The organism is Streptomyces sp. NPDC044033, assembly GCF_056434425.1.
The window spans coordinates 111,222-167,975 of sequence record NZ_JBWKFF010000019.1 but is presented as its reverse complement, the minus strand read 5'-3'; the positions used below and the strand labels follow the sequence as shown (position 1 = coordinate 167,975).

The following is a 56,754-nucleotide window of genomic DNA, read 5'->3' as shown; positions in this document are numbered from 1 at the left end:
CGCATGGCGGTGTAGCGCTTCTTGGCGTCCAGGCCGAGGTTGTTGCAGTTGTCGTACTTGAGGTAGTCGACGCCCCAGCCCGCGAACTGCTGGGCGTCGGACTTCTCGTGGTACAGCGCGCCGGGAAGGCCCATCGGGTTGCAGGTCTTGAGGCCCGCGCTGGTGTAGATGCCGAACTTCAGCCCCTTGGAGTGGACGTAGTCGGCGACGGCCTTGATGCCGTTCGGGAAGCGCTGGGGGTCGGGGACCAGCTTGCCCGCCGCGTCCCGCTGCGGGAGCGCCCAGCAGTCGTCGAGGTTGACGTACTGGTACCCGGCTTCCTTGAGCCCCTTGGCGACGAAGATGTCGGCGATGGACTTGACCATCGACTCGTTGAAATCGGGCCCGCAGTGCGTCGAGTTCCAGTTGTTGAAGCCCATGGGCGGTGTGGAGGCGAGCCCGTCGGGGAGGCGGGGCGAACGGGTCCCGGCGGTGCTTGGGGTTTCGGCGTTCTGGGCGGCAGCCGGCCCGACCGGTCCGGCGGGCCCCGCCGTGCAGAGCAGAGCGGCGGCGAGCGATCCGATGACTCTTCGGCCGGTGATAGCGGTAAGAAGATGGCGCATGGTGCGGTACTCCGTCCTCCAGAGGAATACATGGCGTCATGTACGTGTCACCAACGCGCGTTTACGGTAGACCGTGTTGGAGTCTGTTGGAAGAGATGCGGTAACGGTTGTCCGGTATCGCGTCAAAACCCTTGACGGTGCCCGGAGTTGACGGTGAAATCCCAAGACTTGCGTTCGGTTGTGTTCGATTGAACCCCTGAGGAGGGGGACATGGCACAGTCATCGTTCAGTGGTTCGGCCGAGCGGCACGGGAGCGCGGGACATCGGATGTCCCGCCGGACGCTGCTACGGGCCACCGCGCTCGGCACCGGAGCTGTCGCCCTCCCCGCGCTGCTCACCGCCTGCGGCAACGGCCCCGATGGGGGCGGCATCACCCTGGGCTCCAATGCCTCGGACCCGGTGCCCAAGAAGGCGTTCGCGGAAGCCTTCGCCGCATATGAGAAGACATCGAAGAAGAAGGTCAGAGTCAACACCGTTGACCACAACAGCTTTCAGGGGAACATCAACCGGTATCTCAAAGGCAGCCCGGACGACGTATTCATGTGGTTCGCCGGCTACCGGATGCAGTTCTTCGCGAAGAAGGGGCTGCTCACCGACATCAGTGATCTCTGGCCGGGATTCCAGGGCTTCTCGAAGGCGCTGAAGGACCAGTCCACCGGCGAGGACGGCAAACAGTACTTCGTGCCGTACTACTACTATCCGTGGGCCGTGTTCTACCGGAAGAGCGTCTTCCAGCAGCACGGCTACGAGGTGCCGAAGACCTTCGACCAGTACACGGCGCTCGCCCGCCGGATGCGGAAGGACGGGATCGTACCGATCGCCTTCGGCGACAAGGACGGCTGGCCCGCCATGGGCACCTTCGACTACCTCGACATGCGCGCCAACGGCTATGACTTCCACCTCTCGCTCATGCGCGGCAAGGAATCCTGGACCGACCCCAGGGTCAAGCACGTATTCGACCTCTGGCGCGGCATCCTGCCCTACCACCAGCAGGGCGCCAACGGCCGCACGTGGCAGGAGGCCGCCCAGAGCCTCGCGCGGAAGAAGGCCGGGATGACCGTGCTCGGACTTCCGCACCCCGGCCAGCAGTTCAGCGCGGCCGACCGCGCCGACCTCGACTTCTTCCCCTTCCCGGAGATCGACTCGCGGTACGGCCAGGACGCGGTGGAGGCGCCCGTCGACGGCTTCCTCATGTCGAAGAAGGCCAAAAACAAGAAGGGCGCGAAGGATCTGCTGAAATACCTCGCCACACCGGTCGCCGAGGAGCGCTATCTCAAGAGCGACCCCAACAACGTCGCCGTCAACGACCGGGCGTCCACCGGCTCGTACAACGCGCTGCAGAAGAAAGCCGCCGAACTCATCTCCGGCGCCAAGCAGATCTCCCAGTTCATGGACCGCGACACCCGGCCCGACTTCGCACAGACCGTGATGATCCCCTCCATCCAGCGCTTCATCAACGATCCCGGCGACATCGACGGCCTGCTGAAATCCATCGAGTCGCAGAAGAAGACCATGTTCGCCGGCGACTAGGAGCCATGCGCCGTGCCTTCCGCCACCACACGGCGCGCCCGACGGCGCGGACAGCGGAGATTCACCCGCCGCGACCTCGCCGTCATCGGCGTGCTGCTGGGCATACCCGTACTGCTCGATCTGGCCATCATCTGGGGCCCGACCCTCGCCTCCGTCGGCCTCTCCTTCACCAGCTGGGACGGGATCGGCGACATCAAATGGGTCGGCGGGCAGAATTACCACGACCTGTTCACCGACTACCCGCCGTTCTGGCCGGCCGCCCGCAACAACCTCCTGTGGCTCGCCTTCCTCGGGCTGATCGCCACCCCCTTCGGGCTGCTGCTGGCCGTACTCCTCGACCGCGGCGTCCGCTTCAGCCGCTTCTACCAGTCCACCCTCTACATGCCGGTGGTGCTCTCGCTCGCCATCGTCGGCTTCATCGCCCAGCTGATCCTCTCCCGCGACCAGGGAGCGCTCAACGCCGTCCTCGCCCGCGGCGACCCGGTGGACTGGCTCGGCGACCCGGACCTCAACATCTGGATGATCCTGATCGCGGCGGGCTGGCGGCACACCGGCTATGTGATGATCCTGTACCTCGCCGGGCTGAAGTCCGTCGACCCCTCGCTCAAAGAGGCCGCGGCCATCGACGGCGCCGGCGCGCGCCAGACGTTCTTCCAGGTCGTGCTGCCCACCCTCCGCCCGGTCAACGTCATCGTCGGGGTCATCACCGTCATCGAGGCGCTACGCGCCTTCGACATCGTCTACGCCGTCAACCAGGGCCGCAACGGACTGGAACTGCTCTCCGTGCTCGTCACCGACAACATCATCGGCGAGGCCGGCCGCATCGGATTCGGCTCCGCCATCGCCGTCGTCCTGCTCGTCGTCTCCATGGGGTTCATCGTGGCCTATCTCGTCCAGGAGCTGAGAGGGGAGAAACGCCGGTGACCGCCTCCGCCCTCACCACCCGCCGCCGCGTACGCCCGGGCCGCCTGGGCCTGCACGCCTTCCTCCTCACCGTCTCGGCAGCCTTCCTGGCACCGCTGCTGCTGGCGGTCTACGCCTCGCTCCGCCCGTACGAGGAGACCGCCGAACACGGCTACTTCTCGCTGCCCCGCCACCTGTCCTTCGACTACTACCGCCAGGCGTTCAGCGACTCGGGGATGAGCAAGTACTTCGCCAACTCGCTGATCATCGCGGTCCCCGGCGTACTGATCACGCTCTTCCTGGCGTCCTTCGTCGCCTTCGCCGCCTCCCGGCTGCGACTGCGCGGCGCGACCGTGCTGCTCATCGTCTTCACCGCGGGCAACCTGCTGCCGCAGCAGGTCATCGTCACCCCGCTGTACGTACTCTTCAACCGCATCCCGCTGCCCTACTGGATGTCCGACTCGCTGACGATGTACGACTCCTACTGGGCCGTCATCGCCGTGCAGATCGGCTTCCAACTCGGCTTCTGCGTCTTCGTCCTGGCCAACTTCATGCGCACCCTGCCCATGGAGATCCTGGAGGCGGCGATCGTCGACGGCGCCGGGGTATGGGCCCAGTACTGGCGCATCACCCTGCCGCTGTGCCGCCCCGCACTGGCGGCGCTGGGCACCCTGCAATTCACCTGGATGTACAACGACTTCCTCTGGGCCCTCGTCTTCATCTCCAACGGCGACAAACTCCCCGTCACCTCGGCCCTCAACAACCTCAGAGGCCAATTCTTCACCGACTACAACTTGCTCGCGGCGGGCTCGGTGATCGTCGCGCTGCCGACGATCCTGGTGTTCCTGCTGCTCCAGCGGCACTTCATCGCGGGGCTGACGCTGGGGGCGAGCAAGGGGTAGCGCGGGGGCGGAGAAAGGCACGTCAAGGGGCGGCACCGAGCGGGGCCGTGGGGCCGGCTGCCCGGTCGAAGACGAAACCCAGGTCGAGCCCGTGTGGAGCGCCCAAGCCCTGGCCCTTCGGGGCCACCCGCCAGTCCAGTCGGTACGCCCACACCTCGCCGCCGCCCGCGGCCTGGGCCTCGGCCGGCCGGATCGCGGGCAGCCGCCAATTGCCGGCGGTGATCAGCATCTGCTCCAACTCGGCCGTACCGGCCGACGGATGCAGCCGCCGGTAGCCGTCGCGCAGGCGCTCCAGCTCGGCGGGGCCGATGCCGATCAGGCCGCTGCCCACGATCCGTACCAGCCGGTCGGGCATGGCGTCGAACAGTTCCTGTTCGTCGTGGTTGCTGCCCACCAGCACTCGCACGCCGGCCGCCGAGCCGGCCGCGAGCGCTTCCAGAGGCTGCCGGGGGACGGTGTTCCCGTCGACCACGGCGCGCAGCGGTGCCATGACGCCGGCCGTGGCGACGACCCGGCTCTGCGCCCGGACCAGTTCCTCGACGGGGCCGTCCGGAGCTCGTACGCCTTGGCCCGGTCCAGACCGAGCTCGGCGAGGAGCGCGTCGGTGAACTCCCGTGCCCATTGGTGCCCGTGTGAGACTTGCGCTATGACGGCACACCTGATCGCGGTGATCGGCAGCAGCCCCGGAGTCGGCAAATCGACCCTGTGCGGCGCCCTGGCCCGCTGGCTGCGCGGCACCGGCGCGAGTGTTGACCACTTCCAGGAGGCGGACATCCTCACCCGGCCGGCCTTCGGCGCCGTGGCCGAAGAGTTCGCCGGAGGAACCGGCAGCGTACAGCCCGAAACCCTGGTCAAGGCCGTCCGGACATATGTCTCGCAGGCCCGGGCGGACGGCGTGGACGTGCTGGTGACGGACGCGCTGATCCCCTTCGTCCCCTCGCTGGTCGCCTGGGGCCACGACGAGCCGACGATCTCCGCCGTCGTACGCGACTTGGTGGAGGCCGTCGAGCCGACCCGGGTGACCGTGGTGTACCTGCGCGACGACCCCGACGCGGCACTGCGGCGCGCGATTGACCGTGAAGGGCCGCAGTGGGCGGACTGGTTCGTCGGCCGGCTCGCCGGCTCACCCGGCACGCGCTCCGTGGACAGCCTGGCGGCCGCCGCCGACCACCTGCGCCACGAGGCGCAACTGACGCTGCGGCTCCTGGCGGCGACGCCCTGGTCCGTCGTGACCGTGGACGTTGGGGGCCGTTCCGCGGCCGAGGCCGAAGAGCGCGCCCGGCGCGAACTCGCCGGACCGCTCGGGGTGTAACCGGCGGCGCGCCGTCGCCCGATGTGCGCCCCCGCGCACATATCGGCGCTCGACCGGTAGCCGTGTGCCCCCGCGCCGCCCCTTCGCCCCTTTACCCGCAGAGCCGCTCGCACGCGTTTTCGTGGCAAGGTGTTCCGGGCAATTCACAGGGGGCTACGCAGAAAAGGGGGCACCGTGATCGTCTGGCTGAACGGTCCGCTCAGTGCGGAGAAGACCCGCACGGCGCGAGAACTGGTGAGTCTGATTCCGGGCAGCACCCTCTACGACCCGGGCGTGATCGGCGGACTGCTCCGCGCGCTGCTGCCGCCGCACCGGCTCGGCGACGCCGTCGACCATCAAGACCTGCCCATTTGGCGGCGGCTGGTCATCGATGGCGCCGCCGCGCTGCTCGCCGAGGTCGGCGGGGTATTGGTGGTTCCGTTGGCACTGTTCCGGCAGGAGTATCGCGACGAGATATTCGGCGGGCTCGCGGCTCGCCGCATTCCCGTGCGGCATGTGCTGTTGTCACCCGATGAAACGGCCCTGCGGTCGCGTGTCCTGAACCATGCGGAATTCCGGGCGGCATCGACGGGAAACACGGAGTACGCGGCAAGCGCGGACAACGCCGCGCACGCCGAGAACGCCGCGCACGCCGAGAACGCAGAGAAGGCGCGGATCGGCCCATGCGCGTCCGAGCACATCGCGCGCTATCGCGAAGCGCTGCCGTGGATCGGCGCCGACGCCTATGTCCTGGACACCGGCTCCCTCACCCCCCGCCAGACCGCGGAGCGGATAGCCGAAGCCGTACGGACCGGTGCGGCCGGCTGTTGCGAGATCGTGCAGACCCCGGAGCCGAAGGCCGAGACGACCGCCGCCGGAGTGCTGCTCTTCGACGAGGACGACCGCGTACTCCTCGTCGACCCCACATACAAGCCCGGCTGGGAGTTCCCCGGCGGCATCGTGGAACCGGGAGAGCCGCCCGCCCGCGCCGGCATGCGCGAGGTCGCCGAGGAACTGGGCCTCGAACTGGCCACCGTCCCCCGGCTGCTCGTCCTCGACTGGGAGCCGCCACGGGCCCCCGGCTTCGGCGGGCTGCGCCTCCTCTTCGACGGCGGCCTGCTGCCCCGCGACAGAGCGGAGCGGTTGCTGCTGCCCTGCGCGGAACTGCGCGGCTGGCGCTTCGTCACCGAGCACGAGGCCGCGCGGATGCTGCCGCCCGTACGGCAGACCCGGCTGCGCTGGGCGCTGCGCGCACGCGAACAGGGACGCCCGCTCAATCTCGAAGCGGGCGTCCCTGTCGGCTGAGGCGGCGGGGGCGGGCGGCCGAGAGCGTGAGACGGACGACACCAGCGGCCCGCCCGGCCCGGCACCCCGAGGCGGCCGATACCAACCGCCCTGCCCCGGCACCTCAACGCGTGAGCCGGTCGGGTCAACGCGAGAGCCGGTCGGGCCCGGTGGCCCGCCCCGCCCCTGTCAGCGCTTGCTGTCCGCGTAATTGATGAGGAAGACCGCCTCCGCCAGCGAGAGCCGCTCCAGCTCCTCGGGCGAGACGCTCTCGTTGACGGCGTGGATCTGCGCCTCCGGCTCGCTCAGCCCGATGAGCAGGATCTCCGCCTCGGGGTAGAGCTGCGCCAGGGCGTTGCACAGCGGGATCGAACCGCCCATGCCCGCGGTCTGCATCTCCTCGTCCGGGTACGCGACCCGCATCGCCTCGGCCATCGACACGTACGCCGGGCTGCCGGTGTCGGCCCGGAACGGCTGGCCCTCGCCGATCTGCGCGACCTCGACCCGCGCGCCCCAGGGCGCCGCCGACCGCAGGTGGGCGGTCAGCAGCCCGGTGGCCTCCGCCGCGTCCTGGCCCGGCGGCACCCGCAGGCTCACCAGCGCCCGCGCGCCGGCCTGTACGGACGGGGTGGCGCCGACGACGGGCGGGCAGTCGATGCCGAGGACGGTGACGGCCGGGCGCGCCCAGACGCGGTCGGCGACCGAGCCGGAGCCGATCAGCCCGACGCCGTCGAGCACCCTGGCGTCCTTGCGGAACTCCTCCTCCGGGTACTGGAGCCCCTCCCAGGCGGCGTCCGCGGGCAGCCCCTCGACCGTCGTCGAGCCGTCCTCGGCGCGCAGCGAGTCGAGTATCCGGATCAGCGCCGCGAGCGCGTCCGGTGCCGCGCCGCCGAACTGGCCGGAGTGCAGATTGCCTTCGAGGGTGTCGACCTGGACGCGGACGAGGGTCATCCCGCGCAGCGTCGCGGTGACGGTCGGCAGGCCCACCCGGAAGTTCCCGGTGTCGCCGATGACGATGGTGTCGGCGGTGAGCAGCTCGGGGTGCGCCCGCGCGTACTGCTCCAGGCCGCCCGTGCTCTGCTCCTCAGAGCCCTCCGCGATCACCTTGACGCTCACGGGCACGCCGCCGTGCTCCTTGAGCGCGCGCAGCGCCGTCAGATGCATGATCAGCCCGCCCTTGCAGTCCGCGGCGCCACGCCCGTACCAGCGGCCGTCGCGCTCGGTCAGCTCGAACGGCGGCGAGAGCCAGGCGGCCTCGTCCAGCGGCGGCTGCACGTCGTAGTGGGCGTACAGGAGCACGGTCGGCGCCCCCTCGGGGCCGGGCAGAAAGCCGTAGACCGACTGCGTGCCGTCCGGGGTGTCGAGCAGGGCGACGTCCTGGAACCCCTCGGTGCGCAGCGCCTCGGCCACCCAGCCCGCGGCGGCCTCGCACTCGCTCCGGGGGAACTGGTCCGGATCGGCGACCGACTTGAAGGCCACCAGTTCGGCCAGCTCGGCCTTGGCCCGCGGCTGAAGGGAGGCGACGGTCCGGGCGAGCGCGGGGTGGGCGGTCGGCGGGGTCGAGGCGAGCTCCATGGAACGCTCCTTGTGGGCGCGACGTTATGTCCATACGTGGGTGTCCGTATACGGGGTTCGTGCGTACGGACGATTCGGGGGTTCGATCTTCCCACAGGGGGATCGCCGTACGGCGGGCCGTAGGATGCGGGCGACAGCCGGAGCCAGGCAGCGAGCGGGAGTAGAAGCACAGGTGAGCAGCGACAACGCAGCCCAGGACAGCGGAGCGACCGACGAGTCGGTGTGGGACGTCGTGGTGGTGGGTGCGGGGCCCGCCGGGGCCTCGGCCGCCTATGCCGCGGCCGTCGCCGGCCGCAGGGTGCTGCTGCTGGAGAAATCCGAGCTGCCCCGCTACAAGACCTGCGGCGGCGGCATCATCGGACCGTCCCGCGACTCCCTGCCCCCCGGTTTCGAGCTGCCGCTGCGGGACCGCGTGCACGCCGTCACCTTCTCCCTCAACGGCAAACTCTCGCGCACCCGCCGCTCCAAGCAGATGCTCTTCGGGCTCATCAACCGGCCGGAGTTCGACGCCTCCTTGGTGGAGACCGCCAAGGAGGCGGGCGCCCAGGTGCGTACGGGCGCGACCGTCTCGCGCGTCGAGCAGCACGGCTCGTCGGTGCCCGACCGGCGCACCGTCGCCGTCGTGCTCGCGAACGGCGAGATCGTGCTGGCGCGCGCGGTGATCGGCGCGGACGGCAGCGCGAGCAGGATAGGGGCGCACGTCGGCGTCAAGCTCGACCAGGTCGACCTCGGACTGGAGGCGGAGATCCCGGTACCGGCGACGGTGGCGGAGGACTGGGCGGGCCGGGCGCACATCGACTGGGGCCCGATCCCCGGCAGCTACGGCTGGGTCTTCCCCAAGGGGGACACCCTGACCGTCGGGGTGATCTCGGCGCGCGGCGAGGGCGCGGGCACCAAGCGCTACCTGGAGGACTTCATCGCCCGGCTCGGCCTCGCGGGTTTCGAGCCGAGCGTCTCCTCCGGACACCTGACCCGCTGCCGTTCCGATGACTCGCCGCTGTCCCGCGGCCGGGTGATCGTCTGCGGCGACGCGGCCGGGCTGCTGGAACCGTGGACGCGGGAGGGCATCTCCTTCGCGCTGCGTTCGGGGCGGCTCGCGGGGGAGTGGGCGGTCCGCATCTCCGAGGCGCAGGACGCGGTCGACGCGCGCCGCCAGGCGCTCAACTACGCCTTCGCGATCAAGGCCGGGCTCGGCGTGGAGATGGGGGTGGGCCGGCGGATGCTGGCCGCCTTCGAGCGCCGCCCCGGCGTCATGCACGCGGCCGTTACGAGCTTCCGGCCCGCCTGGCAGGCCTTCGCGAAGATCACCCGGGGGACGACGACGCTCGCCGAGCTCGTACGGACCCACCCGATGGCCCGCCGGGCGCTCACCGCGATGGACCGGTCGCAGACGGGGAGCCGGGGCGGGAGCCGGGCGCAGGGCCAGGGCCAGGCGGAGGAGCAGCCGGAGGGCCGGACGGAGAATCAGCCGGGGACGCAGGCGGGGTAGGGGCGCGGTCGCCTGACCTCGCGTGCGGTATGAGCTATGCGGTATGAGTTATGCGGTCTGGGGGGCGGGCGGCCGTGGGCCGGCGCCATCGGACTGGCGCCCAGCCGTCAGCCTGACCCTGCTACTCCCCGGGGAGTACGGGCGATCACCACGCGTGGCTGACGCGCCCGGCGGCAACCCCGTCTAGCGTTGCCGGCATGAGCAGCGAGAGGCGGGTGCCGTGGGCGCGGCGGGCGCGTGAGCGCGGCCGCCATGAGCGCGGCGACGGCCCGTCGCGGGGGCGCGAACCCGACGGGGCCCCGCCGTGGGCGCGTGAGGGCGACGGTGGCGGCCCGCCGTGGGAGCGGTGGCTCAGCCACCCCGCCGAGCGGCTGCCCTGGATCTCCTCGCTCGCCGTCGCGGTGATCCAGCAGGTCGGCACCGGCTTCGCCGCCCATGGCCAGCACGGCCGCGTGGCCGTCGACCTGTTCGCCAGGGCGCTGCTCCTGATCGGACCGCTCTTCATGGTGGTGCGCCACCGCCACCCGGCCCTCGCGGCCTTCGGCGCGTCCGCCGCCGCCACGGTCTACATCGGCGCGGGCTACCCGTTCGGGCCGGTCTACTTCAGCGTCGTCATCACCTGCTCCGCCGCCGTACTCGCCGGATGCCGCCGCGCGGCCTGGGGGGCGGTGGCCCTGCTGTGGACCGGCCAGGTGATCGCTTCGCACTGGCTCTACCGCTGGCTGCCGCCATCCGGCGACGGCCCCGGCGGCTGGGTATCGGACTCGGGGAGCGCGGCCTGGCTGCTGGTCGTCATCGCCGTGTCGGAGCTGGTGCGCGGCCGGCGCGAGCAATGGGTGCGCGACCGCGCGGAACGGGCGGCGGCCGAGCGCCGCCGCGGCGACGAGGAGCGGTTGCGGATCGCCCGCGAACTGCACGACGTGCTGGCCCACAGCATCTCCGTCATCAACGTCCAGGCGGGCGTCGGCCTCGCGCTCCTCGACCGGGACCCCGAGCAGGCCCGTACCGCGCTCACCACCATCAAGGCGGCCAGCAAGGAAGCGCTCGGCGAGGTCCGCCAGGTCCTCGGCGCCCTGCGCGCGCCCGGCGACGCGCCCCGTTCGCCCGCGCCCGGGCTCGACCGGCTCCCGGAACTGACGGAGCAGGCGTCGAGCGCCGGGCTCACCGTGGACGTCGCGGTCGAGGGCATACGGGCCGAACTGCCGCCCGGTACCGACCTGGCGGCCTTCCGCATCATCCAGGAAGCCCTCACCAACATCGTTCGCCACTCCGGCTCGCGCACCGCGCGGGTACGCCTGCGGTACGCGCCCGACCTCCTCGAACTCCGCGTGGACGACGACGGCCCCGCGACGTCGGACGGAGCGACGGGCGGCGGCAACGGACTCGTCGGCATGCGCGAACGCGTCGCCGCGTTCGGCGGCGACATCGAGGCGGGCCCCCGGCCGGACGGCGGGTTCCGTGTCGTCGCGCGCGTTCCGCTCAGGGCGCCGGGCAAGGGCGGGCACGCGGCTACGGCGACCCCGCCCCAGGACAAGGAGACCCCATGATCCGCGTACTGCTCGCCGATGACCAACTGCTGGTGCGCGCCGGGTTCCGGGCGCTGCTCGACGCCGAGCCCGGCATCGAGGTGGCGGGCGAGGCGGCCGACGGCGAGCAGGCGGTGGCCCAAGTGCGCGCACTGCGCCCGGGCGTGGTCCTCATGGACATCCGGATGCCGGTACTCGACGGCCTCGCCGCCACCCGCCGCATCACCGAGGACCCGGCGCTGAACGAGGTGAAGGTCGTCATGCTCACCACCTTCGAGCTGGACGAATACGTCTTCGAGGCGATCCGCTCCGGAGCCTCGGGGTTCCTCGTCAAGGACACCGAGCCGGAGGAGCTGGTGCGCGCGGTACGGGCCGTGGTCGACGGCGACGCGCTGCTGTCGCCCGGGGTGACGCGCCGTCTGATCGCGGAGTTCGCCGCCCGCTCCAAGGAACCGGCCGCCGAGGCCGGGCTCGCGGAGCTGACCGACCGGGAACGGGAGGTGATGGCGCTGGTCGGCGTCGGCCTCTCCAACGAGGAGATCGCCCGGCGCCTCGTGGTCTCCCCGCTCACCGCGAAGACCCATGTCAGCCGCGCCATGGTCAAACTCGGCGTCCGGGACCGCGCCGGCCTTGTCGTGCTCGCCTACGAGTCGGGGCTCGTACGGCCGGGCTGGCTGGGGTGAGGGGGCGGGGGAGGGGCGGCGTGTCCCGACGAGCGGGGCGGTTGTACGGCCGGTGGGCCACGGCTCAGAACAGCGCGTCGGGGCCGGACGGTGCCGGAGCCCGTACGGTCACGGTGGTCGCCGCTCCGGGCGGCGCGGCCGACAGGGGCCAACCGGCCAGTTGCCGCGCGTCGGTCAGCAGCAGCCGGCCGTCGGCGGTCTCTACGTACAGGTCCGGCCCGGCGACCGCCGCCACCGTGCCCGCCAGCGTCCGGTCGGCCTCCGGCGCGACCGTGCCGTCGGGCGGACGCAGCCGCCCGAGGTGGAACGCCGCGTCGTGGTGGACCGGCCGGAAGTCCATGGAGGACAGCGACTCCGGCAGCCCGGGCAGGCCCCGCGCCCGCTCGTGCAGGGCCGCCAGTTCGGCCGCCCGGAGCGGTTGCGGCGGCAGCGCGTGGCGGGCGGAGCGCTTCGCCGCGTACGGGAACCGGTCCGGCACCGACAGCGCCGTGCCGAGTACGGCCTCGGCCCTTCGCGCGGCCATCAGCGGGCCGCGCCCGAGCAACGCGTAGGACAGGGCCGCCTGTTCGAGGAGGCGGACCCCTTCGCGCTCGGTGGCGGTGATGCCGACTTTGATCAAGTCCGGTCCGAACCAGGCCAGATAGACGTCGTACGGGCGCGGGTCGTCGGCGATGGTGTCGGCGGCCACCGAGTGCGAGCGGTCGAGCCGCGCGCACTGCGGACACTGTGCGGAGACCGCCGACGGGGACAGCGAGGCCCCCTCCGGACACGGCGTGTGCCGCCCGCCCCGCCGGACCCCGGTACAGCTCCGCCGCCCCCCGATGGTGAACGCCAGCGGTCTGCCCCGCGGCAGCGGCGAGGAACGGTCACCGCGGATCGGGTGGCGCCAGGACAGGGCGGGCCCCGAGTGGTCCCACCGCAGCCCCGTGCACTGCCAGTCCTCGCGCTCCGACCTCATCTCCGCACGGTAACCGAACAGCCCAGGACGCTCGCCGCCGGTCCGCGCCACGTCGCGGACCGGTCGGCATGCTGCGCAGCGCCGACCGGGGGGACGGGAGGACGGGGGACGGGCGGGTGGCGGCGGTCCGCAGGGCCGCGCCGGTCGAGCCGCCGGAACGCTCCCCGCCGGCCCCTACCGCGCCCCGCCCGCGGCACTCCGCCCGCCGACGGACGCCGTCCTCGCGTCCTCGCGTCCTCGCGTCACGACAGCGCACCGGTTTCCGGTTGCCGTCACGATGACGCCCTGGTCTCCGGGTGCCGTCACGACAGCGCACCGGCTTCCAGTTGCCCTCACGGCGACACCCCGGTTTCCGGGTGCGGCCACTGACAGCGCACCGCGTTCCCGGTGCTGTCACCGGCCGCGCGACTGTTTCCGGGTGAGGTAGGCGATCGCCGCGGCGACGGCGGCCAGCAGCGCGACCGTGGTGAGCGCGGTCGGCAGCGACCAGCGGTCGGCGAGGAAGCCGATGGCGGGCGGGCCGAGCAGCATGCCGCCGTAGCCGAGGGTGGAGGCGGCCGCGACTCCGCTCGGCCCGGCCAGTTCACCGGCCCGCCCGATGGCGACCGGGAAGATGTTGGCGAGGCCGATGCCGGTGACGGCGAAGCCCAGGAGCACCAGCCAGGTGGCGGGGGCGAGCGATCCGATCAGCATGCCCAGGGCGGCCGTCGAGCCGCCGGCGACCAACGCCCTGGTCTGGCCGAGCCGTTCGAGGAGTGTGGTGCCGGTCAGCCGCCCGAGGGTCATGGTGGCGGCGAAGACGGAGTAGCCGGCGGCCGCGAGGCCGGGCCCGGCGTGCAGGTCCTGCTTGAGGTGGAGCGCGCCCCAGTCGGCGAGCGCCCCCTCGCCGTACGCCGTGCACAGGGCGATGACACCGAAGACGGCGACCAGGCGGCGGGCGCGGCCCGTGAGCCGTGCGGTGGGCGCGGCCTCGGCGGCCGGAGCCTTCGGCGCGGCGGGGGAGTCCGCCGGGCGGGAGTCCGCCGGGCGGGAGTCCGCCGGGCGGGAGGGGGCCGGGCCGGGAGACGCTGCGCGGGAGGATGCCGTAGGGGGAGGCGTCGCGCGGGTCGGCGCCGGGTGGGAGAGCAGGATGCGGCCGGCGGCGGCCGTGAGGACCAGCCCCACCACGGTCAGTACCAGCAGATGGCGGGTGGGGGACAGCGCTCCGGCGACCAGCCCGCCCAGTCCCGCGCCGAGCATCCCGCCGAGGCTGAACGCCGCGTGGAAACTGGGCATGACCGGCCTGCGCAGGGCCGTGACGAGGTCGACGGCCGCCGCGTTCATCGCGACGTTGATCCCGCCGTACGCCGCGCCGAAGACCAGCAGTACCAGTCCGAGGGCGAGCGCGGAGTGCGTCAGCGGCGGCAGCGCGATGCTGAGCGAGAGCAGGACTCCGGCGACGACGGTGACCGGGTGGGTCCCGAAGCGGTGGCAGAGCCGGCCGGTCACCATCATGGTGGCGACCGCTCCGGCGGACACGCCGAGCAGGGCCATTCCCAGATCGCCCGTGGAGGCGCTGGTCTGCTCCTTGATCGCGGGGATGCGGACCACCCAGCCGGCGAAGATGAAGCCGTCGAGGGCGAAGAATATGGTCAGGGCGGTACGGAGGCGGCGAAGGGCGGGGTCGGGCGTCGTGGTGCGCTGGACCCCCGTTATGGCCGTCCGTATTTTGTTTAGCGTCGGCACAAAGCCAGAATAGGGGCGTGACCCAGAATCGGACAACACGACTGGAGCGGGGCCGTGGTGCCCTCGGCCCGGCGCTGGAGCTCGTACACACCGGCCGCGCGCCCACCCGCGCCGTGCTCACCGCCGAACTCGGCGTGACCCGGGCGACGGCCGGGGCCGTCGCCGCCGAACTGGAGGCGCTCGGCCTGATCCAGGTCGACTCGCGGCCGGCCGCCGCCGCGGGTTCCCAAGGGCGCCCCTCCCACCGGCTGTCGATCGCGCCCCGCGGGCCCGTCGTCCTCGCCGCCCAGATCCACGCCGACGGCTTCCGCGCCGCCCTCGTCGGGCTCGGCGGACGCCTGGTCGCCACCGCGCCCGGCTGCATGACCGTGCCCGCAGACCCCGCCCGGGTGATCGACGCGGTGGTCGAGGCCGGGGCCGGACTGCTGCGTGACAGTGGCCACCGCTGCCTGGGCGCGGGCCTCGCCGTGCCCTCCGCCATAGCGGAGCCCGAAGGCACCGCGCTCAACCCGATCCACGTGGCCTGGGCGGCCGGCGCCCCGGTCCGCGAACTCTTCGCCGAAAGCCTCGCCAAGGCGGACATCCCCGGACCGGGGAACGCCCCCACCGCGGGGTTCACGGGCAACGACGTCAACCTCACCGCCCTCGCCGAACACCGCCACGGCGCGGGCCGCGGCGCCCAGCACCTGCTGTGCGTGGCGACCGGCCACCGCGGCGTCGGCGGCGCGCTTGTGCTCGACGGCCGTCTGCACACCGGCAGTTCGGGGCTCGCCCTGGAGGTCGGCCACCTCATCGTCAACCCCGACGGCCCCGTCTGCCACTGCGGCAGCCGAGGCTGCCTCGACATCGAGGCCGACCCGCTCGCCTTCCTGGCCGCCGCCCGCCGCGCCCCCGGCCCCGAGGTCTCCCTGCTCCAGCAGGCCCGCGACCTCCTGCGCACGGAGTACGGCGACCCGGCCGTACGAGCCGCCGCCGACCTCCTGATCGACCGCCTCGGGCTGGGCCTCGCCAGCCTCGTCAACATCCTCAACCCCGACCGGATCATCCTCGGGGGCCTCCACCGCGATCTCCTGGACGCCGACCCCGAACGCCTGAGGGCTGTCGTCGCGGACCGCAGCCTGTGGGGGCGCAGCGGAGGGGTACCGATCCTGCCCTGCACGCTGGACCACCACAGCCTGGTGGGAGCGGCGGAACTGGCCTGGCAGCCGGTGCTGGACGACCCTCTGGCGGCGCTCGGCTGAGGCGAACGCCGCCGGATCCCGGCCGACGTTGCCAGGGCAAGGGTTCGTGAAGGTCAGGCCGGGGCGTGTCCGGCGGGAGCGTCGTAGACCAGGCTGTACCGCCAGAACAGGCGGCGCCGGAACCGGGCGCCGGGCAGCTCCCGCGCGGCCGCGCCCCGGATGTCCCGCAGGGTCTCCCGGGGAGCGGCGGTGGGCGCGGTCATGTGCGGGGGCGTCGCGTCGGCGGGGGCCGGATGCTTGACCAGCCCCATGACCGGATTGGCGAGCGCGGCCGGCAGGGTGGCGAGCAGGTCGACGGTTCCGGCCTCCTGATAGCAGCCGACGACCACGAGGCGCCCGCCCGGAGCGAGACAGCCGCGCAGTTCACGCAGGGTCGCGGCCAGCGGCAAGTGGTGCAGGACGGCGACCAGGGTGATGGCGTCGAAGCGCCGTTGCGGGTCGCGCCCCGCGAAGTCCGCTTGGACGACGGTGACCGCGGGGTCGTCGGCGAAGCGCTCCGCTGCGGCGCGGGCCGTCCGGGGGTCGGGTTCGAGCCCCGTGACGGTACCGGCCCGACGGCGCAGAAGCGCGGCGAGATTCCCCGTGCCGCACCCGACGTCGAGGGCGTGGCGGGCCCCGGACTTGGCCACTTGGTCGGCGACCCAGGGGCCGTAGTGGTCGTTGTGGCTCCAAGGATGCCGCTGGTTGAAACGGTGGAGGCGGGACAGTGACGGAGCCATGGGGCCACGGTAGACGGGAGCGGCGTTTCACCGGGTGCCCTCGGTGCCAGCGTGCCCTTGGCCACCTGCCGGGCGTATCGAGTCAGTGGCGGTGGACCTCGCGGGCGACGGGGTGCGCTCCCCTGAGGCGGTCGGGGCCGCCGCGGCGCGAAGGTGCGCAACCGGCGTGTGCGCAGGGCCGATTCCCGAATCCGGCATATGCCCAGAAGGGCTTTTGTGCCGATAGAATCTGGCCACGCCGCCGGGACTGGCCCCGTCGGCGTTCGACATCGGCCGCCCCGCTCCGCCGTGCGGCCACTGCACCATCCCCAGGGGGGGACTTCCATGCATGAAATCAGCAAGGGCGCCAACATCCGTTTAGCGGCCCTCAGTGAGAACACCGACTCCGTCATCGTGAGCCTCGGTTGGCACAGCCCGACGGGGGACGGGGACGCGGACGTGTCCGTACTGCTCCTCGACGCGCGCGGGAGAGTCCGCGACAACGAGGGCTTCTTCTTCTACAACAACCCGTCGGCCGCCGACGGCAGCGTGCAACTCCTGGGCCAGGTCCCGGCGGAGAACGGCAGCGAGGACCGCATTCAGCTGGACCTCACCGCGTTCCCCGCCGACGTCGACCGTGTGGTGATCGCCGCCAGCCGCCATCTGCGCGCGCACTTCGGCGCGTTGGAGAACCTGCGGCTGACGCTCGGCGACGGCGTCGGCGAGACGATCCTCGGCTTCTCGATCACCGACGCGGGCGTGGAGAGCGCCTTTGTCTTCGGCGAGATCTACCGCCGCGGCGAGGAGTGGAAGTTCCGGGCCGTCGGACAGGGTTACGACACCGGTCTCGCCGGTCTGGCCACCGACTTCGGCGTCGAGATCGACGATGACGACGACGCGGCGGAGGCGGGGGCCGACCGGGACGCGGCCGATGTGCTCGCGGAGGCCCCCGTCGCGTCCGAATCGGAGCAGCGCGCCGAAGAAACGATCCTCCCGGCGCCCGAAACCTCCGCTGCACCCGTACCCGGACCCGCGCCCGTACCCGTACGCGCCCCATCAGCCCCCGAGGCACCGGCCGCCACACCGGCCGCCACACCGGCCGCCGCACAGGAGGGCAATCCGGCCGCATCGGACGACAAGCCCGCCGCACCGCGCCGGCTGCGCACCGCGAAGAAGAAGGTGACGCTGCCCCGCACGCCCAAGAAGTCCCTCGCGGAGAACGAGGCATGGCGGCCCGCCCGGCTCTTCCCGGTCTCCTCTCTCAAGAGCGACCGGGAGCGCGAGGCGCGCGCCACCTCCATCCTGCTCTCCGTGATGGCCCAGGTCCCCGAGTTCGGGCGCAGGCTCACCGCCGCCTTCGGCGCGCCCGCCGGGCGCATGGAGACCTTCACCGAGGTCACCCTCCCCAACGGGGAGGAGCCCAAGCGCCCGGACGGCGTCATCCGGATCGAGCGCGCCGGGAAGCTGTGGACGGCCCTGGTCGAGACCAAGACCAACGGCAACGCGCTGAAGGACGCGCAGATCCAGGACTACATGGACATCGCCACGCGCCGCCGCTACGAGGCCGTCATCACCCTCTCCAACGACGTCGCCCTGGAAGGCCGCCCGCTCGTCGACATCAAGACCGACGGCCGCCGGAAGCACCAGGTCGGCCTCTGGCACCTCTCCTGGGCCGAAGTGGCCCACCAGGCCCAGATGCTGATCCGCCACGAGGGCGTACGCCAGGAGTCCCACGCCTGGCTGCTCCAGGAGCTCCTGCACTACCTCCAGCACGAGAGCTCCGGCTGCCACGGCTTCCAGAACATGGGCCCGGCCTGGGTCCCCGTACGCAACGGGATCGACGACGAAACCCTGTGCCGGGGCGACGCCCGCGCCACCCGCGTCGTCGAGAGCTGGGAGCGGCTCATCCGGCAGGTCTGCCTCCGGCTCGGCGGCGAACTGGGGGAGAAGGTCGTCCCCGTCCAGCGCGCCAAGCGCACCACCGACGCGCAGAGCCGGCGCGCGGCGCTCGCGGACCGCCTCTGCGACGAGGGGATACTCGACGCGGCCATCCGCGTCGAGGGGGCCGTCGGCCTCCTGACCGTCACCGCCGACCTGCGCACGGGCCGGCTGCGCACCTCCGTCGACATCCCCGTGCCCGCCCAGGGCTACCCGCTGAGCTGGGCGAAACGCCTGATCAAGCAACTCGCCGAGGCCCCTGCCGACCTACACGTCCAGACCCTCCTCGAAGGCGACGCGGCAGGCCCGCGCGGCACGTTGGAGAAGCTCCGACCCGAGCCCGGTGACCTGCTGCCGAAGGACGCCTCTCCCATCACGGGCTTCCGGCTGTCGCTCTCCAAGAGCATGGGCAGCACCCGGGGCAACGCCGAGACGGGGTTCATCCGCAGCGTCGACGCCGCCGTTGACCGCCTCCACTCCACGGTCCTGATCCAACTGCGGAGCACCGCCCGCCGCCCGGCCCCCGCCGACGCGCCCGAGCCGGTCTGACAGAGGAGCCGTACTCCAGAGAGAGCTGATCATGGCGGACTCGAACGACGGGCTCGCCTCCGCGCGGGCCCGCGCCCGGGTCGGCGGGCGCCGGCCACAGCTCACGGCCGACCAGGCCGAGCGCGCCCAGCAGTTCTACGACGCCCGGGAGAAGGCCGCCCAGCAGATAGCCGGCATGTTCAACGTGTCCCGTTCCACGGCGTACGGGCACCTCGGCAAGGCCAAGGCCAAGGCCGTGCCTCGCCGGCCGAAGAAGGCCGCCGCCGCGAAGCCCTGAAAGCTATCGGCGGGTTACTTGCTCCCTGGTGTCCAGCCAGGAGCGCAGGGCCCGTACGGGAGGCGGAGAGGGCGCGGGATCGCGGGCCCCGCCCGCCTGTACGGGCTGACGGACGTACGGGCGGGAGCCCGCGTACTCCCCGCGAGGTACGCGAAGTACCGCTGGCCGTACGACGACCGGCGGGTCCGCGAGAGCGATGCTCGGTGGTGTCGAGAGAAACCGCCACCACCGAGGAGCTGAACCCTCATGAACACCCTGGCCCAGAACTGGTCCGACGGCGGGCCCGGCCCGTGGATCCTCTTCTTCCCGCTCATGTGGGCGCTGGTCGTCGTCGGCGTCGTCACCCTGCTGCGCCGCACGGTGTGGCGGGGCCGGGGCGGACCGCGGCAGCCGAACGCCCCGTACACCGAGAAGTCCCCGATCGCTGTCCTCGGCCGCCGCTTCGCGGCCGGTGAGATCGACGAGGAGGAGTACTGGCAGCGCGTCTCCGTCCTTGAGGAGCACTTCGGCCCCGTCGCGAAGGAACGCTCCGCGTGATCTGCGGCAGCCCTCGCGCACCCTGCGCGCTCATGTCGCCCACGGGGGTGGCGGCATCAGCGCGCGGCGTGCGAACCGGACTGCCTCCGGGCCGCTTCCGGCCCCGGTCACTCAGCCCAGAACCGCCGACCGCGCGGGCGCGTGCTCGCGGAGCCCGCCGGTCCGGCGCGTCGGGGCCGGCTGTTCGAACGACACCGTGGTCTCGGGCGCGCACAGCGGAGTCGGCGGTTCGACGGCGACCGCGGGCGGCACGGGAAGCGTGAACCATACGGCTTTTCCGCCGCCGTCCTCCTGGGCCCGGATGCCCCAGCTCTCGCTGACCGCGTCGATCAGGGCGAGCCCGCGTCCGTGGGTGCTGCACTCGTCGGTGTCGGCGAGGCGCGGCAGCCGGGGGTCGTGGTCCTGCACCGAGACCGTGAGCCGGTCGAGCAGGAGGACGATCTCCACCGTGCACTGCTTGTCGGGTTCCGCGTGGCGGTGCACATTCGTCAGCAGCTCGGTGACTCCGAGCGCCGCGGGGTCGATGAGCGGATCGAGATGCCAGTACCGCAGTTGCGCGGATACGATTCTGCGGACCTGTCCGATCCGTGACGGCAGAGCCTGAAGCTCCACCGTGCAATGCCTGCTTGGCCGGCTGATCACGGCTGCGACTCCCTGAAGAAGTAGGGCTAGCCTGATACAGATGCGGGCTGAAAACGGTTCCTGCAGTGTGGTGGCTGCCGAGCCGGCCGACGGAGGCTGGGTCTCAGCGTTACCGCCGGTGAACCCTCAGTGATGCTGGTACGAGTCAAGAGTCGACCAGAATCGGCGCACGCGCAACTTGTGCCTCGTCAGCCTCTGGGTCAGCCTTTGGTCCCTCGGGTTTCTCGGGCGTGCGCCGTGCGCACCGCGTCCAGGAAGCGGTGGGCCGTGCCCGTGCCCAGCTCGCCGGCGGCCTCGCGCTGATCCAGGGTGAGCAGATAGCGGGTGCCGTTCACGGTGGCGCGGGCGCGGCCGCGGGCCGCGAACCAGGGCCTGCTCGCGTGCACGGAATCCACGGGCGCACTGTCGATCTCGCGGCCGTAGCTGGTGAGCAGTTCCAGCCTGCCGTCCTTGATCTTGATCTGCCCGGCCCGGGTGAGAGAGCGAAGAAACCGCTCGATCCGCACCCCTGTCGCATTGAACTCGGACGCCGCGAACTCTGGCTCCGCCACGGTGCACCACCTCCCCGGCCGACAGCCGAACCAACCACTTGCCCGCAGTCTGCCTGTGAGACGGCTCGTGCACCAGTGCCCATTTATGATCGAAAGGTCCGAGAGCTCCCGATGAGCTCGGAAGCCATCGTGAGGAGCGGCGTGAACAGCACAGCGCAACCGGGGGCGGCGGACGCGACAGGGATGGCTCCAGGGGGTCCCGCCACCCCCACGCTCGACGTGGACCGTACCGATTCCGGCTATCGGAGCTGGCTCAAGGAGGCCGTCCGCAAGGTCCAGGCCGACGCCAACCGCTCCGCCGACACCCATCTCCTGCACTTCCCGCTGCCCGAGGCGTGGGGGATCGACCTCTACCTCAAGGACGAGTCCACCCACCCCACCGGCAGCCTCAAGCACCGTCTCGCCCGCTCCCTCTTCCTGTACGGGCTGTGCAACGGCTGGATCCGGCCCGACCGGCCCGTCATCGAGGCGTCCAGCGGGTCCACCGCCGTCTCCGAGGCGTACTTCGCCAACCTCGTAGGCGTGCCCTTCATCGCCGTGATGCCGCGCACCACCAGCGCGGAGAAGTGCCGGCTGATCGAGTTCCACGGCGGACAGTGCCACTTCGTGGACGACCCCCGGAAGATGTACCAGGAGGCGGCCGCCCTCGCCGAGCGCTCCGGCGGTCACTACATGGACCAGTTCACCTATGCCGAGCGGGCCACCGACTGGCGGGGCAACAACAACATCGCCGAGTCCATCTACAGCCAGCTGCGGCTGGAGCGGCACCCGGAGCCCGCCTGGATAGTCGCCACGGCCGGCACCGGCGGCACCTCCGCGACGATCGCCCGCTACATCCGCTACATGCAGCACGACACCCGGGTCTGCGTCGCGGACCCCGAGAACTCCTGCTTCTTCGAGGGCTGGCGGGACCACGACCCCGAGGCGAGCAGCGACCGCGGCTCCCGCATCGAGGGCATCGGCCGGCCCCGCATGGAACCGAGCTTCGTGCCCGGCGCGATCGACCGGATGATGAAGGTCCCCGACGCCGCGAGCGTCGCCGCCGTACGGGCCTTGGAGCAGGCGATCGGCCGCAAGGCGGGCGGGTCCACGGGGACCGGGCTGTGGGGCGCCCTGAAGATCGTCGCCGAGATGGTCGCCGAAGGGCGCACCGGCAGCGTGGTCACCCTGATCTGCGATCCGGGCGACCGCTATCTCGACAAGTACTACTCGGACGCGTGGCTGGAGGAACAGGGCCTGAACATGGCGCCGTACGCCGGAACCATCGCGACCTTCCTGGCGACCGGCCGCTGGCCCGAGTAGCCCCCGCTCAAGCCCGCCTCACGCGTGAACAAGGCGCGTGAACGAGCGGTCTCATACGGTCGCCAGCCGCCGGTCCAGCGCGCGCACGGCCTCGCGGAACGCGCGCCCGAACCCCGGCCGGGCCAGCCGCAGCGCGCCCCTCACCGGGGCCGCCGCGTCCGCGGCGAACGTCCACCGCACGCGGGTGCCGGCCGTGTCCCCGGAGCCGATCGGGGTGAGCCGCCACTCCTCCAGCAGGGCGCGGATGCCGGGTGCGTTCACCTCGTCGACGCGGTAGGCGTACCGCTCGGGCGCGTCCGCGGCCATGATCGTCTCGATGAAGCGGACCCCGCCGACCAGTCGGACCTCCCGGCCCCTCGTGCCGTCGACCGGACGGGCCAGGGTGATCGCCCGATACCACGTGGGCCAGTCCGTGACCTCCTCGGCCAGCGCCCGGTAGACCGTCTCCGGCCGCGCCGCGGCGTCAGCGGCGAAGACCAGGCGCAGCGGGGCGGTCTCGACGAAGTCGAGTCCGACGGGGCGGAGTCGGCGCGCCATGGGACGTACACCCCCAACAGGATCGGCGACGTGACCGGCGGGCACACCATAGCGGTCGGGCCGTCAGATGTCTGCGTCCTCTTCGGGGCCGCCCACCACTACCAGCTCCGACAGGTGCTCGGAGATCTCCGCGCGCGCCGGCGCCGGCAGCCCCGCGTCCGTCACCAGCGCGTCCACCTCCTCCAGCGCGGCGAACGAGCTGAGACCGACCGTCCCCCACTTGGTGTGGTCCGCCACGACCACCACCCGCCGTGCGGAGCGCACGAAATGCCGGTTGGTCTCGGCCTCCGCGAGGTTCGGCGTGGACAGCCCGGCCCGCACCGAGATGCCGTGCACGCCCAGGAAGAGCACATCGAAGTGGAGAGAGCGGATCGCGGCGTCCGCCACCGGCCCCACCAGCGTGTCCGAGGGCGTACGGACCCCGCCCGTCAGCACCACCGTCGCGGCGCCGGGCCGGGGCCCCGAACCACCGCTGGCCGCCGCCCGCTGCGCGTTGTAGAACACATCGGCCACGCGCACCGAATTCGTCACCACCGTCAGGTCCGGCACCTCCAGCAACTGCTGGGCCAGGGCGAACGCGGTCGTACCGCCGGCCAGGGCGATGGCGCTGCCGGGCGCCGCCATCCGCGCCGCGGCTCTGGCGATGTCCTCCTTCGCGCTGAGCTCAAGGCCCGCCTTCGCCTCGAAACCCGGCTCGTGCGTGCTCGCCTCCGCGACCGGCACCGCTCCGCCGTGCACCTTCTCCAGCACGCCCTGCCGGGCGAGCGCGTCCAGGTCGCGGCGGACCGTCATGTCCGAGACGTTCAGCTTCCGGGTCAGCTCATTGACCCGGACCCCGCCGCGCCGCCTGACCTCGTCGAGGATCAGGGCGCGCCGCTGCTCCGCGAGGAGGTTCTGGTTGTCGCTCACCCGGCCCGTCCCTTCCGATCAGCCGTCGCCCGTTGTCGCGCGCTCATCCTCCCACGCGGGTATGACGGCGCATCGCCGGAGCGCTCCCGGACCGTTCGGATCACGATTGCGCCTCAGCCGTGCCGCAGCGGGTGTTGTCAGTGCCTCCGGGCACAATCCTCTTAGCGAACCACCACACCGGGATCGGGGGCACGGTGGCACCGGCCGCGCACGACAGAGCGTCAGCAGCACGAAGCACCGAAACGCGGAAGACGGAAGGGCAGGCGACCGACGGCACTCGCGACGGGCAGCAGGACCGCCCCGCGCTGGAACTGCTCGTCCACGGGGTGGGCGGCACCACCCCGCAGGAGATGCTCAACGACGCGCGCACCGAGCGCGTCACCGGCGACGCCACCGCGGGCATCTACCGGCGCTCCGGCGACATCGACGCCGAGCAGCGCCCCGCCGACTACCGCGAGGAGCCGGTGCGCGAGGCGTACGTCTGGTGCGACCTCACCTCCGGCGACAGCTCCCGCGCCCTGTGGCTGGTGCTGCTCCCCTTCATGGTGGCCAACCTCGCCCACTGGATGCGGCCTTCCGCCACCGGCCGCACTCGGACCGTGCGCGCGTACGGCATGATCATGCGGCTCGTCGCGCTGAGCCTCACCGTCCTGCTCATCGCCGCCGCCTGCGAGGTCGCCCTGGACCTCACGGCCTGGCAGTGCGCCGGCACGGCCTCCTGCGCCTCCGGGAAGTCCTGGCTCCACTTCATGTCGCCGGAGCGGGGCGGCTGGTGGAGCCAGCCCGGCCGGCGGCTCGCGCTCGCGGCCGCCGTGCCCGCCGCCATAGTGGCCCTCCTCTGGTTCCTCTCGCACCGCACCTGGAGCGCGTACGAGTCCCAGCAGCCGACCGGCCGACCCCTCGACGAGGACGACCCGGCGGGCACCGGCCGCCCCGCGCTGTGCCTGCCCGGCTTCTGGTACGGCCGGCGGCTCGTGGCCCGGCTGCGCGCCGCCCACACCGCGGCCGGCTTCCTGACCGTCGCCGCCGCGATCTCCTGGGCCGTGTCCCGCTACGACCGCCGGGAGGGCGGCGACCCCTGGCTGGACGTCTTCGGCTGGTGGCTCGACGTACTGACGATCTCCGTCGGCGCCCTCATCGTGTACGTGGTGTGCCGCCGCGGCCGCAGCGAGGCCCGCACCGACGACGCGCTCGACCGGGCCACCGCGCGGTCGCTGCCCGGCATCGCCTTCGCCGTCCTGCTGCTCTCCGTGCTGCACGCCGCCTGGAACCGGCCCGGCTGGACGTCCCGGGGCATGCTGCCCGGCAACGAGACCTTCGGGCTGATCGCCCTGGCCCAGGGCGTCCTCGTCGTGGGCCTCGCGGTCGCGGCCCGCGCGCTCTACCAGGGAGCCCCCATAGAGCGGTCCCCGCTGCGCGGTCTCGCCGGCCCCGCCGTCGCGATGCTCGCCTGCGCGCTCGGCGGCGTGCTCTCCGGCGGCGTCGCCCAGTGGATCGCCGACCGGCTCGACGGAGGCCGCACGCCCGGCATGGGCGGGGGAGCCGTCGAGGGGCCGCCGGTGGTGCTGTCCTGGCAGGCGTCGATCATCCCGGCGCTGCTGTCCGCCCTGCTGCTCCTGGTGCTCTACTTCGTGTGGACGACCCTCGTGCGCAAGCGGCGGCTCGTGCGCACCGTCCCCGACGGCTACCCGGACGAGCGGCCCGACGCGGCCCGTACGGGCGCCATCGCCGGGACCATCGCGCGCGCCGGGCTCACCGACTCCGCCCCCTGGGTGGTCGCCACCGTCGCCGTGGTCACGCTCGTACTGGGCGGCGTCGCCGTCGCCGGTGCCTGGAGCACCCACGAGGTGCCGGGCCAGGCCGCGGAGGGAACGACCGGCGTCATCGAGGCCGGGGCGCGGGCATCGCAGGCGCTCGGCTCGTGGTTCATGGGCTTCGTCTTCGTGCTCTTGCTGACCTGGGGGCGCCGCGCCTACCGCGACCCCTCCGCGCGCCGCACCATCGGCATCCTGTGGGACGTCGGCACCTTCTGGCCGCGCGCCGCCCACCCCTTCGCGCCGCCCTGCTACGCGGAGCGGGCCGTCCCCGACCTCACCTGGCGGATGAAGACCTGGACGCAGCGCACCGAGGGGCGGCTCGTGATCTCCGGGCACTCCCAGGGCAGCGTCCTCGCCGCCGCCGCCGTCTGGCAGCTGGACCGGCGCACCCGGAAGCGCGTCGCCCTGCTCACCTACGGCTGCCCCCTGGAGCGGCTCTACGGGCGCTGGTTCCCCGCCTACTTCGGCCCCGCGCAGCTGACCGCGCTGCATGGCGACATCCACTGCTGGCGGAATCTGTGGCGGCTCACGGACCCGATCGGCGGCCCCATCCGGCTGCCCGACAACACCGGCCCCGAGGTCGACTGCGGCCCCCTCAAGGACCCCCTCGCCTACGGACGTACGCCGGACCACCCGCTGCCCGCGCCCATACTCGGCCACTCCGATTACCAGGCCGCCCCCGAGTTCGACGCGGAGCGCACCACGCTCCTCGCCAGGCTGGGGCCGACCCGGATACCGGCACAGCCCGGGGCTCAGGGCAGCTCGGGCAGATCCTCCGAGTAGAGCAGCGTCAGCTCGTCGGTGCTCGGGTCGGGGAGCTGCGCCACCCGGCCCGCGTGCCGCTCGACCATCGCCTCGAAGGTCTGCCGGGCGGTGCGGCCGTTGCCGAACGCCGGGCCCTTGGGAAGCTCCGTGAAGTAGGTGAGCAGTGCCTCGGAGGCACCCTCGCCGATCCGGTACTCGTGCTCCTCCACCTGCTGCTCGATGATGCGCAGCAGCTCCCGCGGCGTGTAGTCGCCGAAGGTGATGGTGCGCGAGAAGCGGGACGCCACACCGGGGTTGACGGACAGGAAGCGCTCCATCTCGGCGGTGTACCCGGCGACGATCACCACGACCGCCTCCCGGTGGTCCTCCATCAGCTTCACCAGCGTGTCGATGGCCTCGCGGCCGAAGTCCCGGCCCGAGTCCTCGGGGGACAGCGCGTACGCCTCGTCGATGAAGAGCACTCCGCCGCGTGCCCGGTCGAACGCCTCCTGGGTGCGGATGGCGGTCGAGCCGATGTGCTCGCCGACCAGGTCTACCCGCGAGACCTCCACCAGATGGCCGCGCTCCAGCACGCCGAGGGAGGCGAGGATCTCGCCGTAGAGCCGTGCGACGGTGGTCTTGCCGGTGCCGGGGGAGCCGGTGAAGACGAGATGGCGGCGGACCGACGCGGCCTTGAGGCCGGCCAGCTGACGGCGGCGGCCCACCTCGATCATGTCGGTGAGGGCGCGCACCTCCCGCTTGACGCTTTCCAGGCCGACCAGCGCGTCGAGTTCGCCGAGCACCTGGACGGAGGGGCGCACGGAGGAGGCGGCCGACGGCTCGGGCGCGGCCGGCTGCGGGGTGCGCGGCCCCGGCACCCCGCCGAGCAGCCCGACCGTCTGCACCGCCGTCTCCACCGCGGTGGCCGGGGAGCCGAGCCCGGCGGAGGGGGAGACGGCGGCGAGCGTCGCGCTCTCGTCGCTCGTGCAGTCCTCGCTGACCGGGCCGTCCTCGGCGAACTCGTAGCCGCCGCGCGCGCACCGCTCGGTGCGGCACCGGGTCAGCGTCGTGCGGCAGCCGTCGATGATGTGGAAGCCGTAGCCGCTGCTGCCCGTCACCCGGCAGCCGTGAAAGGTGCCGCGGCCCTCCGCCGACACGTAGAACCCCGCCTCGATGGGCGACGTCACCGTGCAGCGCTCGATGGAAGGGTCCGCGCCCTTGGTGACGATGACGCCGGTCGCCGCCCCGTCGATCGTGCAGTTCGCCAGGGTGCCGCCACTGCCGTGGTCGCGGAACCAGGCCCCGGTCGCCGCCTCGCGTATCCGGCAGTCGTCGAGCTGCGCGGTGGCGCCGTCGCTCACCGACACGGCCGTGTTGCGGACCTGGGATATGTCGCTGTCCACGACGTCGGCGCGCGAGCCGCGGTCGAGGACGAACAGGGCGTCGGGCACGTCGCGCACCCGGCAGGAGTCGAGGACGGCGGTCGCGCCGTCGCTCACCCAGACCGCCGGGTAGTCGCCCGTACTCTCGTTGATCTCACACTGGTTGGCGTCCACCCGCGTGCCCGGGTCCCACACGGACAGGCCGTTGCGGCCGAACCGGCGCACCGTGGTGCGCGTCAGCGTGAGCACCGAACGCGACCGCAGATCGACCGCGTTCTCCGGGATGTCGTGGATGTCGCAGTCGGAGAGCGTGAGCACGGAGTCGGTGTCGAGCGTGACGCCGTCCGCGGAAGTCCGGTGCACTTGGCAGTCCGTGAGGTGGCCGGTGGCGCGCGAGGCCAGCTGGACGCCGCTGCCCTTGATCTCGTACACCTCGCAGCCGATGGCCTCCAGCGCGGTGCCCTCGCCCGTCATCGCCAGCCCGGCCCCCGAGGTGTGGTGGATGCGGCAGCGCTCCAGGCGCGGATGGCCGCCGCCGCGCACCGCGACCCCGGACTGGCCGGCGGCCACCACCTCGCACTCCTCGAAGACGCCGCCGGCTCCGTCCAGCACGCTGATGCCGACGCCGCCCGGGTTGTCCACGGTGCAGCGGCGGACCGTCGGCCTGGCTCCGCCACGCACCTCGATGCCCACCGCCGAGCGGGTCGCCACCCGAAGGCCGGCCAACTCCGGTGCGCCGCCCTCGATGAGCAGCGCGGGCACCGTCGAGTCCTGCCCCTCGACGTAGAGGTCGTGCAGGGCCGCGGAGCCCCGTACGGTCAGTGGCACGCCCTCGGTCGGCGCGATCCGCACCGAGCCGCGCGCGCTCTCGCTGCCGCGCAGTGTGACGGCCCGGACCACGACGAGGTTCTCCCGGTACGTGCCGGGAGCGATGGACAGCACGTCCCCGTCGGCCGCGGCCTCCAGGGCGGCGGCGAGGGAGGCGTACTCTCCCGTGCGCCGCCGCCACCGCGATGTGCCGGTGTGCGTCACCTGGACCGAGCCCTGTGCCATGGTGCTGTTGTGCCCCCACCTCGTGCGTGTGTTCACCGCGTACGGACGTGTACTGGCGGCACCACCGTAGCGTGCGCGGGGGACGGGAGTTGACCGGTCAGCTCCCCGCGCCCGCACGGCCCCAGGTCTGGCCCGCCCGCGCCCACGCGTGGTCCCACCGCGCGTACCTTCTCAGCATGAGCTGCCGGACGACCACCCGGCGGAGGCCCTCGACGAGCCCCGCTGTCGCGCCGGCCGTGCCGAGCCCGGCGAGGGCGGTGTGCGCGGCGGCCGTGGTGCTGTCCATGGGACGGGCGGAGGCCCTGCCGGTGTCGTCGGTCCACAGCGGGAACGGGTCGCCGGGGGCGGCGACCTGCCGGGCGCTGACGACGCCCGTGCGCGTACCCCCGTCGGGGCCGGTCCAGTTGGCGAGCACCCGGCGGTGCCGTGGGCGGTGCCCGGAGGCGGTCTCGGGGTCGGGTTCCATCGGCGGTCTGGGCATGAGCCGCACGGCCGTCGCGGTGACCAGATGCCGGTGCTGCTGCTGTTCCCGTACGGTCTGCCGCAGCGCGCCATGGGCGAGCGAGCCCACGATCCAGCCGGCCGCCGGGGCCGCGACCAGCATCAGCAGTACGGCGACCAGTCCCACCCACGCCTCGACGAGGTCCGTTCCACGGCGCAGCGGGTTGTGCCGCCACCGCCAGATGACCGGAGTCTTGTGCACGGTGCTGCACCCCCTTCCGCGTCCGTAAATACCTCACTTGAGGGGTTACATGCGCGAGACGGCGGGGGAGAGAGCAAAATCACCCTTTGCGCAGGGCTGTCGCCGTGGCGCGTTGACGCGGGGTGACGGGTGTGCTCCCACGGGGGCTACTCAAGAATCTCGACCGCGTCGCCGACCCGCAGCGTCCCGGTGGTTTCGGGGATGAGGTTCTGCCCGAACACGAGCTGGTCGCCGATGCGGTGGTGGCGGGCGAGCGTGCGCAGCGGCTCCTTGCCGCGCTCCGCGGTGCGCTGGTCGGTCGTGGTGATGACGCAGCGCGCGGAGAACCCGGCGACCCGGAAGCCGACCTCGCCGATGCGCACCCGCCGCCAGCTGTCCTCGGCCCATGGCGCGACGCCGTCGATGACCACGTTGGGCCGGAAGCGGTTCATGGGCAGCGGGCCCTCGTCCGCGTGGTCGCCCTGAGCGATCAGGGAGTTGAGGGCGTCGAGCGAGGCTGCCGTGGTGAGCAGCAGCGGGAAGGCGTCGGCGAAACTCACGGTCTCGCCGGGCCGTGCGTACTCGGGGTCGATCGGGCGGCGGTGTGCGGGGGCATCGAGGTATCTCAGCCGGGCTTCGACGCCGAGGTAGTCGCCCGCCCAGGCGTCCGCGGCGGCGCCCGCGGGCACTGCCTCGACCTTGTCCCGGAAGAGCTGCACGGGGACTGTGTCGATCTCCCCGGGTACTGCGACGTCCAACGGCTCGCGGCCCGGGGCCGCCAGCCGGATCCCGCCGTCGGGCAGCGGGGACGCCGACGCCAAGGCGAGGCGCGGCTGCTGCCGTTGAGTGATCATCTTGCCGTCGGGCTCGGTCAGCACCCATCTCCGGTCCCCGGCGAGCCCCCACGGCTCCACGGCCGCCTCGCCGGGCGCGCACCCCGCGACCGACTTCACCGGATAGACATGGACCGCGTTCAACACTGGGTTGGGCATGCGGTCAGTTTGCCAGCCGGGTCGGACAGTTGAGCGATCGGTCAGGTCAGTAGCCTCCTTGGTTGGGGTACTGACGGCCGTACTGGTCGTCGTACGGCGACGGGGCCGGCCGGGGCGCGACGGGCCGCATCGCCTCGTACCCCGAGGGTGCGGCCGGGCGCTGCTGGTACTGCTGCGGGCCCGGGTAGCCGCGCGGGCCGCCCGCCTGCTGCGGGATGTACGGCGCGGGGGCCTGCTGGAGCGCCGGCTGCTGCGCCGCGGCGGGATAGCCCTGCGGCGGAGTGTGCTGGGACGGCCCCGCCGGCAGCGCGGGCAGCGCGGCCGGGAGCGCGGGGAAGTGTCCGCTGGAGTCGTACGGGGAAGGAACCCGGATCGGCGCGATCTGCGGAGTGCCCCGCTCGGCGACGAGGCTGTCGTAGATAGGGGTGTCCGGGAACGACGACGCGGCGAAGTAGCCGCCGCCGTAGGAACTGCGGGGGGAGGTCATAGCCCATAAGTTAAGCCCACCGCCCAGGCCCGGTCTACGGGAAGGTATCAGCAACCCCCTTCTGACCTGCAAATACACAGGTTGGCCCACAAGGGGCACATCGGGACACACCCGTATGTTCAGCCACCCCTGGCGCAGGGGTTTCCGCTCCGCGGGTCCGGCCGGCGAACGCCCGTTCCGGCCGCGGGGGAGGGGGCCTCCACGGTTCCGCCGGTCGTCGCCCTCCTGTGCAACTCGGCTGCTCCTTCGGTGAGTTCACCCGCAAGGGGGGTGCGGGTGCGGGCGGCGGGCGGGGTCGGCGCTCCGCCTGTGGGCGCCGCAAAGCGAGCGAACCTGCGAAAAGCGGTCGCCAAGGTACGTTGGGACCGCGTACAGACCGGCCGCGGACACGGCCCGTTCGGAGGGGTGGAGCATGACCATGCGCAAGGGCGCCAATGTGCAGATTCCGGCACCGTCGGTGAGGGTCGAACTGGGCTGGCGCACCGGTGCCGGCGTGCCGGACGTCGATGCCTCCGCGCTGCTGCTGTGCTCGGGGAAGGTCCGCTCCGACGCGGACTTCGTCTTCTACAACCAGCCGGCGCACGCCTCGGGCGCCGTGCGCCACGAGGGCAAGCGCCCCGCCGACGGAGCGGTCACCGACACCCTCTCCGTCGACCTCGACCGGGTCGAGCCCGCCATCGAGACCGTCGTCATCGCGGCCTCCGCCGACGACGGCTCCTTCGGCCAGGTGCCGGGCCTGTGCGTCCGGGTGCTCGACGCGTCGAGCGGCGCGGAGCTCGCCCGGTTCGACAGCGAGGACGCCACGGTCGAGACCGCCTTCGTCCTCGGCGAGCTCTACCGACGGCAGGGCGCGTGGAAGTTCCGCGCGGTCGGCCAGGGGTACGGCACCGGGCTCGCCGGACTGGCGACCGACTTCGGCATCAGCGTGGACGAACCGCCGGCGGCCGCCTCCGCGCCCGTACCGTCGGCCGCCCCCACGCCCGTACCGCCGGTCGCGCCGGCGCCGCCGGCCGCCCCGGCGCGGTCCGCGCAGCCCGCGCCGCAGCCGCCCGCGCAGCCCGTCGCGCCGCCGCCCGCCGCCCCGCCGGCTCCGGCTCCGGCTCCGGCCCCAGTGCGGCTCACCAAGGTGACGCTCACCAAGGAAGCGCCGTCCGTCTCGCTCACCAAGCAGGGCGGCACCTCGGGCTCGATGAGCGTCAACCTCAACTGGGAGGTCCGCAAGCAGGCCGCCAAGGGCTGGGGCCAGAAACTCGGCAAGGCCATGGCCATGCACACCGACCTCGACCTCGACCTCGGCGCGCTCTACGAACTCACCGACGGCACCAAGGGCGTGGTGCAGGCGCTCGGCAACTCCTTCGGCTCGCTCCGCCAGGCCCCCTACATCCACCTCGACGGCGATGACCGGACCGGCGCCTCGGCGGCCGGCGAGAACCTCACGATCAACCTCGACCGCAAGGCGGAGATCGCCCGCGTGCTGGTCTTCGTGACCATCTACGAGGGCGCCCGTAGCTTCGCCAACCTGCACGCCACGGTCACCCTGAGCCCGCAGGGCGGCGCACCCGTCGACTTCTCGCTCGACGAGTGCACCGTGCCCTCCACCGTCGCCGCCCTCGCCCTGATCACCAACACCGGCGACGACCTCATGATCCAGCGCGAGGCCCGCTACCTCGTGCCGGACCGCGGCGTCAGCCCCCAGCGCACCCTGGACCGCGCCTACGGCTGGGGCATGAACTGGACCCCCGGCCGCAAGTGATCGCGCCGGCTCACGGCGCGGCCTCGGGACGGGCGTACGTACGCCCCTTCCAGGCCGCGCCGCGGCCCCGGTAGTGCTGCACGGCGGAGTCGACGGTCATCGCCAGATACGCCGCGGCGATCAGCGGCAGCAGCGGAGCCAGCCACAGCGGCTGCCGGTAGTAGCGCAGTATCGGCAGGTAGGTGCCCGTCATGACCGCCCAGGCGCAGCCGCCGAGCAGCGCCGGGGCGGCGGCGCCGGCCGCCGCGCCCGCCACCAGTGCCACGGGCGGCGCGAGATACACCACCGTGAGCCCCGCGACCGTGCCCACCAGCAGCAGCGGATGGTGGCGCAGCTGCGCGTACGCGCTCCGAGACACCATCCGCCACAGCGGCCCCAGGCCCGTATACGGCCGGACGCTCTCCACCCGGTCCGCCAGCCCCAGCCAGATCCGCCCGCCGGACCGCTTGACCGCCCGCGCCAGGGTCACGTCGTCGATCACCGCCTGCCGGATGGCCTCCGGGATCCGCGCCCGCTCGGCCGCCTCCACGCCGAGCAGCACACAGCCGCCCGCCGCCGCCGCCGTCCGCCCACCGGGCCGGTTGACCCAGCGGAACGGGAACAGCTGCCCGAAGAGGTAGACGAACGCCGGGACGATCAGCCGTTCCCAGACGGTCTCCACCCGCAGCCGGGCCATCTGCGACACCAGGTCCAGCCCGTTCGTCCGCGCCGCGCACACCAGCTCGCGCAGGCTGTCCGGGCCGTGCGCGATGTCGGCGTCCGTCAGCAGCAGGTATTCGGCGTCCGTACGGGCACGGGCCAGCGCCATCCCGTGCCGTACCGCCCACAGCTTCCCGGTCCAGCCGGCCTCCGGTTCGCCCGGCGAGTCGACGGTCAGGGGCAGTCCGCCCCGGTCGGCGGCGAGCGCCCGCGCCAGGTCGCCCGTGCCGTCCGAGCTGCCGTCGTCGATCAGGAAGACCTCCGCCCGGCCGGGGTACTCCTGGGCGAGCAGCGTGGGCAGGCTCCGCGGCAGGACCTCCGCCTCGTCCCGGGCCGGTACCACCACCGCGACCGACGGCCACTCGGCGGGCGGCGCCCGGTCCGGCAGCCTGACGTCCGTACGCCAGAAGAAGCCCTGTCCCAGCAGCAGCCACCCCCAGGCGGCCAGGGAGACGACGGCGATCCAGGTCAACGCGTTCACCCGCCGCAGTCTGCCTCACCCGCGCCCTCCCGGAGGGGCCCCCGCGCGATCGGCGCGGAAATCGGCGGAAGGCGGTGGCAGGAGGCGTGCGGCAGTCGGCGTCCGCCCCCGCGCGCCCCCGCGCAGACCGCCCCGGTAAGGTGATCGAGTGAAGATCGCGCTGATGGACTCTGGTAACGGGCTGCTGGCCGCGGCAGCCGCCGTACGCCGGCTGCGACCCGACGCGGATCTGGTGCTCTCCTCCGCGCCCGACACACTGCCCTGGGGCCCCCGGAGCGCCGAGGACGTCACCGAACTCTCACTCGGCTGCGTACGGGCCGCCGCGGCGCACCGCCCCGACGCCCTGATCGTCGCCTGCAACACCGCATCCGTGCACGCCCTGGAGGCGATCCGCGCCGAGCTGGAGCCGGGCATCCCCGTGGTCGGGACCGTTCCGGCGATCAAGCCCGCGGCGGTCGGCGGCGGGCCGGTCGCGATCTGGGCCACCCCGGCCACCACGGGCAGCCCCTACCAGCGTGGGCTGATCCGGGACTTCGCCGCCGGGGTCGACGTCACCGAGGTGGCCTGCCCCGGCCTCGCCGACGCCGTGCAGCACGCCGATCCGGCCGCCCTCGACGCCGCGGTGGCCGTCGCCGCCGCCCGCACGCCCCACGATGTAAGGGCCGTCGTCCTGGGCTGCACCCATTACGAGCTGGTCGCCGAGCGCATCCTCGCCGCCGTCCAGCAGCCCGCCGCGCCGCCCCTCGCGCTCTACGGCTCGGCCGACGCCGTCGCCGCCCAGGCGCTGCGCCGGATCGGCGCGCGACCGGCCCCCGCGGCCGAGCCGACCGGTGATCTCACCGTCCTGCTCGGCGGTCAGGAGGCGGCCCTGGAGCCGGCCTCGCTCACCTATCCGGAGGGGCGTCTTCTGGCGGTGGTCAGTCCGGCCTGACAGCAGGGGCCGACCTGGAGGAATGGGCCAGGGGGAACATGGGTACGGACGGTGCGGGACGTTCGGCCCGCTGTCGGCATGCCCGAATTTGGATAGGCTGCCTCCCATGAAGGACCACACCGAGGACGAGAAGCCGGGCGTGACCCCGCACCTCCCCGATGTCTGGACAGGGCGTGCCACCAACCGGGTGCAGTGGGTGCTGGCCGCGGCGGGCGCGGCCTGCGTGGCCCTCGGCGTCCAGCTGGCCGTCGACTCCGCGTGGACCTCGGGGCTCGCACCGCTGGTGATGTCCGTGGTCGGCTGTCTCGCGGCCGGACTGCTGATGCTCTACGGGACCCTGGCCTTCGTGCACGTGGCGGTGCGGGTCGACAAGGAGGCCCTGGAAGTGCGCTGCGGCCACATGGGGCTGCCCCGCCGCCGCATCCTGCTCGCCCATGTCGTCGACGCGGACTTCGCGCCCAGAGTCACGCCCCGCCAGTGGGGCGGCTGGGGCTACCGCTGGCGCCCCGAGATCGGCACCGCCGTCGTGGTGCGGCGCGGCGAGGCGATCGTGATCCGGCTCGGCGACGGCATGTCGTTCACCGTCACCGTGGACGACGCAGAGGCTGCCGTGCAGGTGATCCGCGACCTGCTGCACCTCGCTCCCCCCGGCCGTACGGCGCGTATCCAGCCGTAGCGGGGCGGATTCCTAGCCACATTCGAACAATGTCCGAGTCACGCCCAACCCGGGCCGCGTTCTCGCGGTCCGGGCCACGGGCCCGCCCTGCGCGCCGTGCCGCCCCCGGCTCATGATCGGCACGCCCATTACGCTCGGGGTATGGCGACTCCCGACTTCATCCGAGAACTCCGCGCGACCGCGGGCCACCAGCTGCTGTGGATGCCCGGCGTCAGCGCGATCGTCTTCGACGACCAGGGCCGGGTGCTGCTCGGCCGCCGGGCCGACAACGGCCGCTGGTCGATCATCGGCGGCATCCCCGAGCCGGGCGAGCAGCCCGCGGCGACGGCCGTGCGCGAGGTGTACGAGGAGACCGCCGTGCACGTCGTGCCCGAGCGGGTGCTGCTCGTCGAGGCGCTGGACCCGGTGACCTACCCCAATGGGGACGTCTGCCAGTTCATGGACATCTGCTTCCGGTGCCGCGCCGTCGGCGGGGAGGCGAAGGTCAACGACGACGAGTCCCTGGAGGTGGGCTGGTTCTCGCTGGACGCGCTGCCCGCCTTGGAGGAGTTCGCCATGGCGCGGATCAAGCAGGCCGCGGGGGACGAGCCCACCTGGTTCCGGGGGGTCGACGGGGCGCCGGACGCGACACGGCGGTAGGGCGGTTGCCGATTGCGGGGGGCCGGGTGGTAAGCAAAGGTCATGAGTGGCGCCGGCCGTGGACCGGCCGGGTAAGACGCCGCGCGATCGCTCTTTCATGAGGGAAGGACATCATGCCGCTAGAGGGAGAGTACGAGCCCAGCCCGGAGAAGATGGTGCGCGACCAGGTCGAGCTGTTCGAGCGGACCGGGGGCCGCGAGGGGAACACGATGCAGGGCATGCCCGTCATCATCCTCACGACCCGGGGTGCGAAGTCCGGCAAGATCCGCAAGACCCCGCTGATGCGGGTGGAGCACGACGGCTCCTACGCCGCGGTCGCCTCGCTGGGCGGTGCGCCCAAGCACCCCGTCTGGTACTTCAACGTGCTGGCCGACCCGCACGTCGAGCTGCAGGACGGGGCCGAGCGCCGGGATCTGACGGCGCGTGAGATCGCCGGCGAGGAGAAGGCGCGGTGGTGGCGGCGCGCGGTCGAGGCGTACCCGGACTACGCCGACTATCAGCGCAAGACGGACCGTGAGATTCCGGTGTTCGTGCTGGAGCCCGCCGGGGCCTGAGCCCGGGGGCAGGGTCCTTTGGACAGTCGGAGGGGGCGGTTCCGCCGATCCGGCCCGCTACGCGGGCGGGGCGGAGCCGCCCCTTTCTGTATGTACCTGACATTTGGGACGGCCATCATTCGGCCGATTTCCGGGCGGGCGTGTCCTGTGGCCGAGCACCCCCCGAACATCGAAGCGAACTAGTCGATCAGGAGGACTAGACCAATACCGGTCCAGGTCACCACATGTGCCACCGACACGGGCCACCGCCGCCCCGGTGCGGCCGCCGTGATCCTTGCAGCGTGCATTCAGGACAGCCGGCGGCGCGGGATGGCCGCTTCCTGAGCAGTGTGCGACTCGCGGCACTCCGGTTTGCCGCAATATATGGCTGTGCGGTTGAGGCGTGGGCGTGGGGCCCGTGCAGGGGCGTGCTGAGCCGGGGTGGGGAGCTCCGGCCGCCGTTGGGGTCACACCGCACTCGAAGGATGACATCGGTTTCGCGTGCGGTCACCGCTCTTCGCGCTGCGCACGCACCTGTACCGGACGGACCGCGCACGGTTCCGTCCCGGGGGGAGAACACCATGGGGCAACTGGCCCGACTGGCCTCGGCATGCGCCGCGGCCGCACTGCTCGCGATGGCGCTACCGGCGGCCGGAGCGAGCGCCGCGGAGGACATACCCAGAGTCGACCTACGGCTCCTGGTCGTCGACGACGGCGAGCCCGCCACCGCGGCGATACGCGCCGAACTGACCGGCGCCGGGACGCCGTTCACCACCGTCAGCCTCACGGACAGCGGGCGCGCCCGCATCGACGACGCGTTCCTCAGCGACACCGTGGACGGGCGGCCGCGCGCCAAGTACCAGGGCGTGGTACTGCCGAACGACAACCCGTTCGGGGCCGACTCGAAGGAAATGGCCGCGCTGGCCGCGTACGAGAAGCGCTTCGGCATACGGCAGGTGGACGCCTACACCTACGCCCGGCCGGCCGTCGGCCTCAACCTCGCGCAGGACTCCGGCTACCTCGGCCCGCTGGACGGGCGCACCGCGCAGGTGACGGCGGCCGGCTCCGCCGGCCCCTTCAAGTACCTCAGTGGAAACGTTCCTTTTGAGGACAACGACCCTACTGTCAATGAAAGTTACGGCTACGCGGCCGTGCCGCTCGCCAAGCAGCAGGACGGCGCGACCTTCACCAGCTTTCTCGACACCGCCATCGCCGGCAGCTCCGCCCGCGGCTCCCTGATCGGTGAGTACACGCACGACGGGCGCAGCGAACTCGTGGTGACCTTTGTCTACAACGAGTACCAGAGCCAGCAGCGACTCGTGTCGCGCGGCGTCCTGGAGTGGCTGACCCAGGGCGTCCACCTGGGCGCCTCCCACAACTACTTCTCCATCCACGTCGACGACCTCTTCGCCGCCGACGACCGGTGGGACAGCAAGCTCAACTGCACCCCGGGCGACGTCGACTGCCCCGGCGGCACCGAACCCGTCACCGACCCCATCCGGATGACCACCGACGACGCGGAGCACGCGAAGGAGTGGTCGCGGGAGAGCGGCATCAAGATCGACTTCGCCTACAACGGCGGCGGCAGCGTCGAGTACAAGGCAGAGCACGGCGGCAAGGACCCGCTCGCCGAGAAGTTCGTGGCCGACCAGAGCTCATACCGCTGGATCAACCACACCCTGAGCCACGCCTGGCTCGGCTGTGTGCAGGACCTCAGCGTGGTGCCCTGGAAGTGCAAGACCGACTCCAGCGGCCGGCCGCTGTGGACCCCCCGCGCCGAGATCACCTCGCAGATCCAGGACAACCTCGACTGGGCCAAGAAGGAAGGGCTGACCGTAGAACCGCACGAGCTGGTCACCGGTGAGCACTCCGGCCTCTCCACCACGCCCCAGCAGCCCGCCGACAACCCCGAGCTCACGCCCGCGCTCATCGCGACCGGCGCCACCTGGCTCGGCAGCGACACCTCCCGGGAGAAGGGCCAGCGCGCGGTCGGCCCCGCGCTCACCGTGCCCCGCTACCCGATGAACGTCTTCTACAACGCGGGCAAGGCCGCCGAAGAGGTCGACGAGTACAACTGGATCTACGGCAAGAAGGCCGACGGCGGCAGCGGCACCTGCGAGACCTCCACCAACACCACCTGCCTGCCCGCACCGCTGGACATCGCGACCGGCTACACCTCGTACATCGTGCCGCTCGAAGCCCGGATCGCGCTCGGACACGTGCTGGGCAACGACCCGCGCCCGCACTTCATGCACCAGTCCAACCTCTCCGAGGAGCGCATCGGCTACGTGGCGCTCGACAAGGTACTCGGCGATTACAAGGCCCTGTTCGCCGACAACACCCCGCTGATCAACCCGCGGATGCGGGACGCCGGCGCCGAGCTGCGCGAACGGGCCGACTGGCAGCGGGCCGTCACCGCCGGACAGGTCACCGCCTACCGGATCGGCTCGGCTGTCACCGTCACCGCTCCCGCCGGCGTCAAGGCGCCGGTGACCGCCCCGGACGGCACCGTGCAGAACAACGGCGGCTCCCAGACGGCCTTCGGCGCCGCGTACGCGGGGCAGCGCTCCGGCTGGGCCGCGCCCGCTGCCGGGCAGAGCGCCGTCACCCTCGGCCTGCCCGCCGCCGCGACCCCCGCCCCGGCGGCCCACGCCGGAGCGGCCGCGCACGTACAGCGCCCGGCCGCCGACCTCCCGGTCCCGGCCGGAGTACGCCACTCGGTGGGCTACGGCCCCGGAGACACCACCCGGCGGTAGGAGAACCGCCGTTCCGCACCGTCTCCAGGGAAGTACCGATCGGGGAGAAGCGACTTCCATGCACGAACCGCCCGCCGGACCGGGGTTCGGCACCGTCTCGGTGACCCTGCTTACCGAGGGCACCTATCCGCACAGCCACGGCGGCGTAAGCGTCTGGTGCGATCAGCTCGTCCAGGGCATGCCGGACGCCGATTTCAAGATCATCGCGGTGACCGGGACCGGCCAGGAGAAGCTCGCCTGGCCGCTCCCGGGCAACGTCAAGGAATGCGAAACCCTGCCGCTGTGGGGGGCCGCGCCGGACGGCGCGGCCCCGCGCGGCCGCGCCATGCGCCGATTCCTGGAGGGCTACGAGAAGTTCCTGTGCGCGCTTCTCGACCCGGACCAGGAGTACCACTTCGCCGACGAGCTCTACCGACTGGCCGACTATGCCGAGCGCGGCACGCTCTCCGCGGCGCTGCGCTCGGAGGCCGCCGCCCGCACCCTGGCCCGGCTGTGGACCGACCCCCGGCTGCCCACCGCCGCCGCCCGGCCCACTCTGCACGACGCGCTGACCGCCACCGACCTGCTCGAACACGCCCTGCGCCCGCTCGCCGCACGACCCTCGCCGGGCGGGGTCGCGCACGCGGTCAGCGGCGGGCTCGCGGCGCTGCCCGGACTCGTCGCCCACCACCGGCACAACACGCCGTTCCTCCTCACCGAGCACGGCATCTACCTCCGCGAACGCTATCTGGGCTTCCGCAAGGAGCCCTACCGCTGGCCCGTACGGGCCCTGATGCTCGGCTTCTTCCGGATGCTCGCCCAGGAGAGCTACCGGTGCGCCGCGCTCGTCACGCCCGGCAACCGCTACAACCGCCGCTGGGAGGAGCACGGCGGCACTCCGCCCGACCGCATCCGCACCGTCTACAACGGAGTGGACCCCGCGGCCTTCCCCTTCGCCGGCCCCGAACCCGAGGAGCCGACGCTCAGTTGGGCCGGCCGCGTCGACCCCATCAAGGATCTGGAGACCCTCATCCGCGCCTTCGCGATCGTACGGTCCGAGATGCCGGCCGCCCGGCTGCGGATCTTCGGCGGCACTCCGCGCGGCGCGGAGGGCTACCGCAAGGGCTGCGAAGCGCTCGCCGCGGAGCTGGGCGCGGCCGACGCGGTCACCTTCGAGGGGCGGGTCGAGGACATCCGGGACGCCTATGCCGCCGGGAACGTCGTCATGCTCTCCAGCATCAGCGAGGGCTTCCCCTTCACCCTCATCGAAGCGATGTCCTGCGGGCGGGCCACCGTCTCGACGGATGTCGGGGGAGTGCGCGAGGCCGTCGGCGACAGCGGACTCGTCGTGCCGCCCCGGGACCCCGAGCGGATGGCCCGCGCGGCACTGCGTCTGCTGGGCGACCGGGAGGAGCGCACCAAGATGGGGCAGGCGGCCCGGCTACGGGTGATCGACCAGTTCACGCTCCGCCAGACGATCACCGCCTTCCGCGACATCTACCACGGACTCGCCGGCACCTCCGGCCGGTTCGCGGCGGAGGAGGCCCCCGCCATGGCCATGGCAGCGGGCGGTGCCGGATGAGCGGCTTACTCAGACTCGTGCCTCCCGACGACCCGGAGCCCGTACCGCGGCTGCACTGGGGGCCGCCGCCCGACGGCGGTCCCGCGACCACCCGGCGGCTGCGCGCCGCGGCCGAGGGCCCGGCCCGGCCGCACCGCCGGCCCGGCTGGGCGGCGGACCCGCTCGACGAACTCGCCGAGGAGCTCTTGGAGGTGTGCGCCGCCGCCGTGCACCCCGACGAGATCGCCGCCGTGCTGGAAGCGGACGGCATGACGGCCGAGAAGGCCGTCGAGCGCTACGGCCGGCGCGACGCCTTCGAGCTCGCCGAGGACCTGTTCGCGAAGGTGCCCCGCGCCTACCCCGACCCCGGCCCCCGGCCCGACCCGTGGAAGGCCGCGCCCTGGCAGTCCCTGCTGCGCGCCGTCGTCTTCACCCTCCCCGGGCTCGGCTACGGCCTGGCGGAACCTTTCCTCGTGGCGCCCCGCGAACAGCAGACGGCGAGCATGGCGGCGCTCGTCGCCTCCGCCCTCGTCGCCTGGGCCTGGAACCAGGGGCTCGCCCACCGCGCGTACGGCCGGCTGGCCTCCGGCGGACGCGCGGCCTGCGGCCGGACCCTGCGGCTGGGCGCGTCGCTCGGCGCGGTGCTCGCCTTCTGCTCCGCGCTGGCGTTCCTCGCGCCCGGCGGGGTGACGGCCTTCTCCGCGGGCCAGTCGCTGTACCTGGCGGCGGCCACCGTCCTGCTGGTCCTCGGCGGCGAACGGCTGCTGCTGCTCTGTCTGCTGCCCACGGCGGCCGGGGCCGCGCTGCTGCTCGCGGCCGACCTGCCGGGGGCGGTGCGCGCGGCTCTGCTGCTCGCCACCGTGGGCGGGGCGCTCGGGGCCGCGGCGCGCGAGACCGTACGCGCCACCCGCGACGCCCCGCCGTCCGCCCCGGCCGCCGCGCCGCTGGCCGCGTCGGTGCCCTACGGGCTGTTCGGCCTGGCCTGCGGGGTACTGACGACCTTCGCGGCGCTCGGCGACCGGCTCTGGTACGGCAACGGCGCGCCTGCCTCCGGGCCCATCGTCATCGCCCTCACGCTCAGCATGGGGGCCGCCGAGTGGCTGCTCTACCGCTGCCGCGGGCTGTCCCTGCGCGCCCTCGCGCACAGTACGAGCACGGGAGGGCTGGTGCTGCGCGCCGCGCGGGTGCTGGCCGTGTGCCTGAGCACCTACCTGGGGGCGCTGGCCGTACTGGCCCTCGCGACGACGGCGCTGTGGCCCGGCAGCCCGCCGCTGTCCGCGCCGCGCAACGCCGCCCTGCTCCTCCTGGGCGCGGTGCTGTGGACGGGGCTGCTGCTCCAGGCGCTCGGCACCGCCTGGGCCCCCGCGCTGCTGTGCATCGGCGCGGCCGCCGGCGAGGCGGTCGTGTTCATCCTGCGGTCGGCCGGCCCGACCACCGCCCAACTCGCCCTGTGCGGCGCCGCCGCGGCCGCCCTGTTCGCCGTCGCCACCGCCCAGCTCGGCCGGATCACGACCCACCGCTGAACGGCGCGGAGCACCGCGGCACGGCCCGTTCCACCCGCACCACGCACAGCAGACCACCAGTACGGCGCCAAGCGCACCGCGCACCCGCCCCACGGCACAGCACCGGCGCATCACCGAGCGCACGTCACAGCACCGACACGTCACAGAGGGAACACGCCGCAGAGCGTGTCGCGATAGAGGAGTACCCGCATGACCGCAGTCCCCCAAGTACCCGTCGCCGTCACCGGCGCGGAGGGATTCATCGGCTCCCACCTGGTCGAGGCGCTTGTCGCCTCCGGCCGGCGGGTGCGCGCGATGGTGCAGTACAACTCCTTCTCCTCGTTCGGCTGGCTGGAGACGCTGCCGAAGGAGGTGCTCGCCCAGACCGAGGTCGTGCTCGGCGACGTACGCGACCCCGGCTCCGTGACCGGCCTGGTCACCGGCGCCGACACCGTCTACCACCTCGCCGCCCTCATCGCGATCCCGTACTCCTACCAGGCGCCGCACAGCTATGTGGAGACCAACGTCACCGGCACCCTCAACATCCTCGAAGCCGTACGCCACTTGGGGACGCCCCGGCTGGTCCACACCTCCACCAGCGAGACGTACGGCACCGCGCTGACCGTGCCGATCACCGAGGACCACCCGATCAACACGCAGTCCCCGTACGCCGCGTCCAAGGCCGGCGGCGACCGGCTCGCCGACAGCTACCACGCCAGCTTCGAGACGCCCGTCGTCACCCTGCGGCCCTTCAACACCTACGGCCCCCGCCAGTCCATGCGCGCCGTGATCCCGACCGTCATCGCCCGCGTCGCCGCGGGGGAGCGCTCGCTCGACCTCGGCGACATGCGCCCCACCCGGGACTTCAGCTACGTCAAGGACACCGTGGCCGCGTTCCTGGCCGTCGGCACCGCGCCCGCCGAGCACGTCGTCGGGCGGACCTTCAACGCGGGCACCGGCCGCGAGATCTCCATCGGCGACCTCGTGACGCTCATCGGCAAGCTCATGGACGCCGAACTGGACGTCCACGAGGACACCCGCCGGGTGCGGCCGCCCGCCTCCGAGGTGATGCGGCTGCTCTGCGACGCCTCGCGGCTGCGCGCCGCCACCGGCTGGTCCCCCGCCCACGACCTTGAAGAAGGTCTCGGCCGCACCATCGAGTTCTTCCGCGACCCGGCGAACCTGGCCCGGTACAAGACCGACATCTACAACGTCTGACGAGATGTCAAAAGGAGTCAGTGCCATGTCTGTTGCCCATGAGAAGGACCCGATGCACGCCGTCATCCTCGCCGGGGGCAAGGGCGTCCGCCTGCGTCCCTACACCACGGCGCTGCCCAAGCCGCTCGTTCCCATCGGCGACCAGCACGCGATCCTGGAGATCGTGATGCGCCAGCTCGCCGCGGCCGGGTTCACCAGCTGCACCCTCGCCATCGGCCACCTCGGCCACATCATCCGCGCCTACGTCGGCACCGGCGCCCAATGGGGCCTGCGCGTGGGCTACACCACCGAGGACAGCCCGCTCGGCACCATGGGACCGCTGCTCACCATGCTCGACCGGCTCCCCGAGCACTTCCTCGCCCTCAACGGCGACATCCTCACCGACCTCGACTTCGGCGACGTGCTGCGCGGTCACCGCGACTCCGACGCCTCCCTGACCATCGCCACCTACGCCCGCCAGGTCGAAATCGACTTCGGGGTGCTGACCACCGAATCCGACCGGGTCGTCGGCTTCACCGAGAAGCCCAGCATGGACTACCGCGTCTCCATGGGCGTCTACGGCATCTCCCGGGACGCCCTCGCCGGCTACACCCCCGGGCTGCCGCTGGGCTTCGACGAACTCGTCCTCGACCTGCTGGCCGCCGGGAACCCGCCCCGCGCCTACCCGTTCGAGGGCTACTGGCTCGACATCGGACGGCCCGACGACTACGACCGGGCCAACGCCGAGTTCGCCGGCCGCCGCGACATGCTGATCAAGGGAGTGTGACCAGCCGCATGCGCATCCTCGTCCTGGGCGACGGCGGCTTTCTGGGCGGACACACCGCCCGGCAGCTCCGCGCCCTGCCGGGCGTGCGGGTCACGGGCGGGGGCCGCACCCCCGCCCGTACCCCCGGAAACGGACTCACCGTCGACCTCGCCACCGCCGACGGGCCCGGCTTCGCCGACGCCCTGCGCACCCTCGCGCCCGACGCCGTCGTCAACTGCGCGGGCGCGACCGGCGGCAGCCCCGTCCACCTCGCCGGGACCAACGCCCGCGGCCCCGCCTTCCTCTGCGCGGCGCTCCAGGAAGCCGCGCCCACCGCCCGGCTGATCCACCTCGGCTCCGCCGCCGAGTACGGCGCCCCCGACGGGCCGCGCCCCTCCGCCGAGAGCGACCCGGCCCGGCCCCTCGGCCTCTACGGCGCCACCAAACTCGCCGGCACCCTCGCCGTCACCGAATCCCCGCTCGAAGCCGTCGTGTTACGGGTCTTCAACCCCGTCGGCCCGTACGCACCCGGCACCACCCTGCCCGGCCGGCTCGCCGCCGAGCTGCGCCGCGCCGGGCCCGACGGCCCCGTCGCCGTGGGCGACCTCTCCGCCTGCCGCGACTTCGTCGACGCCCGCGACGTCGCCGACGCCGTGGTACGCGCCGTCACCGCGCCCGGACCGCTGCCACGCCTCATCAACATCGGCAGCGGCACCGCCCGGCCCGCCCGCGCCCTCGCCGAGGGGCTCGCCCGCGCCGCCGGGCACCGCGGCGAGATCGACGAGGGCGGCCAGGGATCACGGCGCTCCGCCGCGGTGCCCTGGCAGCAGGCCGACATCTCCACCGCCCGAGCGGCCCTCGACTGGACGCCGCGGCACACCCTCGACGACTCCCTCGCCGACCTCTGGGCGGCGTACGACCGCAGCGCGGAGCCCGCGCGATGAAGGGGCCCGGAGCCGGCGCCATGACAGGGCCCGCACGCGACACCGGGCAGCGGCTGCTCGTGCCGCTGTACGTCCACCCGGAGGCCGACCCTCAGGCGTGGACGGCGCTGGTGCGGGCCGCGACCCGGCTCGAAGCGGTGATCCTCAACGCCGCCGACGGCCCCGGGGCCCGGCCCGACCCCGCCTTCACCGTCGCCGCCACCCGGCTGCGGGGGGCGGGCATCCCGCTCCTCGGCTACGTCGACACCGGATACGGGCGGCGCCCGCTGCGCGCCGTCGTCGCCGACATCCGCCGCCACCGCAGGTGGTACGGCGTCGACGGGGTCTTCCTCGACCAGGCCGCGGCGCAGGCCGCCCTGCTGCCCCGCTACCGCCGCCTGATCGTCGCCGCCCGGGTGCTGGGCGCCCGGCGGACGGTCCTCAACCCCGGTACGTACCCCGACCCGGGATACGCCGAGATCGCCGACCTGCTCGTCACCTTCGAGGGCGACTGGGCCGCGTACCAGCGCGCCGAAGTGCCCGCCTGGGCGCACGGCCACCCGCCGCGGCGCTTCTGCCACCTCGTCTACGGGGTGCCGCCCGGCCGGGCCGACGAGGTGGCCCGGACCGCCGGACGGCGCGGCGCGGCGGTGCACTACGCGGTGCCCGGGGCCGGCGCCAATCCTTGGCAGACCGCGCCGCCGGAGACCGCGACCCGAAAGGAACACTGGTGACCGTACGACGCGTCCGCGCGGCGCTGCTCGTCTCGCTCGCGCTGCTCATGGCGGGCTGCGCGCAGACCGGCCTGCCCAAGCCGCGCGAGGACGCTCCCGCCAAGAGCCGTTGGCAGCCGAAGCCCGGCACCGCCTGGCAATGGCAGCTCGACGGGCGGGTCGACACCGACGTGCGCGTACCCGTCTACGACATCGACGGCTTCGAGAACAGCGCGCGGACCGTCGCCGCCCTGCACGCCCGTGGCGTCAAGGTGATCTGCTACCTCAACGTCGGCGCCTGGGAGAGCTTCCGGCCCGACGAGGGGGCGTTCTCCGAGAAGCTGCTGGGCGCGAACAACGGCTGGGGCGGGGAGCGGTGGCTGGACATCCGCCGCCCCGACCGGCTCCGCCCGGTCATGGCCGCCCGCATGGACATGTGCCGGAAGAAGGGGTTCGACGCGGTGGAGCCCGACCTCACCGAGGCGTACCGCAACCGCACCGGGTTCACCGTCACCGCCGCGCAGCAGCTCGCCTACAACCGCATGATCGCGGGGCTGGCCCACGAACGCGGGCTCGCCGTGGGGCTCAAGAACGACGTCGATCAGATACCGCAGCTGGTCGACGACTTCGACTTCGCCGTGAACGAGGAGTGCGCGCAGTTCAACGAGTGCGAGGAGCTGCGGCCGTTCATCGAGCACGGCAAAGCCGTCTTCCATGTCGAATACAAGCTGGAGCCGGGCGAGTTCTGCGCGAAGACCGAGCGGATCGGGCTCAGCTCCATGCAGAAGCGCCTGAAACTGGACGCCTGGCGGCGCCCCTGCTGAGAACGGTGTCAGCCCCCGGCCGGGCGCCCGGCGCCTGGCACGCGCGCTGATCCGGCCCGGGACAGGACGGGGGCTCTGAGGGCGGTGCGGTTCCGCCGCGGCCCCGGCTTCGAGGCGCCCCCTCTCACCGGCCCCTCAGCGGTGCGTGAAGGACGGCGGCCGCTTCTCCGTGAACGCGGCCATCCCCTCCTTCTGGTCGGCGGTCGCGAACGTCGCGTGGAACAGCCGGCGTTCGAACCGCACGCCCTCGGCGAGAGTGGTCTCGAAGGCCCGGTTCACGCTCTCCTTGACCATCATGATGACGGGCGCGGACATCTCGGCGACGGTGCCCGCCGTGGCCAGCGCTTCGGCGAGAAGCTCATTGGCCGGGACCACCCGCGAGACCAGGCCCGCCCGTTCGGCCTCGTCCGCGCCCATCGTCCGGCCGGTCAGGCACAGCTCCATCGCCTTGGCCTTGCCGACCGCGCGGGTCAGCCGCTGCGACCCGCCGATGCCGGGGATGACGCCCAGCCTGACCTCCGGCTGGCCGAACTCCGCGGTGTCGGCGGCCAGCACGATGTCGCAGAGCATCGCCAGCTCACACCCGCCGCCCAGCGCGTACCCCGACACCGCGGCGACCGTGGGCTTGCGGAGCTGCCCCAGCCGGTCCCAGGCGGCGAACCAGTCGCTGAGGTAGACGTCCATATAGTCGTTGGGCTGCATCTCCTTGATGTCGGCGCCGGCCGCGAACGCCTTCCGCGATCCGGTGATCACGACGCACCCGATGTCCGGATCGCGGTCGAGAGCGGTCGCGGCGTCGATGACCTCGTCCATGAGCTGGAGGTTGAGGGCGTTCAGGGCCCGGGGCCGGTTGAGGGTGATGACGCCTACGCGCCCCTCGCGGTCGAGCAGGATGGTCTCGTAATCGGTCATCGGCTGTACGTCCCTTCGACGGTGCTGTCCGCGGCGCCGGAGTCCTCGGCCCGGCCGCCGCCCACGCTGCTCATCCCCGCGGCGGCGGCTGTCACGGCCGCCGTCCCTCCGCCGGGGCCGGGCCGAGCCCGAGTTCGCCGTCGCCGAGCGGCGCGAAGAAGCCGGTCACGTGCTCCTCGGTGACCGCTTCGAGCGTCGCCGGAGACCAGCGCGGCCGCCGGTCCTTGTCGATGACCTGGGCGCGGATGCCCTCGACCAGGTCCGCCGAGGCGAGCGCCGCGCACGAGACGCGGAACTCCTGGTCGAGCACCGGCCGCAGCGCGCCCAGGGCGCGGGCGCCGCGCAGCGCGCGCAGGGTCACCTTCAGGGCGGTCGGCGACTTCCCCATGATCTGCTCGGCGGCCTCCTTGGCGGCCGCGATCCCGGTGTTCGAGAGCCGCTCCACGATCTCCTCGACCGTCCCGGCGGCGTAGCAGCGATCGATCCACTCCCGCCGCTCCTCGAACACGCCGGGCGGCGCGGGGCGGGCCTCGGCCCGTACGGCGGCGTCCGCGTCCGTGCTGGCCAGCGCGTCCACGAGCGCCTCCAGGCGGTCCGACGGCACGAAGTGGTCGGCGAATCCGCACAGCAACGCGTCGCCCGCGCCCATCGCGGAGGACGTCAGGGCGAGATGGGTGCCCAGCTCCCCGGGCGCCTGGGCGAGCAGGTGGGTGCCGCCCACGTCGGGTACGAAGCCGATGGCGGTCTCCGGCATGGCGACCTTCGACCGCTCGGTGACGATCCGGACGCCCCCGTGCGCGGAGAGGCCGACCCCGCCGCCCATGACGATGCCGTCCATGACCGCCACATAGGGCTTGGGGTAGTCGGCGATACGGGCGTTGAGGAGGTATTCGTCGCGCCAGAAACCGGTGGAGGCGCCGCCCGAGGCGGTGGCGTCCGCGTGGATCGAGCGGATGTCGCCGCCCGCGCACAGGCCGCGCTCACCGGCCCCGGTGATGACCACGGTGGCCACGTCGCCGTCGTGCTCCCAGGCGCGGAGCGCGGCGTCGATGCGCAGGACCATGGAGTGGGTGAGGGCGTTCAACGCCCGCGGGCGGTTGAGGACGATCCGGCCCGCCCGGCCGTCCTTGCGGAGGAGGACGGCGTCGTCGGCGGGCGCTTCGTCGTGCGGGGAGGGGCTCACGTGGCAGAACCTGTTCTCGTCAAGGGGATCCAGGGGCGGGGCGTGCCGTCGCGCGATGGCGCGTGGGCGGGGAACGCGTGGGCGAGGAACCGGAGCCGGCAGGCGCGGTGTGTCAGGGAGGGAGCGGGGCCGGCAGACGCGGGGCGTCAGGGCGGAGGCGCCGCCGGAGCCGTCGCGGGACCGTCCGGTGCGCGGGAACAGACCGGTGCCATGCGTGTTCGCTCCATCCTCGTGGACCACACGGAATACCCCGCGGTCAGTATCCTGACTTCCGGTTCAGCGCGCGCCTTCCGCCGTCCCGGCTCTCGCCGGTGGCCTGCTTGCGCGAAGACGCACTCCCCGGTCACAGCGGCGGGACCGCGCTGGATTCACACCAGCTTCCCTGCACCGCGGGTTTCCCCACGAACATATAGTTGGACGTCCTACTAAGTCCAGGGTTCCGGGGAACCGGCCCCGAGCGGCCGCCCGCAGCGCAGGTTCCACCGCCCCGCGCCGCCGCTCAGCTCCGTCAGCGCCAGCGGCGGCACATCGAGCCGCCAGAAGACCTGCGGAGGCAGGTCGAGTGCGTGCACGATCGCCGCGCGCACCGCGGCGGGCTCCACGACGGCGAGTACCCGGCCGTCCTCGCAGGCCGTCAGCCAGTCCCCGACCCGCGTGACCAGCCCGCGCACCGACTCACCGCCGTGCGGCGCGGCTCCGGGGTCCGCCAGCCACTCGGCCACGGCGCCGGGCTCGGCCTCGGCCACCTCCGCCAGCGACCGGCCCCGCCAGCGGCCCGCGTCGAGGTCGTCGAGCGTGGGGACCGCGCCCGCCGCCGCCAGACCGAGCGCTTCGGCCGTCTCGCGGCAGCGCCTGGACGCGGCGCGCACCTGACGGCCGGAGCGCGGCAGTCCGCCCGCCGCGGCGCGCGCCTGCCGCAACCCGGCGCCGTCCAGCGGCGAGTCGTCGCCGAACCGCGCCTGCCGCAGCTCCGCGTTGACCGCCGGCGTCACCAGCAGCACCCGCACCGTCATCCTGTCCCACTCCCTCCGGGCCTGCGCCGGACTGCCCGGCCCAGGCCCCAGCACATCACGCCCGTCGCGGGCGCCGATGCCGGGGCGTGCGGCATCCGGGCCGCCACACACCGTGGCGTCGCAGGTCACGGCGCGGTACGGTCGCGTGGACATGACGACGGTGTGACGGAAGTCCGGTGAGAACCCGGCACGGTCGCGCCACTGTGGACCAGGCCGCGGCCCCGACTCGGGGCGGCGGCAGGGAAGTCAGACCCCGCACCGTCGTCCACGGCACCAACGACCGGGACGCGTGTTCCCCAGGAGGTTCTGCCATGGCACACTCCGCCGCCCCCACCCCCAACGCCCCCGCCGTACCGGCGATCACCCCCATCTCCCTGAAGAAGATCGCGCCGTGGGCCGTCTTCTTCGGCATCCTGATGCTGGTGCTCCTGTACTTCGTCGGCGCCGAACAGGGCGCCACCTCACTCATCTCCGGAGCCGACGTGCACGAGTGGGTGCACGACGGCCGCCACCTCCTCGGCTTCCCCTGCCACTGAGACCAGTCGCTGAGACCGATCTTCCGAGTCCAGTCACTGCGCACAGACACTGAGAACAAGGGGAACGCACTCGTGAACTCCATATCCGTACGAGCCCTGCTCGTACGCGGCATGCTCGCCGGTCTCGTCGCCGGCGTACCGGCCCTGCTCGTCGCCTATCTGCTCGGCGAGTCCAGGGTCGACTCCGCCATCGCGTACGAGGAGGGGCACAGCCATGAACACGGCGTGGAACTGGTCAGCCGCACCCTCCAGTCCACGGCCGGGCTCGCCACCGGCGTCCTGATCTACGGCGTCGCGCTCGGCGGCATCGCGGCGCTCGCCTTCTGCGTCGCGGTGGGCCGCGTCGGCAGGATCGGCCCGCGGGCGACCGCCGTCCTGATCTCCCTCGGCGCGCTGCTGACCGTCTACGTGGTGCCGTTCCTGAAGTACCCGGCCAACCCGCCGTCCGTCGGCGACCCCGACACCATCGGCAAACGCACCACGCTCTACTTCCTGATGATCGTGCTCAGCGTCCTGCTGGCCGTCGGCGCGCTCATCCTGGGCCGACGGCTCGCCCCCCGGCTGGGCAACTGGTACGCGACCGTCACGGCCGGCGCGGCCTTCGCCGTCGTCATCGGCATCGCCTACGCCCTCCTGCCGGCGATCAACGAGGTCCCCAAGGACTTCCCGGCCACGCTGCTCTGGCAGTTCCGCCTCACGGCGCTGACCATCCAACTCGTCATGTGGGCCGGCTTCGGCCTGCTCTTCGGCCACCTCGCCGAACGGCTCCTGATCCCCAAGGCGGCGCCCGGACAGCAGTCCGACCCCACCGCCAGGGCAGCCGCCCCGGCCCGCTGACCTCTCAAGGGCCCGGCACCGCCCGCGCGGAGCCGGGCCCGCGGCGGAACACGGCCCGCAGGGTGGCACTCCCCACGCCCGCGATCTTCCCGATAACGTGACCGCAGCGGCAGACTGGGGAGGAAACCGTGGACCCGTTCACAATGACGGCGGTGCTGTCGGCGCTCAACACGGTGGGGCAAGGGGCCATGTCGGGGGCCGCCGGGGAGCTGGGCAGACGCACCTCCGAAGGGCTGGCCGGGCTCGTACGACGGCTGTGGCACCGCGGCGACGACGGGTCGCCCGACGGCGGCACCGCGCCCTTCGCGGCTCCCGCCGACGCCGGTGAGCGCCGCCGACTGGCCGCCCTGCTCATCGAAGAGGCCCGCCGCGAACCGGGGTTCGCCGACGACTTGGCGACGTGGTTGAGCGCCGCGCGATGGCTGGAACCGGCCGCCCCGGCCGCCGTGGCGCGCCCGCGGCAGCTCCCGCCCGGAACCGCCGTGTTCACCGACCGCGACCACATCCTCGCCGACGTCACCGCCCTCCTCGACGCCCCGGCCGACGGCGCGGGTACGGGCCCCCGCATCGTCGCCCTGGTCGGACCGGGCGGCATCGGCAAGACCGCGACGGCGATCCACTGCGCCCGTGAGCTGGAGGACCGCTTCCCCGACGGACAGCTCCACACCGACCTCAAGGGGGACTCGGCGGAGACCGCCGTCGCCCCGTCCGCCGCGCTCGTACGGTTCCTGAGCGGGCTCGGGGTGGCCCCCGACCGGATGCCGGCCGACGAACAGGGCCAGGCCGACCTGTACCGCGACCGCACGGCAGGCCGCCGCCTGGTCGTCGTACTCGACAACGCCCACTCGGCCGCGCAGCTCACGCCCCTGCTCACCGCCGCCCCGCGCTCGCTCGTCATCATCACCAGCCGCCACCGGCTGCCCGAGCTCGTACGCGACTACGGCGCCCGCGTCATCCGCCTCGACCCGCTGACCGCCGCGGACTCCGTCCGCCTCCTCACGCGCATCGCCGGAGCCGAGCGCACCACCCCGCACCTCCGGCACGCCGAGGCGGTCGCGGCCCGGTGCGGCGGCATACCGCTCGCGCTCTGCGGGACGGGAGCGCGCATGGCCGTACGGGAACACCTCAACTGGGAAGCTCTGGAAAGGGAGTTCGCCCGCCGTGACGACCGCCTTCCTGGAGATCCGACGGACATGAACGGCCGAGCCGACGAAGACCCCGCCTTCCACGCCACCGACCTTTCCTACCGTGACCTCGACGCCGGGGCCGCCCGCCTCTACCGGCTGCTCGGCCTGCGCCCCTGGCCGAGCTTCCCCGTCGGTGCCGCCGCCGCGGCCGTCGGCGCCGACGAGGCACAGGCACGCCGGCTCCTGGAAGACCTCGCCGAGGTGCACCTGCTGGAGGAGGTCGGCGCGGAGCGCTACCGCTTCCACGACGTGGTGCGGCGGCACGCCGAACGGCGCGCCCACGAGGAGGACGGCCGAAGGGGAACGGCGGACGCCGTCCGGCGCATGGCCCTGTGGTACCTGCGCTTCGCCGTGGCCGCCGACGCCCGCGTCATCCCCGGCCGCTGGCATCTCGGCCTCGCCTACGGCCAGTTGGGCACCGCAGGCGGCCATGAGTTCGCGGACGCCCGTACGGCCCTCGCCGCGCTGCGGCGCGAGCACGAGAACCTCGCCGAGGCTGTACGCGCCGCCGAGGAGTACGGCTTCGACGAACTGGTCTGGCAGTTGTGCGAGGCGATGTGGGGCCTGCATCTGCGGTTGGGCCTCCACGAGCAGTGGGTGGCGACCCACCGCAGGGGCGTACGGGCCGCCGCCCGCTGCGCCGAGGAGTTCGGCGACCGCCGGGCGGAGGGGCGGATGCGGACCCAACTGGCGTTCGCCTACATGGGGCGCGGTCAACTGGCCGACGCCGTAGCGGAGCTGACCGGGGCGGCAGCGGCGGACGAGCGGGCCGGGCACCGCCGGGGGCAGGCCACCGCCGTGGAATCGCTCGGACTGGTGCACCTGCGGCAGTGGCGGTACGAGGAGGCCGAGGAGCGCTTCCGGCAGGCCCAGGCGATCCTGCGGGAGATCGGGCCGGGGGAGGACGGCGAACGGGACGTGCCGCGCGCCCTCGCGCTGCTGGAGCACCACATCGGCCGTGCCCTGCGCGGCCAGGGCCGGCACACCGACGCGGTGCTCCAACTCCGCTACGCGCTGGGGCAGTTCCATGCATTGGGCGAACGCGACCACTACAACGAGGCGCGCGTGCGGATGAGCCTCGGCGAGACGCTGCTCACCGCCGGCGAACCGGCCGCCGCCCGCACGCCCTTGGACGAGGCGCTGGCGGTACTGGAGTCGGAGGGCGCCGTACTCCAGCGCGCGGACGCGGCGGAACTGCGCGCGGCCTGCGCCAAGGCGCTGGCGGACGCGGCGGACGAGGCGCGCCATCTGCGCACGGCGCGCGACCTGTACGAGGCGTCGGGCGACAGCGCGGCCGTGACACGGGTGAGCGCCCGCCTGAGCGGGCTGGCCTGAGAGCGGCCGCTACCCGGCGCGCCGGACGGCGACAGGGCGGCGCGCGCAGCCTGTGATCACGAGGATGCCCGAAGCCGTCGCCTCGTCCAGGGACTTGCCGCCCGCGAGCCAGGCGTGCAGGGCGGAGGCATAGGCGGCCGGATCGCCCGGGTCGGGGCGGCCCCGCGCGTCGCGCGCGCCGGTCAGGTGGACGAGATCCCCGTCGCGGGTGCGTGCGGTGCAGCGCCCCGGGCCGGTGACATATGCGGCGAGCGCGCAGCGCGGGTGGCGGTCGAGCACCTCGGCGGTCCACGCGGCCGGCGGGCCCAGGCGCGGGTCGTCTCCCGCCGCGTACTGCACGATGACATCGGCGATCCGCAGTCGGTCGGCGTCCTGGGCGTCCTCGTGCACGGCGGTGTGCGCCGCGTCCGCCTCCGTCTCCGGGGTCGCGTGTACGGGCTCGTGCGCCGCTCCGGCGTAGCGGGTGACGGCGATCTCCGGCGGCCCGGCGCTGATCAGCCGGGTCAGCACGCGCAGGGGCGCGGTGCGCTCGGCCGGCTCGTGCGGCGGGAGCGGCAGCCGGTCGAGGAGGGCGGGGGCGGCGGGTTCGGGGATGCCGATGAGGCGGTAGAAGGCACGGCGGAGCAGCGCGGCGGACTGGCCGGGCGAGGACGTGGTCTGGGCCGCCAACTCCGCGTACTGGCCCGGTGTGTGACTGGCCATCACACCATCGAGCTGGGCGCGCAGGTCGCCGTGGGGGCGCAGCCGGGGCGCGGTGCGGCCCAGGGCGGCGACGGGGGAGTCGGGGTCGAGGTCGGCGTCGGCGAAGGCGCCGAGCAGGACGGGTGTGCCGAGGGCCGCGGCGTAGAAGGTCACCGAGCCGTGGTCACCGAGCACGCAGTCGGCCGCGATCAGTGCCTGGCGCCAGCCGTCCAGCGGAGGTATGAGAACGAGCCCGGCCCGGCGCGCCCGGTCCAGCCAGGCCCGTACCTGTCCGGGGCCGTGGCCGTGCCAGATGTTGGGGTGCAGGACGGCGGCCGTGCGGTACTCGTCGGCGGGCAGCTCGGCGGCCAGCCGGGGGAGCAGCGACGGCAGCAGGTCGCCGCCGTCTTCGCACCGGTCTTCCCGGTCGTCCGAGGCCGCGGGGTCTTCCCCGCCGTAGCCGTCGCCGAAGAGCGCCCGCGGCGACCAGGTCGAGTTGACCAGGATCAGCCGCTGGCCGGGGGCGACGCCGAGCGCGCGGCGGAAGCGGTCGCGGAGCGGCCGGGCGTCGAGGGCGCGGTCGTAGCAGGGGTCGCCCGCGAGTACGGCGGTCGGAGCGGCTTCCGGACAGGCTTCGGCCAGGCGCGCGAGCTGTTCGGGGTGGGACAGGACGGTCGCGGACGCGATGGGGCGGCCGTTGTGCAGCAGCCACTCGGGGGAGAGCCCGAAGACGGGCGCGGGCGACGGGTGTCCGGTGTCCGGTGTCCGGTGTCCGGTGTCCGGTGTCCGGTGTCCGGTGTCCGGTGTCCGGTGTCCGGTGTCGAGAGCCTCTTATTATAACCGATCCCGTGTGACAGAACGGCCAACCGGCCCTGGAGCAGCTCCAGTTCACCGCCGTAACTCGCCGACACCACGAGATCCACCCGCGTCGCCTTCGCCTGCTCCCACGGCAGTACCGGCAGCCCCGCCGCCGCCAGCAGCTCCGGCACCCCGGCGAGGAAGGGCGACGACCCGGTGCACGTAGCCAGCATCTGCACCCGAAGATCGTCGCGGAACAGCGGGAGCACATCCAGCAGCCGGGTCGCCGACGTCACGTTGTGCACGACGAAGAGCACCAGGCGGCACCGGCCCCGCGTCACCCACCGCCCCGCGTCCTCCCCGACCGGCACCCGCAGTCGCAGCCCCTCCGCCACCCGCCACTCCCCGCCGCACGCAACCGCCACTGAATCATGAACGCCGCGCGATGGTACCTCCCACCGGGCACGGTGGTCCCGGCGGCCTCGGCGACGGCTCCCCGGGCTGCGGCGCGAAATGGTTCGCCCGCGGCGAGGCGCGTTGCGATCATGAGCGGGCCCTACCGCACCGAGCGAGGAGTCCGATCCGTCATGCCCGCCGTCCCCGCCGATCCCACCGTGATCCACCCGATGCCCGAGCAGCCGCGCGTGGTGCTGCTCAAGCCGCTGGTCACCTCACCTCTGATCGAGGTGGGGGAGTTCTCCTACTACGACGACCCGGATGACCCGGAGGCGTTCGAGACGCGCAATGTGCTGTACCACTACGGGCCGGAGAAGCTGGTCATCGGGAAGTTCTGCGCGCTGGGCGAAGGGGTGCGGTTCATCATGAACGGCGCCAACCACCGCATGGACGGCCCTTCGACGTTCCCCTTCCCCATCATGGGCGGCTCCTGGACCGACCACTTCGACCTGATCGCGGGCCTGCCCGGCCGGGGCGACACCGTGGTGGGCAACGACGTCTGGTCCGGGTACCGGACCACCGTGATGCCGGGCGTCCGGATCGGCCATGGCGCGGTCATCGCCTCGGGCTCCGTGGTCGTCGACGACGTGCCCGACTACGGCATCGTCGGCGGCAACCCGGCCCGGCTCATCCGGCGCCGCTTCGATGACGCGACCGTCGAGCGCCTGCTCGCGCTCGCCTGGTGGGACTGGCCCGCCGAGCACATCACCGAGCACATCCGCACCATCATGTCCGGGAGCGTCGAGGCGCTTGAGGCCGTGGCGCCCCGGTAGCCCGGTGATCCGGTAGCCCGGTGATCTGATCCCGTGGTCCAACTGTTCCCACGGCGGTGCCTCGCCTGTCGGTGCCTGCTGGATGTCCGTCAGTTGTCCGAAAACCTTGACGGGGGCTTGGTCTAGTCCAATCATGTGAGTCGCTCGACGACCGGGCGGCCCGCATCGGGCACGGGGCCGCCCGGCCGCGGAAGACGGTTCCTCCTGTACGTCCAGTACCGGTGTTCCGGGGGGGGGGGGGGGGGGGGGAAGGGGGGGGGGGGGGGGGGGGGGGAGAATAACAAAACACAGAGAGAGCCTACAG

The 56,754-nt window shown here is 72.9% G+C and carries 50 protein-coding genes, 1 pseudogene and 1 riboswitch (1 of these 52 cut by a window edge); of the genes and pseudogenes, 32 read left to right on the top strand and 19 right to left on the bottom strand.

The annotated features are described in order from the left end of the window. A pseudogene (locus AC07AB_RS29785) lies at positions 1 to 602 on the bottom strand (glycoside hydrolase family 27 protein); its annotated part reaches 649 nt to the left of the window's first position; the annotation flags it as partial. 267 nt (positions 603 to 869) lie between these two features. Between AC07AB_RS29785 and AC07AB_RS29780 the strand changes: the two are divergent. From AC07AB_RS29780 to AC07AB_RS29770, 3 genes are read left to right on the top strand one after another with little or no spacing between them, the layout of a single operon-like run. Further along, entirely contained in the window at positions 870 to 2,132 is a 1,263-nt protein-coding gene (locus tag AC07AB_RS29780) for an ABC transporter substrate-binding protein (RefSeq protein WP_478573187.1), read from the top strand. A 12-nt stretch (positions 2,133 to 2,144) separates the two neighbouring features. Continuing rightward, complete coding sequence (locus AC07AB_RS29775; protein ID WP_478573166.1) at positions 2,145 to 3,056, top strand: carbohydrate ABC transporter permease; 912 nt, start codon at positions 2,145 to 2,147, stop codon at positions 3,054 to 3,056. Further along, positions 3,053 to 3,937 (top strand): carbohydrate ABC transporter permease, encoded by an 885-nt coding sequence (locus tag AC07AB_RS29770; RefSeq protein WP_478573163.1) that lies wholly within the window; start codon positions 3,053 to 3,055, stop codon positions 3,935 to 3,937. The genes AC07AB_RS29775 and AC07AB_RS29770 overlap by 4 nt, the downstream gene beginning before the upstream one ends. Positions 3,938 to 3,959: 22 nt before the next feature. Here the strand turns inward: AC07AB_RS29770 and AC07AB_RS29765 are convergent, their stop codons facing one another. Further along, complete coding sequence (locus tag AC07AB_RS29765; protein WP_478573160.1) at positions 3,960 to 4,427, bottom strand: hypothetical protein; 468 nt, start codon at positions 4,425 to 4,427, stop codon at positions 3,960 to 3,962. A gap of 156 nt (positions 4,428 to 4,583) precedes the next feature. Here AC07AB_RS29765 and AC07AB_RS29760 point away from each other — a divergent pair, with 156 nt between their 5' ends. Both AC07AB_RS29760 and AC07AB_RS29755 read left to right on the top strand, forming a co-directional pair. After that, on the top strand, positions 4,584 to 5,249 hold the full coding sequence (locus AC07AB_RS29760; protein ID WP_478573158.1) for an ATP-binding protein: 666 nt from the start codon (positions 4,584 to 4,586) through the stop codon (positions 5,247 to 5,249). Positions 5,250 to 5,423: 174 nt separating this feature from the next. Next, positions 5,424 to 6,533: an NUDIX domain-containing protein gene (locus tag AC07AB_RS29755; RefSeq protein ID WP_478573156.1), complete on the top strand. Its 1,110-nt coding sequence runs from the start codon at positions 5,424 to 5,426 to the stop codon at positions 6,531 to 6,533. Between the two features lie 168 nt (positions 6,534 to 6,701). On the opposite strand, the gene AC07AB_RS29750 is transcribed toward AC07AB_RS29755, so the two are convergent. Then, positions 6,702 to 8,087, bottom strand: a complete 1,386-nt coding sequence (locus AC07AB_RS29750) for a M20/M25/M40 family metallo-hydrolase (protein ID WP_478573153.1) — start codon at positions 8,085 to 8,087, stop codon at positions 6,702 to 6,704. A 172-nt stretch (positions 8,088 to 8,259) separates the two neighbouring features. Here AC07AB_RS29750 and AC07AB_RS29745 point away from each other — a divergent pair, with 172 nt between their 5' ends. The 3 genes from AC07AB_RS29745 (at position 8,260) to AC07AB_RS29735 (ending at position 11,785) form a co-directional block, all read left to right on the top strand. Beyond that, a complete protein-coding gene (locus AC07AB_RS29745) occupies positions 8,260 to 9,576 on the top strand; it encodes a geranylgeranyl reductase family protein (RefSeq protein WP_478573150.1) in 1,317 nt (438 codons plus the stop codon). A 197-nt stretch (positions 9,577 to 9,773) separates the two neighbouring features. Beyond that, positions 9,774 to 11,123, top strand: a complete 1,350-nt coding sequence (locus AC07AB_RS29740) for a sensor histidine kinase (protein ID WP_478573147.1) — start codon at positions 9,774 to 9,776, stop codon at positions 11,121 to 11,123. Then, positions 11,120 to 11,785 carry a response regulator transcription factor gene (locus AC07AB_RS29735; protein WP_478573144.1) on the top strand — a complete coding sequence of 222 codons (666 nt, stop codon included), beginning with the start codon at positions 11,120 to 11,122 and terminating at the stop codon, positions 11,783 to 11,785. Before AC07AB_RS29740 ends, AC07AB_RS29735 begins: the two co-directional genes overlap by 4 nt. A 64-nt stretch (positions 11,786 to 11,849) precedes the next feature. On the opposite strand, the gene AC07AB_RS29730 is transcribed toward AC07AB_RS29735, so the two are convergent. Then, positions 11,850 to 12,743 carry a DUF2797 domain-containing protein gene (locus tag AC07AB_RS29730; RefSeq protein WP_478573141.1) on the bottom strand — a complete coding sequence of 298 codons (894 nt, stop codon included), beginning with the start codon at positions 12,741 to 12,743 and terminating at the stop codon, positions 11,850 to 11,852. 393 nt (positions 12,744 to 13,136) lie between these two features. Continuing rightward, entirely contained in the window at positions 13,137 to 14,468 is a 1,332-nt protein-coding gene (locus tag AC07AB_RS29725; RefSeq protein WP_478573138.1) for an MFS transporter, read from the bottom strand. 17 nt (positions 14,469 to 14,485) lie between these two features. Between AC07AB_RS29725 and AC07AB_RS29720 the strand changes: the two genes are divergently transcribed. Then, positions 14,486 to 15,709, top strand: a complete 1,224-nt coding sequence (locus AC07AB_RS29720) for an ROK family transcriptional regulator (protein WP_478573136.1) — start codon at positions 14,486 to 14,488, stop codon at positions 15,707 to 15,709. 53 nt (positions 15,710 to 15,762) lie between these two features. On the opposite strand, the gene AC07AB_RS29715 is transcribed toward AC07AB_RS29720, so the two are convergent. Then, positions 15,763 to 16,428 (bottom strand): class I SAM-dependent methyltransferase, encoded by a 666-nt coding sequence (locus tag AC07AB_RS29715; RefSeq protein WP_478573133.1) that lies wholly within the window; start codon positions 16,426 to 16,428, stop codon positions 15,763 to 15,765. 324 nt (positions 16,429 to 16,752) lie between these two features. Here AC07AB_RS29715 and AC07AB_RS29710 point away from each other — a divergent pair, with 324 nt between their 5' ends. From AC07AB_RS29710 to AC07AB_RS29700, 3 genes are all read left to right on the top strand, one after another. Beyond that, the gene (locus AC07AB_RS29710; RefSeq protein WP_478573130.1) at positions 16,753 to 18,894 is read left to right on the top strand and encodes a TerD family protein; all 2,142 of its coding nucleotides are present in this window, start codon (positions 16,753 to 16,755) and stop codon (positions 18,892 to 18,894) included. A 31-nt stretch (positions 18,895 to 18,925) separates the two neighbouring features. Further along, positions 18,926 to 19,171, top strand: coding sequence for a hypothetical protein (locus AC07AB_RS29705; RefSeq protein ID WP_478573127.1), 246 nt, complete (start codon positions 18,926 to 18,928; stop codon positions 19,169 to 19,171). Between the two features lie 246 nt (positions 19,172 to 19,417). Beyond that, positions 19,418 to 19,708: an SHOCT domain-containing protein gene (locus AC07AB_RS29700; protein ID WP_478573125.1), complete on the top strand. Its 291-nt coding sequence runs from the start codon at positions 19,418 to 19,420 to the stop codon at positions 19,706 to 19,708. Positions 19,709 to 19,819: 111 nt separating this feature from the next. Here AC07AB_RS29700 and AC07AB_RS29695 read toward each other — a convergent pair whose 3' ends face one another. Continuing rightward, on the bottom strand, positions 19,820 to 20,350 hold the full coding sequence (locus tag AC07AB_RS29695) for an ATP-binding protein (RefSeq protein WP_478573122.1): 531 nt from the start codon (positions 20,348 to 20,350) through the stop codon (positions 19,820 to 19,822). Positions 20,351 to 20,550: 200 nt separating this feature from the next. After that, on the bottom strand, positions 20,551 to 20,901 hold the full coding sequence (locus tag AC07AB_RS29690) for a hypothetical protein (protein WP_478573119.1): 351 nt from the start codon (positions 20,899 to 20,901) through the stop codon (positions 20,551 to 20,553). 183 nt (positions 20,902 to 21,084) lie between these two features. Here AC07AB_RS29690 and cds1 point away from each other — a divergent pair, with 183 nt between their 5' ends. Beyond that, positions 21,085 to 22,203, top strand: coding sequence for an L-cysteine desulfhydrase Cds1 (cds1, locus tag AC07AB_RS29685; protein WP_478573185.1), 1,119 nt, complete (start codon positions 21,085 to 21,087; stop codon positions 22,201 to 22,203). 51 nt (positions 22,204 to 22,254) lie between these two features. On the opposite strand, the gene AC07AB_RS29680 is transcribed toward cds1, so the two are convergent. Continuing rightward, complete coding sequence (locus AC07AB_RS29680; protein WP_478573116.1) at positions 22,255 to 22,740, bottom strand: SRPBCC family protein; 486 nt, start codon at positions 22,738 to 22,740, stop codon at positions 22,255 to 22,257. A gap of 63 nt (positions 22,741 to 22,803) precedes the next feature. Continuing rightward, positions 22,804 to 23,649, bottom strand: coding sequence for a DeoR/GlpR family DNA-binding transcription regulator (locus AC07AB_RS29675; RefSeq protein ID WP_478573113.1), 846 nt, complete (start codon positions 23,647 to 23,649; stop codon positions 22,804 to 22,806). A 194-nt stretch (positions 23,650 to 23,843) separates the two neighbouring features. On the opposite strand from AC07AB_RS29675, the gene AC07AB_RS29670 reads away from it, so the two are divergent. Further along, a complete protein-coding gene (locus AC07AB_RS29670; RefSeq protein WP_478573110.1) occupies positions 23,844 to 26,249 on the top strand; it encodes a hypothetical protein in 2,406 nt (801 codons plus the stop codon). Here the strand turns inward: AC07AB_RS29670 and AC07AB_RS29665 are convergent. From AC07AB_RS29665 to AC07AB_RS29650, 4 genes are all read right to left on the bottom strand, one after another. Beyond that, a complete protein-coding gene (locus tag AC07AB_RS29665; protein WP_478573107.1) occupies positions 26,219 to 28,645 on the bottom strand; it encodes a right-handed parallel beta-helix repeat-containing protein in 2,427 nt (808 codons plus the stop codon). The two genes, AC07AB_RS29670 and AC07AB_RS29665, sit on opposite strands and share 31 nt — an antisense overlap. Before the next feature lie 97 nt (positions 28,646 to 28,742). Beyond that, positions 28,743 to 29,348: an Rv1733c family protein gene (locus tag AC07AB_RS29660; RefSeq protein ID WP_478573104.1), complete on the bottom strand. Its 606-nt coding sequence runs from the start codon at positions 29,346 to 29,348 to the stop codon at positions 28,743 to 28,745. Positions 29,349 to 29,494: 146 nt separating this feature from the next. Further along, positions 29,495 to 30,319, bottom strand: coding sequence for an MOSC domain-containing protein (locus tag AC07AB_RS29655; protein ID WP_478573101.1), 825 nt, complete (start codon positions 30,317 to 30,319; stop codon positions 29,495 to 29,497). Positions 30,320 to 30,365: 46 nt separating this feature from the next. Then, positions 30,366 to 30,806: a DUF6643 family protein gene (locus AC07AB_RS29650; RefSeq protein WP_478573099.1), complete on the bottom strand. Its 441-nt coding sequence runs from the start codon at positions 30,804 to 30,806 to the stop codon at positions 30,366 to 30,368. A 412-nt stretch (positions 30,807 to 31,218) separates the two neighbouring features. Here AC07AB_RS29650 and AC07AB_RS29645 point away from each other — a divergent pair, with 412 nt between their 5' ends. Continuing rightward, positions 31,219 to 32,559: a TerD family protein gene (locus AC07AB_RS29645; protein ID WP_478573096.1), complete on the top strand. Its 1,341-nt coding sequence runs from the start codon at positions 31,219 to 31,221 to the stop codon at positions 32,557 to 32,559. A gap of 10 nt (positions 32,560 to 32,569) precedes the next feature. Here AC07AB_RS29645 and AC07AB_RS29640 read toward each other — a convergent pair whose 3' ends face one another. Further along, on the bottom strand, positions 32,570 to 33,739 hold the full coding sequence (locus AC07AB_RS29640; RefSeq protein WP_478573093.1) for a glycosyltransferase: 1,170 nt from the start codon (positions 33,737 to 33,739) through the stop codon (positions 32,570 to 32,572). A 148-nt stretch (positions 33,740 to 33,887) separates the two neighbouring features. On the opposite strand from AC07AB_RS29640, the gene AC07AB_RS29635 reads away from it, so the two are divergent. The 12 genes from AC07AB_RS29635 (at position 33,888) to AC07AB_RS29580 (ending at position 46,739) form a co-directional block, all read left to right on the top strand. Beyond that, positions 33,888 to 34,670, top strand: a complete 783-nt coding sequence (locus tag AC07AB_RS29635; RefSeq protein WP_478573091.1) for a glutamate racemase — start codon at positions 33,888 to 33,890, stop codon at positions 34,668 to 34,670. A gap of 106 nt (positions 34,671 to 34,776) precedes the next feature. After that, on the top strand, positions 34,777 to 35,346 hold the full coding sequence (locus AC07AB_RS29630) for a hypothetical protein (RefSeq protein WP_478573088.1): 570 nt from the start codon (positions 34,777 to 34,779) through the stop codon (positions 35,344 to 35,346). A 141-nt stretch (positions 35,347 to 35,487) separates the two neighbouring features. Next, entirely contained in the window at positions 35,488 to 35,985 is a 498-nt protein-coding gene (locus AC07AB_RS29625; protein WP_478573085.1) for an NUDIX hydrolase, read from the top strand. Positions 35,986 to 36,098: 113 nt separating this feature from the next. After that, a complete protein-coding gene (locus AC07AB_RS29620) occupies positions 36,099 to 36,539 on the top strand; it encodes a nitroreductase family deazaflavin-dependent oxidoreductase (RefSeq protein WP_478573083.1) in 441 nt (146 codons plus the stop codon). A 560-nt stretch (positions 36,540 to 37,099) separates the two neighbouring features. Continuing rightward, positions 37,100 to 39,274: a hypothetical protein gene (locus AC07AB_RS29615; RefSeq protein ID WP_478573081.1), complete on the top strand. Its 2,175-nt coding sequence runs from the start codon at positions 37,100 to 37,102 to the stop codon at positions 39,272 to 39,274. Positions 39,275 to 39,332: 58 nt separating this feature from the next. After that, a complete protein-coding gene (gene pelF / locus AC07AB_RS29610; protein ID WP_478573078.1) occupies positions 39,333 to 40,835 on the top strand; it encodes a GT4 family glycosyltransferase PelF in 1,503 nt (500 codons plus the stop codon). A gap of 17 nt (positions 40,836 to 40,852) precedes the next feature. Then, complete coding sequence (locus AC07AB_RS29605; RefSeq protein WP_478573076.1) at positions 40,853 to 42,337, top strand: hypothetical protein; 1,485 nt, start codon at positions 40,853 to 40,855, stop codon at positions 42,335 to 42,337. A 189-nt stretch (positions 42,338 to 42,526) separates the two neighbouring features. After that, entirely contained in the window at positions 42,527 to 43,534 is a 1,008-nt protein-coding gene (locus AC07AB_RS29600; protein ID WP_478573073.1) for an SDR family NAD(P)-dependent oxidoreductase, read from the top strand. Between the two features lie 52 nt (positions 43,535 to 43,586). Beyond that, positions 43,587 to 44,300: a nucleotidyltransferase family protein gene (locus tag AC07AB_RS29595; RefSeq protein ID WP_478573182.1), complete on the top strand. Its 714-nt coding sequence runs from the start codon at positions 43,587 to 43,589 to the stop codon at positions 44,298 to 44,300. Positions 44,301 to 44,308: 8 nt separating this feature from the next. Beyond that, a complete protein-coding gene (locus AC07AB_RS29590) occupies positions 44,309 to 45,223 on the top strand; it encodes an NAD-dependent epimerase/dehydratase family protein (protein WP_478573180.1) in 915 nt (304 codons plus the stop codon). Between the two features lie 20 nt (positions 45,224 to 45,243). Beyond that, positions 45,244 to 45,936, top strand: a complete 693-nt coding sequence (locus AC07AB_RS29585; protein ID WP_478573071.1) for a spherulation-specific family 4 protein — start codon at positions 45,244 to 45,246, stop codon at positions 45,934 to 45,936. After that, positions 45,933 to 46,739, top strand: a complete 807-nt coding sequence (locus AC07AB_RS29580; protein ID WP_478573068.1) for an endo alpha-1,4 polygalactosaminidase — start codon at positions 45,933 to 45,935, stop codon at positions 46,737 to 46,739. Before AC07AB_RS29585 ends, AC07AB_RS29580 begins: the two co-directional genes overlap by 4 nt. Before the next feature lie 135 nt (positions 46,740 to 46,874). Here the strand turns inward: AC07AB_RS29580 and AC07AB_RS29575 are convergent, their stop codons facing one another. The 3 genes from AC07AB_RS29575 to AC07AB_RS29565 form a co-directional block, all read right to left on the bottom strand. Continuing rightward, positions 46,875 to 47,651 (bottom strand): enoyl-CoA hydratase, encoded by a 777-nt coding sequence (locus AC07AB_RS29575; RefSeq protein ID WP_478573065.1) that lies wholly within the window; start codon positions 47,649 to 47,651, stop codon positions 46,875 to 46,877. Between the two features lie 91 nt (positions 47,652 to 47,742). Next, the gene (locus tag AC07AB_RS29570) at positions 47,743 to 48,834 is read right to left on the bottom strand and encodes an enoyl-CoA hydratase/isomerase family protein (protein WP_478573063.1); all 1,092 of its coding nucleotides are present in this window, start codon (positions 48,832 to 48,834) and stop codon (positions 47,743 to 47,745) included. A gap of 237 nt (positions 48,835 to 49,071) precedes the next feature. Next, positions 49,072 to 49,241, bottom strand: a riboswitch (cobalamin riboswitch). An 18-nt stretch (positions 49,242 to 49,259) separates the two neighbouring features. Then, positions 49,260 to 49,847 carry a histidine phosphatase family protein gene (locus AC07AB_RS29565; protein WP_478573179.1) on the bottom strand — a complete coding sequence of 196 codons (588 nt, stop codon included), beginning with the start codon at positions 49,845 to 49,847 and terminating at the stop codon, positions 49,260 to 49,262. 311 nt (positions 49,848 to 50,158) lie between these two features. Between AC07AB_RS29565 and AC07AB_RS29560 the strand changes: the two genes are divergently transcribed. From AC07AB_RS29560 to AC07AB_RS29550, 3 genes are all read left to right on the top strand, one after another. Next, positions 50,159 to 50,383: a CbtB domain-containing protein gene (locus tag AC07AB_RS29560; protein ID WP_478573060.1), complete on the top strand. Its 225-nt coding sequence runs from the start codon at positions 50,159 to 50,161 to the stop codon at positions 50,381 to 50,383. Positions 50,384 to 50,455: 72 nt separating this feature from the next. Then, complete coding sequence (locus AC07AB_RS29555) at positions 50,456 to 51,220, top strand: CbtA family protein (protein WP_478573057.1); 765 nt, start codon at positions 50,456 to 50,458, stop codon at positions 51,218 to 51,220. A gap of 128 nt (positions 51,221 to 51,348) precedes the next feature. After that, positions 51,349 to 53,742, top strand: coding sequence for an ATP-binding protein (locus AC07AB_RS29550; protein WP_478573055.1), 2,394 nt, complete (start codon positions 51,349 to 51,351; stop codon positions 53,740 to 53,742). Positions 53,743 to 53,751: 9 nt separating this feature from the next. Here AC07AB_RS29550 and AC07AB_RS29545 read toward each other — a convergent pair whose 3' ends face one another. Beyond that, on the bottom strand, positions 53,752 to 54,597 hold the full coding sequence (locus AC07AB_RS29545; RefSeq protein WP_478573052.1) for a hypothetical protein: 846 nt from the start codon (positions 54,595 to 54,597) through the stop codon (positions 53,752 to 53,754). A gap of 132 nt (positions 54,598 to 54,729) precedes the next feature. Here AC07AB_RS29545 and AC07AB_RS29540 point away from each other — a divergent pair, with 132 nt between their 5' ends. Further along, the gene (locus AC07AB_RS29540; protein WP_478573050.1) at positions 54,730 to 55,263 is read left to right on the top strand and encodes a hypothetical protein; all 534 of its coding nucleotides are present in this window, start codon (positions 54,730 to 54,732) and stop codon (positions 55,261 to 55,263) included. A 545-nt stretch (positions 55,264 to 55,808) separates the two neighbouring features. Next, the gene (locus tag AC07AB_RS29535; protein WP_478573047.1) at positions 55,809 to 56,450 is read left to right on the top strand and encodes a CatB-related O-acetyltransferase; all 642 of its coding nucleotides are present in this window, start codon (positions 55,809 to 55,811) and stop codon (positions 56,448 to 56,450) included. Positions 56,451 to 56,754 lie beyond the last annotated feature (304 nt).

Excerpts from the sequence above, each read along its gene's own strand:
- AC07AB_RS29765 (WP_478573160.1), bottom strand. The coding sequence starts at position 4,427 with ATGGCACCGCTGCGCGCCGTGGTCGACGGGAACACCGTCCCCCGGCAG.
- pelF (WP_478573078.1), top strand. The coding sequence starts at position 39,333 with ATGCACGAACCGCCCGCCGGACCGGGGTTCGGCACCGTCTCGGTGACC.
- AC07AB_RS29575 (WP_478573065.1), bottom strand. The coding sequence starts at position 47,651 with ATGACCGATTACGAGACCATCCTGCTCGACCGCGAGGGGCGCGTAGGC.
- AC07AB_RS29565 (WP_478573179.1), bottom strand. The coding sequence starts at position 49,847 with ATGACGGTGCGGGTGCTGCTGGTGACGCCGGCGGTCAACGCGGAGCTG.
- AC07AB_RS29700 (WP_478573125.1), top strand. The coding sequence starts at position 19,418 with ATGAACACCCTGGCCCAGAACTGGTCCGACGGCGGGCCCGGCCCGTGG.
- AC07AB_RS29615 (WP_478573081.1), top strand. The coding sequence starts at position 37,100 with ATGGGGCAACTGGCCCGACTGGCCTCGGCATGCGCCGCGGCCGCACTG.
- AC07AB_RS29750 (WP_478573153.1), bottom strand. The coding sequence starts at position 8,087 with ATGGAGCTCGCCTCGACCCCGCCGACCGCCCACCCCGCGCTCGCCCGG.
- AC07AB_RS29535 (WP_478573047.1), top strand. The coding sequence starts at position 55,809 with ATGCCCGCCGTCCCCGCCGATCCCACCGTGATCCACCCGATGCCCGAG.
- AC07AB_RS29590 (WP_478573180.1), top strand. The coding sequence starts at position 44,309 with ATGCGCATCCTCGTCCTGGGCGACGGCGGCTTTCTGGGCGGACACACC.
- AC07AB_RS29730 (WP_478573141.1), bottom strand. The coding sequence starts at position 12,743 with ATGAGGTCGGAGCGCGAGGACTGGCAGTGCACGGGGCTGCGGTGGGAC.
- AC07AB_RS29715 (WP_478573133.1), bottom strand. The coding sequence starts at position 16,428 with ATGGCTCCGTCACTGTCCCGCCTCCACCGTTTCAACCAGCGGCATCCT.
- AC07AB_RS29655 (WP_478573101.1), bottom strand. The coding sequence starts at position 30,319 with ATGCCCAACCCAGTGTTGAACGCGGTCCATGTCTATCCGGTGAAGTCG.
- AC07AB_RS29620 (WP_478573083.1), top strand. The coding sequence starts at position 36,099 with ATGCCGCTAGAGGGAGAGTACGAGCCCAGCCCGGAGAAGATGGTGCGC.
- AC07AB_RS29650 (WP_478573099.1), bottom strand. The coding sequence starts at position 30,806 with ATGACCTCCCCCCGCAGTTCCTACGGCGGCGGCTACTTCGCCGCGTCG.
- AC07AB_RS29595 (WP_478573182.1), top strand. The coding sequence starts at position 43,587 with ATGCACGCCGTCATCCTCGCCGGGGGCAAGGGCGTCCGCCTGCGTCCC.
- AC07AB_RS29705 (WP_478573127.1), top strand. The coding sequence starts at position 18,926 with ATGGCGGACTCGAACGACGGGCTCGCCTCCGCGCGGGCCCGCGCCCGG.
- AC07AB_RS29645 (WP_478573096.1), top strand. The coding sequence starts at position 31,219 with ATGACCATGCGCAAGGGCGCCAATGTGCAGATTCCGGCACCGTCGGTG.
- AC07AB_RS29560 (WP_478573060.1), top strand. The coding sequence starts at position 50,159 with ATGGCACACTCCGCCGCCCCCACCCCCAACGCCCCCGCCGTACCGGCG.
- AC07AB_RS29740 (WP_478573147.1), top strand. The coding sequence starts at position 9,774 with ATGAGCAGCGAGAGGCGGGTGCCGTGGGCGCGGCGGGCGCGTGAGCGC.
- AC07AB_RS29625 (WP_478573085.1), top strand. The coding sequence starts at position 35,488 with ATGGCGACTCCCGACTTCATCCGAGAACTCCGCGCGACCGCGGGCCAC.
- AC07AB_RS29585 (WP_478573071.1), top strand. The coding sequence starts at position 45,244 with ATGACAGGGCCCGCACGCGACACCGGGCAGCGGCTGCTCGTGCCGCTG.
- AC07AB_RS29665 (WP_478573107.1), bottom strand. The coding sequence starts at position 28,645 with ATGGCACAGGGCTCGGTCCAGGTGACGCACACCGGCACATCGCGGTGG.
- AC07AB_RS29735 (WP_478573144.1), top strand. The coding sequence starts at position 11,120 with ATGATCCGCGTACTGCTCGCCGATGACCAACTGCTGGTGCGCGCCGGG.
- AC07AB_RS29760 (WP_478573158.1), top strand. The coding sequence starts at position 4,584 with ATGACGGCACACCTGATCGCGGTGATCGGCAGCAGCCCCGGAGTCGGC.
- AC07AB_RS29630 (WP_478573088.1), top strand. The coding sequence starts at position 34,777 with ATGAAGGACCACACCGAGGACGAGAAGCCGGGCGTGACCCCGCACCTC.
- cds1 (WP_478573185.1), top strand. The coding sequence starts at position 21,085 with ATGGCTCCAGGGGGTCCCGCCACCCCCACGCTCGACGTGGACCGTACC.
- AC07AB_RS29710 (WP_478573130.1), top strand. The coding sequence starts at position 16,753 with ATGCATGAAATCAGCAAGGGCGCCAACATCCGTTTAGCGGCCCTCAGT.
- AC07AB_RS29780 (WP_478573187.1), top strand. The coding sequence starts at position 870 with ATGTCCCGCCGGACGCTGCTACGGGCCACCGCGCTCGGCACCGGAGCT.
- AC07AB_RS29680 (WP_478573116.1), bottom strand. The coding sequence starts at position 22,740 with ATGGCGCGCCGACTCCGCCCCGTCGGACTCGACTTCGTCGAGACCGCC.
- AC07AB_RS29600 (WP_478573073.1), top strand. The coding sequence starts at position 42,527 with ATGACCGCAGTCCCCCAAGTACCCGTCGCCGTCACCGGCGCGGAGGGA.